The sequence below is a fragment of the Nocardioides ganghwensis genome (genome assembly GCF_014779655.1).
Taxonomy (GTDB): Bacteria; Actinomycetota; Actinomycetes; order Propionibacteriales; family Nocardioidaceae; genus Nocardioides; species Nocardioides ganghwensis.
In genome coordinates, this window is sequence record NZ_JACXYX010000001.1 from 394,098 (window position 1) to 449,962 (window position 55,865).

At 72.5% G+C, this 55,865-nt stretch carries 59 protein-coding genes (2 of these 59 cut by a window edge); 39 read left to right on the top strand and 20 right to left on the bottom strand.

From position 1 onward, the window contains the following. Positions 1–57, top strand: partial view of an MFS transporter gene (locus IEZ24_RS01855; RefSeq protein WP_224744741.1) — the final stretch only. 1,245 nt of this gene lie to the left of the window's left edge; the window shows 57 of its 1,302 coding nt (coding positions 1,246–1,302); its start codon lies beyond the left edge, outside the window; its stop codon occupies positions 55–57. 10 nt (positions 58–67) lie between these two features. Here IEZ24_RS01855 and IEZ24_RS01860 read toward each other — a convergent pair whose 3' ends face one another. Both IEZ24_RS01860 and IEZ24_RS01865 read right to left on the bottom strand, forming a co-directional pair. After that, complete coding sequence (locus IEZ24_RS01860; RefSeq protein ID WP_224744659.1) at positions 68–1,327, bottom strand: IS110 family RNA-guided transposase; 1,260 nt, start codon at positions 1,325–1,327, stop codon at positions 68–70. A 236-nt stretch (positions 1,328–1,563) separates the two neighbouring features. After that, a complete protein-coding gene (locus IEZ24_RS01865; RefSeq protein ID WP_129457112.1) occupies positions 1,564–2,343 on the bottom strand; it encodes an exodeoxyribonuclease III in 780 nt (259 codons plus the stop codon). Positions 2,344–2,569: 226 nt separating this feature from the next. On the opposite strand from IEZ24_RS01865, the gene IEZ24_RS01870 reads away from it, so the two are divergent. Both IEZ24_RS01870 and IEZ24_RS01875 read left to right on the top strand, forming a co-directional pair. Next, positions 2,570–3,394, top strand: a complete 825-nt coding sequence (locus tag IEZ24_RS01870) for a M57 family metalloprotease (RefSeq protein WP_129457111.1) — start codon at positions 2,570–2,572, stop codon at positions 3,392–3,394. 105 nt (positions 3,395–3,499) lie between these two features. Further along, positions 3,500–5,317 (top strand): acyl-CoA dehydrogenase, encoded by a 1,818-nt coding sequence (locus tag IEZ24_RS01875; RefSeq protein WP_129457110.1) that lies wholly within the window; start codon positions 3,500–3,502, stop codon positions 5,315–5,317. Here IEZ24_RS01875 and IEZ24_RS01880 read toward each other — a convergent pair. After that, the gene (locus tag IEZ24_RS01880; protein ID WP_129457109.1) at positions 5,314–6,897 is read right to left on the bottom strand and encodes a PH domain-containing protein; all 1,584 of its coding nucleotides are present in this window, start codon (positions 6,895–6,897) and stop codon (positions 5,314–5,316) included. The genes IEZ24_RS01875 and IEZ24_RS01880 overlap by 4 nt on opposite strands. Next, positions 6,894–7,412: a PH domain-containing protein gene (locus IEZ24_RS01885; protein WP_129457108.1), complete on the bottom strand. Its 519-nt coding sequence runs from the start codon at positions 7,410–7,412 to the stop codon at positions 6,894–6,896. Before IEZ24_RS01885 ends, IEZ24_RS01880 begins: the two co-directional genes overlap by 4 nt. A 69-nt stretch (positions 7,413–7,481) precedes the next feature. Here IEZ24_RS01885 and ychF point away from each other — a divergent pair, with 69 nt between their 5' ends. Continuing rightward, the gene (gene ychF, locus IEZ24_RS01890) at positions 7,482–8,558 is read left to right on the top strand and encodes a redox-regulated ATPase YchF (RefSeq protein WP_129457107.1); all 1,077 of its coding nucleotides are present in this window, start codon (positions 7,482–7,484) and stop codon (positions 8,556–8,558) included. A gap of 309 nt (positions 8,559–8,867) precedes the next feature. Continuing rightward, positions 8,868–9,713 (top strand): alpha/beta fold hydrolase, encoded by an 846-nt coding sequence (locus tag IEZ24_RS01895; RefSeq protein ID WP_129457106.1) that lies wholly within the window; start codon positions 8,868–8,870, stop codon positions 9,711–9,713. A gap of 20 nt (positions 9,714–9,733) precedes the next feature. On the opposite strand, the gene IEZ24_RS01900 is transcribed toward IEZ24_RS01895, so the two are convergent. The 3 genes from IEZ24_RS01900 to IEZ24_RS01910 are packed head-to-tail and all read right to left on the bottom strand — an operon-like array spanning position 9,734 to position 11,021. Beyond that, a complete protein-coding gene (locus tag IEZ24_RS01900) occupies positions 9,734–10,309 on the bottom strand; it encodes a GNAT family N-acetyltransferase (RefSeq protein WP_242498626.1) in 576 nt (191 codons plus the stop codon). Between the two features lie 26 nt (positions 10,310–10,335). Further along, positions 10,336–10,608, bottom strand: a complete 273-nt coding sequence (locus IEZ24_RS01905; RefSeq protein ID WP_129457105.1) for a hypothetical protein — start codon at positions 10,606–10,608, stop codon at positions 10,336–10,338. Beyond that, positions 10,605–11,021 carry a VOC family protein gene (locus IEZ24_RS01910; RefSeq protein ID WP_129457104.1) on the bottom strand — a complete coding sequence of 139 codons (417 nt, stop codon included), beginning with the start codon at positions 11,019–11,021 and terminating at the stop codon, positions 10,605–10,607. The genes IEZ24_RS01905 and IEZ24_RS01910 overlap by 4 nt, the downstream gene beginning before the upstream one ends. A gap of 44 nt (positions 11,022–11,065) precedes the next feature. On the opposite strand from IEZ24_RS01910, the gene IEZ24_RS01915 reads away from it, so the two are divergent. Further along, positions 11,066–11,353, top strand: a complete 288-nt coding sequence (locus IEZ24_RS01915) for a glutaredoxin domain-containing protein (protein ID WP_129457103.1) — start codon at positions 11,066–11,068, stop codon at positions 11,351–11,353. 38 nt (positions 11,354–11,391) lie between these two features. Beyond that, a complete protein-coding gene (locus IEZ24_RS01920) occupies positions 11,392–11,817 on the top strand; it encodes a YccF domain-containing protein (protein WP_129457102.1) in 426 nt (141 codons plus the stop codon). A gap of 96 nt (positions 11,818–11,913) precedes the next feature. Here IEZ24_RS01920 and IEZ24_RS01925 read toward each other — a convergent pair whose 3' ends face one another. The 3 genes from IEZ24_RS01925 to IEZ24_RS01935 all read right to left on the bottom strand — a co-directional run bounded on the left by IEZ24_RS01925 (position 11,914) and on the right by IEZ24_RS01935 (position 14,178). Next, positions 11,914–12,819, bottom strand: coding sequence for a pseudouridine-5'-phosphate glycosidase (locus IEZ24_RS01925; RefSeq protein WP_129457101.1), 906 nt, complete (start codon positions 12,817–12,819; stop codon positions 11,914–11,916). Further along, entirely contained in the window at positions 12,816–13,718 is a 903-nt protein-coding gene (locus IEZ24_RS01930; RefSeq protein WP_207206949.1) for a carbohydrate kinase family protein, read from the bottom strand. Before IEZ24_RS01930 ends, IEZ24_RS01925 begins: the two co-directional genes overlap by 4 nt. Before the next feature lie 100 nt (positions 13,719–13,818). Beyond that, the gene (locus IEZ24_RS01935) at positions 13,819–14,178 is read right to left on the bottom strand and encodes a DUF3054 domain-containing protein (RefSeq protein WP_129457100.1); all 360 of its coding nucleotides are present in this window, start codon (positions 14,176–14,178) and stop codon (positions 13,819–13,821) included. 34 nt (positions 14,179–14,212) lie between these two features. On the opposite strand from IEZ24_RS01935, the gene IEZ24_RS01940 reads away from it, so the two are divergent. From IEZ24_RS01940 to IEZ24_RS01975, 8 genes are all read left to right on the top strand, one after another. Beyond that, on the top strand, positions 14,213–15,562 hold the full coding sequence (locus IEZ24_RS01940; RefSeq protein ID WP_129457099.1) for a cytochrome P450: 1,350 nt from the start codon (positions 14,213–14,215) through the stop codon (positions 15,560–15,562). A gap of 26 nt (positions 15,563–15,588) precedes the next feature. Continuing rightward, positions 15,589–16,638, top strand: coding sequence for a glycoside hydrolase family 43 protein (locus IEZ24_RS01945; protein WP_129457098.1), 1,050 nt, complete (start codon positions 15,589–15,591; stop codon positions 16,636–16,638). 25 nt (positions 16,639–16,663) lie between these two features. Beyond that, on the top strand, positions 16,664–17,470 hold the full coding sequence (locus IEZ24_RS01950) for a thioesterase family protein (protein WP_129457097.1): 807 nt from the start codon (positions 16,664–16,666) through the stop codon (positions 17,468–17,470). A 96-nt stretch (positions 17,471–17,566) separates the two neighbouring features. Beyond that, complete coding sequence (locus tag IEZ24_RS01955) at positions 17,567–19,804, top strand: hybrid sensor histidine kinase/response regulator (protein WP_129457096.1); 2,238 nt, start codon at positions 17,567–17,569, stop codon at positions 19,802–19,804. Beyond that, positions 19,801–20,178: a response regulator gene (locus tag IEZ24_RS01960; RefSeq protein ID WP_129457095.1), complete on the top strand. Its 378-nt coding sequence runs from the start codon at positions 19,801–19,803 to the stop codon at positions 20,176–20,178. Before IEZ24_RS01955 ends, IEZ24_RS01960 begins: the two co-directional genes overlap by 4 nt. Beyond that, positions 20,175–21,329 carry an adenylate/guanylate cyclase domain-containing protein gene (locus IEZ24_RS01965; protein ID WP_129457094.1) on the top strand — a complete coding sequence of 385 codons (1,155 nt, stop codon included), beginning with the start codon at positions 20,175–20,177 and terminating at the stop codon, positions 21,327–21,329. The genes IEZ24_RS01960 and IEZ24_RS01965 overlap by 4 nt, the downstream gene beginning before the upstream one ends. Next, the gene (locus IEZ24_RS01970) at positions 21,329–22,891 is read left to right on the top strand and encodes a peptide ligase PGM1-related protein (RefSeq protein WP_129457093.1); all 1,563 of its coding nucleotides are present in this window, start codon (positions 21,329–21,331) and stop codon (positions 22,889–22,891) included. Before IEZ24_RS01965 ends, IEZ24_RS01970 begins: the two co-directional genes overlap by 1 nt. Continuing rightward, positions 22,888–23,502 carry a histone deacetylase gene (locus tag IEZ24_RS01975; RefSeq protein WP_191192799.1) on the top strand — a complete coding sequence of 205 codons (615 nt, stop codon included), beginning with the start codon at positions 22,888–22,890 and terminating at the stop codon, positions 23,500–23,502. The genes IEZ24_RS01970 and IEZ24_RS01975 overlap by 4 nt, the downstream gene beginning before the upstream one ends. Here the strand turns inward: IEZ24_RS01975 and IEZ24_RS01980 are convergent. Further along, complete coding sequence (locus tag IEZ24_RS01980) at positions 23,499–24,641, bottom strand: hypothetical protein (RefSeq protein ID WP_129457092.1); 1,143 nt, start codon at positions 24,639–24,641, stop codon at positions 23,499–23,501. The two genes, IEZ24_RS01975 and IEZ24_RS01980, sit on opposite strands and share 4 nt — an antisense overlap. 76 nt (positions 24,642–24,717) lie before the next feature. Here IEZ24_RS01980 and IEZ24_RS01985 point away from each other — a divergent pair, with 76 nt between their 5' ends. From IEZ24_RS01985 to IEZ24_RS02005, 5 genes are read left to right on the top strand one after another with little or no spacing between them, the layout of a single operon-like run. After that, positions 24,718–25,023 carry a hypothetical protein gene (locus IEZ24_RS01985; protein WP_129457091.1) on the top strand — a complete coding sequence of 102 codons (306 nt, stop codon included), beginning with the start codon at positions 24,718–24,720 and terminating at the stop codon, positions 25,021–25,023. Between the two features lie 5 nt (positions 25,024–25,028). Then, the gene (gene mshB, locus IEZ24_RS01990) at positions 25,029–25,931 is read left to right on the top strand and encodes an N-acetyl-1-D-myo-inositol-2-amino-2-deoxy-alpha-D-glucopyranoside deacetylase (protein WP_191192800.1); all 903 of its coding nucleotides are present in this window, start codon (positions 25,029–25,031) and stop codon (positions 25,929–25,931) included. Then, the gene (locus tag IEZ24_RS01995; protein WP_129457089.1) at positions 25,928–26,302 is read left to right on the top strand and encodes a hypothetical protein; all 375 of its coding nucleotides are present in this window, start codon (positions 25,928–25,930) and stop codon (positions 26,300–26,302) included. The genes mshB and IEZ24_RS01995 overlap by 4 nt, the downstream gene beginning before the upstream one ends. A gap of 9 nt (positions 26,303–26,311) precedes the next feature. Further along, positions 26,312–28,063, top strand: a complete 1,752-nt coding sequence (locus IEZ24_RS21475) for a VanW family protein (protein WP_129457088.1) — start codon at positions 26,312–26,314, stop codon at positions 28,061–28,063. 30 nt (positions 28,064–28,093) lie between these two features. Beyond that, entirely contained in the window at positions 28,094–29,065 is a 972-nt protein-coding gene (locus tag IEZ24_RS02005) for a DUF389 domain-containing protein (RefSeq protein ID WP_129457087.1), read from the top strand. Here IEZ24_RS02005 and IEZ24_RS22195 read toward each other — a convergent pair. Next, a complete protein-coding gene (locus IEZ24_RS22195) occupies positions 29,047–29,961 on the bottom strand; it encodes a GNAT family N-acetyltransferase (RefSeq protein ID WP_165356219.1) in 915 nt (304 codons plus the stop codon). The genes IEZ24_RS02005 and IEZ24_RS22195 overlap by 19 nt on opposite strands. Before the next feature lie 65 nt (positions 29,962–30,026). Here IEZ24_RS22195 and fdxA point away from each other — a divergent pair, with 65 nt between their 5' ends. Together fdxA and dapC are read left to right on the top strand one after the other, a co-directional pair. Further along, complete coding sequence (fdxA, locus tag IEZ24_RS02015; RefSeq protein ID WP_056604759.1) at positions 30,027–30,353, top strand: ferredoxin; 327 nt, start codon at positions 30,027–30,029, stop codon at positions 30,351–30,353. Then, a complete protein-coding gene (dapC, locus tag IEZ24_RS02020) occupies positions 30,350–31,456 on the top strand; it encodes a succinyldiaminopimelate transaminase (RefSeq protein WP_129457085.1) in 1,107 nt (368 codons plus the stop codon). The genes fdxA and dapC overlap by 4 nt, the downstream gene beginning before the upstream one ends. 144 nt (positions 31,457–31,600) lie before the next feature. On the opposite strand, the gene IEZ24_RS02025 is transcribed toward dapC, so the two are convergent. Genes IEZ24_RS02025 through IEZ24_RS02035 form a run of 3 tightly spaced genes read right to left on the bottom strand, consistent with a single transcriptional unit; the run spans position 31,601 to position 34,102 of the window. Then, positions 31,601–32,569 (bottom strand): hypothetical protein, encoded by a 969-nt coding sequence (locus tag IEZ24_RS02025; RefSeq protein ID WP_191192801.1) that lies wholly within the window; start codon positions 32,567–32,569, stop codon positions 31,601–31,603. A gap of 2 nt (positions 32,570–32,571) precedes the next feature. Then, the gene (gene dapD, locus IEZ24_RS02030) at positions 32,572–33,513 is read right to left on the bottom strand and encodes a 2,3,4,5-tetrahydropyridine-2,6-dicarboxylate N-succinyltransferase (RefSeq protein WP_129457084.1); all 942 of its coding nucleotides are present in this window, start codon (positions 33,511–33,513) and stop codon (positions 32,572–32,574) included. Between the two features lie 43 nt (positions 33,514–33,556). Continuing rightward, positions 33,557–34,102 carry a DinB family protein gene (locus IEZ24_RS02035; RefSeq protein WP_129457083.1) on the bottom strand — a complete coding sequence of 182 codons (546 nt, stop codon included), beginning with the start codon at positions 34,100–34,102 and terminating at the stop codon, positions 33,557–33,559. Between the two features lie 521 nt (positions 34,103–34,623). Between IEZ24_RS02035 and IEZ24_RS02040 the strand changes: the two genes are divergently transcribed. The 7 genes from IEZ24_RS02040 to IEZ24_RS02070 all read left to right on the top strand — a co-directional run bounded on the left by IEZ24_RS02040 (position 34,624) and on the right by IEZ24_RS02070 (position 42,715). Continuing rightward, the gene (locus IEZ24_RS02040; RefSeq protein WP_191192802.1) at positions 34,624–35,523 is read left to right on the top strand and encodes a hypothetical protein; all 900 of its coding nucleotides are present in this window, start codon (positions 34,624–34,626) and stop codon (positions 35,521–35,523) included. A gap of 589 nt (positions 35,524–36,112) precedes the next feature. After that, entirely contained in the window at positions 36,113–39,355 is a 3,243-nt protein-coding gene (gene ileS / locus IEZ24_RS02045; RefSeq protein WP_129456935.1) for an isoleucine--tRNA ligase, read from the top strand. Between the two features lie 38 nt (positions 39,356–39,393). Beyond that, entirely contained in the window at positions 39,394–40,452 is a 1,059-nt protein-coding gene (gene dapE / locus IEZ24_RS02050) for a succinyl-diaminopimelate desuccinylase (protein WP_129456934.1), read from the top strand. Further along, complete coding sequence (locus tag IEZ24_RS02055) at positions 40,449–41,204, top strand: LOG family protein (RefSeq protein WP_129456943.1); 756 nt, start codon at positions 40,449–40,451, stop codon at positions 41,202–41,204. The genes dapE and IEZ24_RS02055 overlap by 4 nt, the downstream gene beginning before the upstream one ends. Next, positions 41,201–41,524 carry a DivIVA domain-containing protein gene (locus IEZ24_RS02060; protein WP_224744660.1) on the top strand — a complete coding sequence of 108 codons (324 nt, stop codon included), beginning with the start codon at positions 41,201–41,203 and terminating at the stop codon, positions 41,522–41,524. Before IEZ24_RS02055 ends, IEZ24_RS02060 begins: the two co-directional genes overlap by 4 nt. Before the next feature lie 16 nt (positions 41,525–41,540). After that, entirely contained in the window at positions 41,541–41,963 is a 423-nt protein-coding gene (locus IEZ24_RS02065; RefSeq protein WP_129456933.1) for a hypothetical protein, read from the top strand. After that, positions 41,963–42,715, top strand: a complete 753-nt coding sequence (locus IEZ24_RS02070) for a M14 family zinc carboxypeptidase (protein WP_129456932.1) — start codon at positions 41,963–41,965, stop codon at positions 42,713–42,715. The genes IEZ24_RS02065 and IEZ24_RS02070 overlap by 1 nt, the downstream gene beginning before the upstream one ends. A gap of 9 nt (positions 42,716–42,724) precedes the next feature. Here the strand turns inward: IEZ24_RS02070 and IEZ24_RS02075 are convergent, their stop codons facing one another. Then, complete coding sequence (locus tag IEZ24_RS02075) at positions 42,725–43,546, bottom strand: enoyl-CoA hydratase/isomerase family protein (protein WP_129456931.1); 822 nt, start codon at positions 43,544–43,546, stop codon at positions 42,725–42,727. Positions 43,547–43,725: 179 nt separating this feature from the next. On the opposite strand from IEZ24_RS02075, the gene IEZ24_RS02080 reads away from it, so the two are divergent. From IEZ24_RS02080 to IEZ24_RS02090, 3 genes are read left to right on the top strand one after another with little or no spacing between them, the layout of a single operon-like run. After that, complete coding sequence (locus IEZ24_RS02080; protein ID WP_129456930.1) at positions 43,726–43,893, top strand: DUF3117 domain-containing protein; 168 nt, start codon at positions 43,726–43,728, stop codon at positions 43,891–43,893. Positions 43,894–43,895: 2 nt separating this feature from the next. Then, positions 43,896–45,443, top strand: a complete 1,548-nt coding sequence (locus IEZ24_RS02085) for a leucyl aminopeptidase family protein (protein WP_242498614.1) — start codon at positions 43,896–43,898, stop codon at positions 45,441–45,443. Further along, positions 45,443–45,805: a hypothetical protein gene (locus tag IEZ24_RS02090; RefSeq protein WP_129456928.1), complete on the top strand. Its 363-nt coding sequence runs from the start codon at positions 45,443–45,445 to the stop codon at positions 45,803–45,805. Before IEZ24_RS02085 ends, IEZ24_RS02090 begins: the two co-directional genes overlap by 1 nt. On the opposite strand, the gene IEZ24_RS02095 is transcribed toward IEZ24_RS02090, so the two are convergent. Beyond that, complete coding sequence (locus IEZ24_RS02095; RefSeq protein ID WP_242498613.1) at positions 45,802–46,461, bottom strand: O-methyltransferase; 660 nt, start codon at positions 46,459–46,461, stop codon at positions 45,802–45,804. The genes IEZ24_RS02090 and IEZ24_RS02095 overlap by 4 nt on opposite strands. Before the next feature lie 203 nt (positions 46,462–46,664). Between IEZ24_RS02095 and sigE the strand changes: the two genes are divergently transcribed. Genes sigE through IEZ24_RS02110 form a run of 3 tightly spaced genes read left to right on the top strand, consistent with a single transcriptional unit; the run spans position 46,665 to position 49,425 of the window. Next, on the top strand, positions 46,665–47,264 hold the full coding sequence (gene sigE, locus IEZ24_RS02100) for an RNA polymerase sigma factor SigE (RefSeq protein WP_242498612.1): 600 nt from the start codon (positions 46,665–46,667) through the stop codon (positions 47,262–47,264). Beyond that, on the top strand, positions 47,264–47,806 hold the full coding sequence (locus IEZ24_RS02105) for an anti-sigma factor family protein (protein ID WP_165356209.1): 543 nt from the start codon (positions 47,264–47,266) through the stop codon (positions 47,804–47,806). Before sigE ends, IEZ24_RS02105 begins: the two co-directional genes overlap by 1 nt. Next, a complete protein-coding gene (locus tag IEZ24_RS02110; RefSeq protein ID WP_165356208.1) occupies positions 47,803–49,425 on the top strand; it encodes a trypsin-like peptidase domain-containing protein in 1,623 nt (540 codons plus the stop codon). Before IEZ24_RS02105 ends, IEZ24_RS02110 begins: the two co-directional genes overlap by 4 nt. A gap of 26 nt (positions 49,426–49,451) precedes the next feature. Here IEZ24_RS02110 and IEZ24_RS02115 read toward each other — a convergent pair whose 3' ends face one another. Next, positions 49,452–49,712 carry a helix-turn-helix domain-containing protein gene (locus IEZ24_RS02115; RefSeq protein WP_129456925.1) on the bottom strand — a complete coding sequence of 87 codons (261 nt, stop codon included), beginning with the start codon at positions 49,710–49,712 and terminating at the stop codon, positions 49,452–49,454. A gap of 98 nt (positions 49,713–49,810) precedes the next feature. Between IEZ24_RS02115 and IEZ24_RS02120 the strand changes: the two genes are divergently transcribed. From IEZ24_RS02120 to IEZ24_RS02130, 3 genes are read left to right on the top strand one after another with little or no spacing between them, the layout of a single operon-like run. Then, the gene (locus tag IEZ24_RS02120; RefSeq protein WP_129456924.1) at positions 49,811–50,539 is read left to right on the top strand and encodes a CpaB family protein; all 729 of its coding nucleotides are present in this window, start codon (positions 49,811–49,813) and stop codon (positions 50,537–50,539) included. Between the two features lie 5 nt (positions 50,540–50,544). After that, positions 50,545–51,795 carry an AAA family ATPase gene (locus IEZ24_RS02125; RefSeq protein ID WP_129456923.1) on the top strand — a complete coding sequence of 417 codons (1,251 nt, stop codon included), beginning with the start codon at positions 50,545–50,547 and terminating at the stop codon, positions 51,793–51,795. 59 nt (positions 51,796–51,854) lie between these two features. Then, a complete protein-coding gene (locus IEZ24_RS02130; protein ID WP_129456922.1) occupies positions 51,855–52,718 on the top strand; it encodes a calcium-binding protein in 864 nt (287 codons plus the stop codon). Between the two features lie 21 nt (positions 52,719–52,739). Here the strand turns inward: IEZ24_RS02130 and IEZ24_RS02135 are convergent, their stop codons facing one another. Together IEZ24_RS02135 and IEZ24_RS02140 are read right to left on the bottom strand one after the other, a co-directional pair. After that, positions 52,740–54,092: a hypothetical protein gene (locus IEZ24_RS02135; RefSeq protein WP_242498611.1), complete on the bottom strand. Its 1,353-nt coding sequence runs from the start codon at positions 54,090–54,092 to the stop codon at positions 52,740–52,742. A gap of 2 nt (positions 54,093–54,094) precedes the next feature. Beyond that, the gene (locus tag IEZ24_RS02140) at positions 54,095–54,529 is read right to left on the bottom strand and encodes a hypothetical protein (RefSeq protein ID WP_242498610.1); all 435 of its coding nucleotides are present in this window, start codon (positions 54,527–54,529) and stop codon (positions 54,095–54,097) included. 99 nt (positions 54,530–54,628) lie between these two features. Here IEZ24_RS02140 and IEZ24_RS02145 point away from each other — a divergent pair, with 99 nt between their 5' ends. After that, on the top strand, positions 54,629–55,865 hold the 5' portion of the coding sequence (locus tag IEZ24_RS02145) for a WS/DGAT/MGAT family O-acyltransferase (RefSeq protein WP_129456920.1). 233 nt of this gene lie beyond the right edge of the window; the window shows 1,237 of its 1,470 coding nt (coding positions 1–1,237); it begins with the start codon at positions 54,629–54,631; the stop codon falls past the right edge of the window.

Consider the following 55,865-nt stretch of genomic DNA (forward strand, 5'->3'; position numbering starts at 1 on the left):
GCCGCGGTGATGTCGTACGCGATCCGCAGGACGCCGCAGCCGGTCACGGTCGGCTGAGAGCCCTATGTCAAGCAGCCTCCTGCTGGAGGGTGCCGAGCCGGCCGTGTAGGTCGGGGTTGTAGGGCACTTGGTCGTGCCAGCAGCGCCACAGGATCCTGGTCCAGCCTTGGGCCAGGATTCGTGCTGCGTGGGGGTGGCGACATCCGCGGTGGCGTGCGCGGTCGTAGGTGTCGCGTGCCCAGGCGTTGGCGCGTGGGGTGTCTTGGGCCCAGTCGACGAGCGCGGCACGTAGTTGTTTGTTGCAGCCGCGGCGGTAGGCGACGTTGCGATGCTTGCCGGATTGTCTGGTGGATGGTGCGACGCCGGCTGCGGCGGCCAGGGACGCGGCGTCGGGGAACCGGGCGCGGCAGTCTCCGATCTCGGCCAGGAGTGTGGCGGCGCGGACGGTGCCGGCGCGGGGCAGGGACTGGAAGATCGGGCCGTCGGGGTGGGCCAGGAGTGCTTCCTTGATCCGTGCCTCGAGGTCGGCCTGCTGTGTGCGCAAGGTGGTGAGGAGGTCGACGAGGGTCAGCACGATGAGCTCGCTGGCCTCGGCGGCCGGTCCGGTGATGCGTCCGGTGGCGGCGCCGCGGAGGTGTGTGATGAGCCGGGCCGGGGTGTGGCGTCCGCAGTAGTGGTTGGCCTGGAGCCAGTGGCCCATGCGCAGCTCGCCACGCCCAGCAGTCAGCCACGCGGCCTTGGCTTCGGTGGGGAACCTTCGCAGGAACGCCAGGCTGATCGGGATGTCGAGCTGGCTGAACAGACCGATCGCGCCGGGGAAGTTGTGCTGAAGCACCGCCAGCAGCTGGTTGTGCACCGCGATCCGGTGCCCGATCAGGTCGTGGCGGGCACGGACCAGCATCCGTAGCGCGATCGTCTCTTGGGTGTCGGGCTGCACGACCGCCCAACGACCGGCGTCGGTGCGCAGCGCGTCGGCCAGGACGAACGCGTCGAACCGGTCGTCCTTGTTGCCTGCTGAGCCGTAGCGGGCGCGCAGGGACTTCACCTGCCGTGCGCTGATGATGAAGACCTGGAATCCGTCACGGATCAGGTGCTCAACCACAGGACCATCGCCGCGTTCGATCCCGACCCGGTCCACGCCATGGCGGCGCAGTAAGGCGGTGATCTTCGCCATGCCAGGTCGCGTGTGCGACACGGTCGCTTCCTCGATGCGTTGTCCGTCGTTGTCGACGATGCACAGCGCGTGGTGCTGCCAGGACCAGTCGATCCCCGCAAAAGTGGGCGTAGCCTTCATTTCGGGTGCTCCTTCCGTCAGCCCACGGATCAAGCACTCCGGTCCGGGACGTGACTGTCGGTCGCTCACTGAGGCGCTCCGGCAGCCCGCGAGGGCCACGTGGCGCAAAGCCCTATGGCCGATCTGCACGTCCCGGGCCACCAGGCCCTGCAACTCTCAGCCAGGTCATCCCATGAAGGGCGACTCGGTCAGCCTGGCAGTGACCTGGCGGACCCGGGGTGCAGACAAGAGGCCTACTCCTGTCTGCACCTAACGTCCACCAGTGAGGATCAGTCGAGGTCGACGACCACCGGCGCGTGGTCGGACGGCGCGCCGGCGAACCCCGCCGGGTCGCGCTCCTCGCGGTCGACGAACGCGCCGCTCACCCGCGACGCGAGCGCGGGTGAGGCGAGGACGAAGTCGATCTTGAGCCCCCGGTCGCGCTCGAAGCGCTGGCGGTAGTAGTCCCAGTAGGTGTAGCCCGCGTCGTGTGCGCGGGTCACCTCGGCGTACCCGTCGTCGAGGAACCCCTGGAACGCCGCCCGCTCCGGCGGCGTGACGTGGGTCGACTTCGCGAACTGCGTGACGTCGAAGACGTCGTCGTCGGTGGGGCAGATGTTCCAGTCGCCGACGAGCGCGGTCTCGCCGTCCAGCCAGCCCCTGGCGGTCGCGCGCAGCCGGGCGAGCCAGTCGAGCTTGTAGACGTAGTGGGGGTCGTCGGGCTTGCGGCCGTTGGGGACGTAGAGCGACCAGATCCGTACGCCGCCGCAGGTCGCGCCGATCGCGCGCGCCTCCGCGGCGGCGGGGTCGCCGTACGGCTGCATGTCGGCGAAGCCGACCTCGACGTCCTCCAGCCCGACGCGGGAGAGCAGCGCGACCCCGTTCCACTGGTTGAGCCCGGCGACGGCGATCTCGTAGCCCAGCGCCTGCAGGCCCATCAGCGGCAGCTGGTCCTCGCGGGCCTTGGTCTCCTGCAGCGCCAGCACGTCGACGTCGTGCCGCTGCACGAACGCCTCGACGCGGTCGATGCGGGAGCGGAGCGAGTTGACGTTCCAGGTCGCGATGCGCACGTGCCCACCCTAAGGAGGGGACCTCGAGCCGTACGTCGTGGGGCGGAGAAGTCTGTGTGCCGCAAACCCTTTACAGATCGTGGGCCGATGGGGGAAGTTCATCGGCACGCACCTGTCTCGGGAACTCGTGCCAACCTGCAGGACCCTCGTCGGACCGTGTCCGACACGTGCTCGACTCTCCGAGATGGCGTGTGCCGCAACCCCCCATCGAGAGAGAAGAACCAGCATGAAGCGCAGTCGACTCGGGGCGATCGCCCTCTCCAGCGCAGCACTCCTCGGCGCCGCCCTGGCCTCACCGGCACTGGCGACCACGGACTCGGAGATCCCGACGTTCCAGCAGTTCCACGCAGACACCTTCAAGGACAGCGACCAGCAGTACATCGTCAACGGTGACGAGCCCGTCTCCACCACCGGCGAGCTCCGTGACTACTACGACCGGATGATCCACGGCTCCGAGGAGGCGATGGAGGAGGGCATGACCGCCAACCTCGTCGTCAACACGGTCGGCGGGGTCGACGACAAGTGGTCGACCAGCCAGGTCGGCAACCTCACCTACTGCGTCAGCACGAAGTTCGGCTCGCGCTACGCCGACGTCGTCAACGCCATGGCCGCCGGCGCACAGCTCTGGGAGGACGCGTCGTCGGCGATCGACTACGTCCACGTTCCCTCGCAGGACTCGGCGTGCAACACCCGCAACAAGTCGGTCGTGTTCTCCGTCGAGCCGGTCGCGACCACCCAGTACATCGCCCGCGCGTTCTTCCCGAGCTCGCCCAAGCGCTCGCGCAACGTCCTCGTGGACGACTCCATCTGGACCGCCGGCTCGTGGACCCCGGCCAACATCATGGGTCACGAGCTCGGCCACACGCTGGGCTTCCGCCACGAGCACACCCGCCCCGAGGCCGGCACCTGCTTCGAGGACAACAACTGGCGCCCGCTGACGCCGTACGACTCGGCGTCGATCATGCACTACCCCCAGTGCAACGGCACGTCGAGCAACCTGAGCATGACCGCCACCGACCGCCAGGGAGCGGCCGCCCTCTACGGCTCCTGATCCCACCCGGACCACCTGCCTGACAGCTGACCCGGACGCCCCTTCCGTCCCGAGCGGAGGGGGCGTTCGTCATGTCCTGTCGGCACCGCCCGGTAGCGTCGGCGCGTGTCCACACCGACCTCCGGCCCCACCTCCACGATCCTCTCCGCGCGCGACCTGGAGTTCCTGCTCTTCGAGTGGCTCGACGTCGAGTCGCTGGGTGAGCGCCCGCGCTTCGCCGAGCACGACCGGGAGTCCTACGAGGCCCTGCTGGCGCTGTGCGCGCAGCTCGCCGCGGACCACTTCGCTCCCCACTACCGCAAGAGCGACGCCGAGGAGCCGGTGTTCGACGGGGAGCGCGTACGCCTCATCCCCGAGGTCGCTCCGGCGCTCGAGGCGCTGGCGCGGGCCGACCTGCTCGCGCTCACGCTCGACGAGGAGCACGGCGGACACCAGGTCCCGCACGTCGTCGCGTCGGCCTGCATGGCGTGGTTCACCGCCGCCAACATCGGCACCGCCGCCTACTCGTTCCTCACGATGGCCAATGCGAGCCTGCTCCTCGAGCACGGCACCCCCGAGCAGATCGAGCGCTTCGCGGGACCCATGCTGGAGGGTCGGTTCTTCGGGACGATGACCCTCTCCGAGCCGCATGCCGGCTCCAGCCTCGGCGACGTCCTCACCCGCGCCGTGCCGGCCGACGACGGCACCTACCGCATCTTCGGCAGCAAGATGTGGATCTCCGGCGGCGACCACGAGATGGGCGACAACATCGTCCACCTCGTGCTGGCCAAGCTGCCCGACGCCCCGGCCGGCACGCGCGGCATCTCCCTCTTCGTGGTGCCCAAGCACCTCGTGGCGGACGACGGCTCGATCGGCGAGCGCAACGACGTCGCGCTTGCGGGCATCAACCACAAGCTCGGCAGCCGCGGGACCGTCAACACCGCGCCCGTCTTCGGCGGCGGCGCCTTCACGCCCGGCGGGGCCCCGGGCGCCGTCGGCTACCTCGTCGGCGAGCCCAACAAGGGCCTGTCCTACATGTTCCACATGATGAACGCCGCCCGGCTCGGGGTCGGCATGTCGGCGACGACGACGGCCTACACCGCCTACCTCAAGTCGCTCGAGTACGCCCGCTCCCGCCCGCAGGGCCGTCGGCTGACAGCGGCCGACCCGTCCGCGCCGCAGGTGCCGATCATCGAGCACGCCGACGTGCGCCGGATGCTGCTGGCCCAGAAGTCCTACGTCGAGGGTGCCCTCGCGCTCAACCTGTGGTGCTCGCGCCTGCTCGACGTGCAGGCGAGCGCGCTCGACGACGAGGAGCGGACGGAGGCCGGCCTCCTGCTCGACCTCCTGACCCCGATCGCGAAGTCCTGGCCCTCGCAGTGGGGCCAGGAGAGCAACAGCCTCGCCATCCAGGTGCTCGGCGGAGCCGGCTACACCCGCGACTACGACGTCGAGGCGCACTGGCGCGACCAGCGGCTCAACCCGATCCACGAGGGCACCCACGGCATCCAGGCGCTCGACCTCCTCGGCCGCAAGGTCCTCGGCGGCGGCGGTGCCTCGCTGGCCGCCCTGGCCGGGCGGGTGGAGCAGACCGTGGCGCGTGCGCGCGACCTCGGTGGCGAGCCCGCTGAGCACGCCGAGGCGCTCAGGGCGATGCTCGACCGGCTGGGCGAGGTCACCCTCGCGCTCGCCGGGTTCGGCGACCCCGAGCGCACGATGGCCAACGCCACCGTCTACCTCGAGGCCGCCGGCCACGTCGTGGTCGCGTGGATGTGGCTCGAGCAGGTCGTCGCGGTGGGGGACAAGGAGGGCGACTTCTACGACGGCAAGCGGGCGGCCGCCCGCTACTTCTTCCGCTGGGAGCTGCCCAAGGTGGCACCCATGCTCGACCTGCTCGCCTCGGGCGACACCACCACGCTGGACATGCGCGACGCCTGGTTCTAGGTCGGGTGCGGGGCCGGCTGCGGCTGGTCCGACCCGCGGGCGACGAAGTCGCCCAGCAGGCCCGGCGTCGCGGCGTCGGCCAGCGCCACCGCGACCTCGAGGCGTACGTCGCGCACCACCACGCGCTCGGTTCCGGCCGCCGTCGTCGCGGTCAGGTCGGCGAGGCCGATGCGGCGCTGCCACCACGACTGGCTCACGACCCAGCCGATGATGCCGTCGGTCTCGAGGACCGTACGCACGCGCGCCAGCGCGCCGCTGCCGGCGACGAGGTGGTCGTCGGCGAGGGCATGACCGAGGTGGCGGTAGGACGCCTCGCCGACCACGGCGGCCAGGGCGAGGAACGCCGCTCCGAGCGCCGCCAGCCACCACCAGGTGAGGTCGAACCACCACCAGCCGACGGCCAGCAGCACGATGACGTCGAGCGCGTTGCGCAGCTGGCGGAACCATGCGCGGCGGCGGGCCCGTGGACCGTGCTCGACGAGCGGGTCGGTGAGCGGGCCGGGGTGCTCGAGCACCGCCTCGCCGACCCCGACCGCCACGGTGCGCGGACAGGGCGGCAGCACCTGGGTGACGCCGTCCTCGACGCCGGTGGCCAGCGTCGACAGCTCCGCGCCGCCGACCAGCCGCATCAGCACGGGCTCGGTCATCTCGACGCCGCGTACCTTGGCCTCCTCGACCGTGATCGAGCGGGTGGTGAGCAGTCCCGAGGTCAGGTGCAGCGAGCCGTGCTCGCGCACGAGCCGGAAACCCCACCACTGCAGGACGTAGCCGGCGACCGAGACCACCAGCCACAGGCCCAGCCCGGCGACGGCGAGCACGACCACGATCGCGACGACGGCGAACTGGGTGAGCCACTCCCAGGCGGACGTGGCGGTGTCCTCGTTCCAGATGGGCAGCTCGTCGGCGACCTGCGACAGCACGCCGAGGCCGCCGACGAGCAGCACCAGGCGGCCCAGGCTGAAGGGAGCGAAGCGCAGCCAGGACCAGTCGATCGTCGCCAGCGGCACGGCGGGAGCGGGGGGCACCGTGGCCGGTGCGGCCTGCGCGGGCCCTGGGACGTGCCCCGGCCAGACCCCCTGCCCGAGATCATGGTCGGACTCGCGGGCGGGCATCGGCGGTGGCGGCTCCGCGGCGATCCGCCGTCCCAGCAGTGACGTACGCAATGCGTGGGCGTCGGCCGCGGCGAGCGCGTCGAGCGTGATCCGGTCGTCGTCGACGCCGGTGCCGACCTGGACCTTCTGCAGGCCGAGGACCCGGTGCAGCACCGATGCCTCGAGGTCGACGCTGCGGACCCGGTCGAGCGGTGCTGTCGACGTGGTCTTGTTGAGGATGCCGCTGCGCACCTGGATCTGGGTGTCGGTGAGGCGGTAGTGGGTGGTGAGCCACGGGAGGGCACCGAAGACGAGGGGAGCGATGACGAGCAGGGGGAAGACCAAGGGCCAGAAGCGCATGTCGCTCTGGCTGATGCCGATCAGCGCGACCACGACGGGCACGACCGCCTGGCCGACGGCCTTCACCGGGTCGAGCAGGAGCTTGCGCGGGCTGAGCCGGACCCAGCCGTTGCCGGGGGACGGGATCACGTCGCGTCGCCCTCCGTCGCCGCGGTGATCGCAGTCAGCCGCGCGACCACGTGCGCCGCGGTGTCGGCGTCGAGGCAGTCCACGGTGATGGGGCCCGCGGCGGAGGCGGTGGTGACGGTGATCGAGGCGAGGCCGAAGAGGCGCATGAGGGCGCCCTGTCGCGAGTCGACGGTCTGCACGCGGCTGATCGGCGCGATCCGGGTCTCGCGGCCGATCCACCCCTCGCGGGTGTGGACGGCGGTGTCGGTGACCTCCCACCGGTGCACCCGGTAGCGGATGCGGGGCATCAGCACCACGTGCGCGACCGCGGCCACCGCCAGGAGCAGGACGAGCAGCCCGACCCAGCCCGGTGCTCCCGGGATCACCAGCCAGGCGACGAGGGCGCCGATCACCAGGACTACGTCGCCGATCAGGGCCGACACCGTCCAGAACCCGATCGCCTGCGGCGAGACCCGGTTGGCCGGTGCTCGCAGCACCGGCTCCCGCACGATCGGCCCAGCCCCCACGTCACTCATGGTCCGAGTCTTGCAGGTGCCACGTCAGGTTTCGCCGGGCCACCACCCGCAGCCGTAGACTCCCCGCCCGTGGCTCTCACCATCGGCATCGTCGGTCTCCCCAACGCGGGCAAGTCGACGCTCTTCAACGCCCTGACCAAGAACGACGTGCTCGCGGCGAACTACCCGTTCGCGACGATCGAGCCCAACGTGGGCGTCGTGGGCGTCCCCGACGAGCGGCTGCCGCAGCTCGCGGCGGTCTTCGAGTCCGCCAAGGTCCTGCCGGCCACGGTCGAGTTCGTCGACATCGCCGGCATCGTGCGCGGCGCCTCGCAGGGCGAGGGCCTCGGCAACAAGTTCCTCGCGCACATCCGCGAGTCCGCGGCGATCTGCCAGGTCACGCGCGTCTTCCGCGACGAGGACGTCACTCACGTCGACGGCGAGGTCAACCCCGCCAACGACATCTCGACGATCCAGACCGAGCTCATCTTCGCCGACCTCGAGACCGTCGAGAAGGCGATCGCCCGCCTGGAGAAGGAGTCGCGCAAGGTCAAGGACCTCGTCGCGAACCTCGAGGCCGCGAAGGCGGCCAAGGAGGCGCTGGAGTCCGGCACCCCCATCATCGACACGAACATCGACCGCTCCCTGCTGCGCGAGCTGTCGCTGCTGACGGCCAAGCCGTTCATCTACGTCTTCAACTGCGACGCCGACGAGCTCGCCGACGAGGCGCTCAAGGACAGGATGCGCGAGATCGTCGCGCCCGCCGAGGCGATCTTCCTCGACGCCAAGTTCGAGGCCGACCTCGCCGAGATGGACGACGACGAGATGGCGCACGAGATGCTCGCCGAGATGGGCATCACCGAGTCCGGCCTCGACCAGCTCGCTCGCGTCGGCTTCGACACGCTCGGCCTCCAGACCTACCTGACCGCCGGCCCCAAGGAGACGCGGGCCTGGACGATCAGGAAGGGCGCCACCGCCCCCGAGGCCGCCGGTGTCATCCACACCGACTTCCAGAAGGGCTTCATCAAGGCCGAGGTCGTCTCCTTCGAGGACCTCATGTCCGCCGGCACCATGCTCAAGGCCAAGGAGGCCGGCAAGGTGCGCATGGAGGGCAAGGACTACGTCATGGCCGACGGCGACGTGGTGGAGTTCCGCTTCAACGTGTGAGCGCGCCCCGCGCGGGTGGCGCACGGCACGTCGAACAGGACAAACCGCCCCCGCCTTCGTACGCCTGCACCACCGGCCGGGCGGGCACTTCCTCCTGTTCGACCGGCCGGCGTGTCGGACGACCAGAAAGTCTGACGCCGCAGTCGGTCCGGGCGTGCCTGCGCTGGATGGGGGCGGGTTGTGGTCGTTCGGCGCGCCGCAGGTCGTACGGCGTCCTCCTCGCGTGATCTTCGACCCAGAGCGGCCGCAGCGGCCACGGACAGGGCTACCGTGGGGTAACCACACACGCTCCGACCCTCGCGAGGAACGATGATTCCCCTGGCTCCGCAGACGGTCGTGCTCCACGGCCACCAGCTGTCGTACGTCGACAGCGGCTCAGGGCCTGTCGTCCTGTTCATCCACGGCATCCTCGGCTCGCAGCGGCAGTGGTCCCACCTCGTCGACGAGGTCGACGACGACCACCGGGTGGTGGTGCCCGACCTGTTCGGCCACGGCGACTCGGCGAAGCCGACCGGCGACTACTCGCTCGGCTCGCACGCCGCGACCCTGCGCGACCTGCTCGACCACCTCGGCGTCGACCGGGTCACCCTCGTCGGCCACTCGCTCGGCGGCGGCATCGCGATGCAGTTCTACTACCTCTTCCCCGACCGGGTGGACCGCCTCGTCCTCGTCTCGAGCGGCGGTCTCGGGCGCGAGGTCAACCTGGTGCTGCGCTCGGCCACCCTCCCCGGCGCCGAGCAGGTGCTCGGGGTGATCGCCTCCGCCCCCGTCCTGGAGAAGGCGGAGGCGCTGGGGCGGGGTGCCCGGAAGGTCGGCTGGAAGCCCGGGGCCGACCTCGGTGCCATCTGGCGCGGCTTCACCTCGCTCGGCGACCGCGAGAGCCGAAAGGCGTTCCTGGCCACCACCCGGGCGGTCATCGACTTCGGCGGCCAGAGCATCAGCGCCCACGACCACCTCAGCGGCGTGGCGCCGCCTCCGACGCTGATCGTCTGGGGCTCGAAGGACCGGATGATCCCGGCCTGGCACGCGTTGAGCGCCCAGCGGGCGCTGCCCGAGTGCCGGGTCGAGCTCTTCGAGGGCGCCGGTCACTTCCCGCACCTCGACGACCCCGACCGCTTCGCCCGCGTCCTCCGGGAGTTCATGGCGGAGGCCTGACGCGCCGTACGGCCTCCGGGTCAGGTCGCGCCGTCCCGTTCGCGCCACTCGTCCTCGAGCATCGCGAGGACGAGCTGGGTGGCCCACCGGTCCTTGAAGTGCACACCGTCGACGAGGCGCGCCTCCTGCCGGAAGCCGAGCCGCCCGAGCAGGCGTACGGAGGCGTCGTTGCCGTCGATCACGACGGCGCTGATCCGGTGGAAGCCGAGCCCGTCGAAGCCGAGCCGCAGCATCGCGCGGGCGGCCTCTGCGGCGTACCCCCGTCCCTGGTGCGACCGGGCGAACGCGAAACCGATCTCGCCCTGCCGGTGGGAGGCCCACTTGAGGAGCACCTCCCCGATGACCGTCCCGGTCTCGCGGACCTCGACGGCGAGCACCAGCCACTGCCCGTGAGCGACGAGCCCGGTCTGCGTGAGCTTGACCCGGAGCGCCTCCTCGGTGGCGGCGCGGTCACGTACCGGCCAGGGGACGAACCGGACGACGTCGGCGTCGCCGTGGAAGACGGCGAGGTCGTCGAGGTCGTCCATCCGGTGCGGCCGCAGGACCAGCCGCTCGGTCTCGATCGGGAGCTGCACGTCCAGGCCGGCGTCGGTCACGCGAGGGATCGTCGCACGGCGGGTGGTCAGACCAGCGCGATGAAGACGCCCGTCCCGATCGCGAGCCAGACGAGCGCGAACCCCAGCAGCACTGCGAGCTGGCGGTCCCCGCGACGGCCGAACGCCTCGTAGCGCAGCCAGAGCAACGGGCTGATCACCACGAAGACGCCGAGGCCCGCAGCCAGCCACTGCTCGATGTCGAGGATCCACAGCGCCAGCACCAGGCCGAGCGCCACCGGCACCTGCCAGACCAGGCTGCGACCGTACGACGCGAGGAGCTCGCCGGGAGTGCGGCTCACAGCGCGAAGTGGCCCGACGCGAGGCTGCGGAGCACGCAGAACTCGTTGCCCTCCGGGTCGGCCATGACGACCCAGGACTCCTCACCGCTCTGGCCCACGTCGGCCCGGGTCGCGCCGAGCGCCTCGAGCCGCGCGACCTCCTCGTCGCGCGAGCGGTCGACGGGGGAGAGGTCGAGGTGCATCCGGTTCTTGACGACCTTGTCCTCGGGCACGGCCGCGAGGAACATCGTCGGCGGCACCGGGCCCGACCGGACCGCGTCGAGCAGCGCCTGGTCGCTCTCCCGCGCCGGTCCGATCTCCACGAGCCCGGGCTCGCGGTCGAGCACCACCCAGTCGAGCGCGGCGGTCCAGAAGTCGGCGAGCAGGTCGGGGTCGTGGCAGTCCAGGGAGATCTCGGTCAGTCGGGAGGCCATGCAGCGATCCAAGCAGCGATGGGTGCAGACGCATACTGGTCGGCATGTTCACCCGGAAGCCCGCCTCCGTCTCCGCTGCCGAGGGTGCCCGCGCGGCCGGGGAGGGCCGCGTCGTCGTCTACTGGCGCAAGGGCTGCCCGTTCTGCAAGCGCCTCCAGCTGACCCTGGGCAAGAAGGCCAGGGACGTCGTCTGGGTGGACGTCTGGGCAGACCCCGACGCGTCGGCGTACGTGCGGAGCGTCAACGGCGGTGACGAGGTCGTGCCGACCGTGGTGATCGGTGGTGTCCCGCACACCAACCCGGCGCCGGGCGAGGTCCGGGCCGCCGTCTGACGCGACGCGAGCGTGGGTGCCTCTGGTTGGATCGCCACGTGCGCCTGCTCCTCAACGTCATCTGGCTCGTCTTCGGCGGTTTCTGGCTGTTCCTCGGCTACGTCCTGGCCGGCGTCCTGCTGTGCATCCCGATCATCACGATCCCGTGGGCGATCGCGTCCTTCCGGATCGCGGGCTACGCGCTGTGGCCGTTCGGCCGCACGATCGTCGCGAAGGAGTCGGCCGGCGTCGGCTCGTTCGTCGGCAACGTGATCTGGTTCGTCCTGGCCGGCTGGTGGCTCGTCATCGCGCACGTCGTGTCGGCCGTCGTGCTCGCCATCACGATCATCGGCATCCCGCTCGCGCTGGCCGACCTCAAGCTCATCCCGATCTCGCTCGCCCCGCTGGGCAAGGACATCGTGGCGAGTTCGACCGGCGAACGGGCTAGCGCGGTCGGCGTACGGGGCCGCTTGGCCTATGGGTGAGTTGGCGGGTCGGGTGGCCAGATGGGGGTCTGCTCGGCCCCCAAGTCGCCAACTGACGGGTTGGCGCGCCAACTGGTGAGCTGGCGATCGGCACGCTCAGCGCGCGGCGTACTCCCGTGCGATCGCGGCACCGAGCCGCGCGTTGTGCTCCACCAGGGCGATGTTGGCCTTCAGCGACTCGCCGGAGGTGATCTCGACGATGCGCCCCAGCAGGTAGGGGGTCGCGTCCTTGCCGCGGATGCCGAGCCGGTTCATGTCGCCCAGGGCCTGGTCGATGATCGCGCCGATCTCGTCGGCGGGGATCTCCGACTCCGCCGGGATCGGGTTTGCCACGACGACGCCGCCGGCCAGGCCGAGGTCCCACTTGGCCTTCATCAGGGCGGCGACCTCGGCGGGGGAGTCCACCCGCATCGGAGCGCCGAAGCCTGACGAGCGGGAGAAGAACGACGGGAACTCGTCGGTGCCGTAACCGAGCACCGGCACGCCGAGGGTCTCGAGCTTCTCCAGCGTCAGCCCGATGTCGAGGATGCTCTTCACGCCGGCGCAGACCACCGCGACCGAGGTGGTGGAGAGCTCGGTGAGGTCGGCCGACACGTCGTACGACGTCTCCGCGCCGCGGTGCACGCCGCCGAGCCCGCCGGTCACGAACACGCCGATCCCGGCGAGCGCTGCCAGCCGCATCGTCGAGGCGACCGTCGTCGCGCCGTGCAGGCCGCGCGAGACGACGTACGGCAGGTCGCGGATGGAGACCTTGATGACCGACTCGTCCGAGGCCAGCAGCTCGAGGTCGTCGGCGGACAGCCCGATGGTCGGGCGGCCGTGCAGCACCGCGATCGTCGCCGGCACGGCCCCGCCGTCGCGGACGATGCCCTCGACCGTGCGGGCCATCTCGACGTTCTGCGGGTAGGGCATGCCGTGGCTGATGATCGTGCTCTCCAACGCGACGACGGGCCGGCCGGACGCGAGCGCGTCGCGGACCTCGTCGGTGACGGTCAGGTTCAACGGTGCTCCCTCATGAGGTCGTGCATGGCTTCGGCCAGGTCCGGCCGGACGGTGTGCGGGCTCTCGATGGTCGCGGCCGCGGCGAGGTGCCCGTCGCGGGCGGCGGCGACGGGGTCGGCGCCGCCCAGCCAGGCCGCGACCCAGGCGGCGAGCATCGCGTCGCCCGCCCCGGTGACGTCGACGACGGTCGCGGTGACGGCCGGCAGGTGGACGGGCTCGGAGTCGCGACTGCACATCCACGACCCGTCCGCGCCGTGCCTGAGCCAGACGTGCTCGACACCGCGGGCGTGCAGGTCGTCGACGGACGCGCGCCACTCGCCGGCGGGGCGGCCCGTGACGGCGGCGATCTCGTCGGCGTTGGGCGTGACGAGGAACAGGTCCTGCACCAGGTCCGCCAACCGGGTCGCCTTGGCGACCGAGACCGGCTCGAAGGCGACCGGCGCCCCGGCCGCGGCGGCCGACGCCACGACGCGGGACGCCTGGTCGTGCGCGAGGTTGCCGTCCACCACGACCAGCGCGGCGTCGTCCAGGTGGACCGTGTCGAGCTCGAGCGCGTCGATGACGGCCATGTCGGAGACCGCCGCCACCAGCTCACCCCGGTTGTCGAGAAGCGCGGTGTAGGTCCCGGTGCGGCCCGGCACACGGCGTACGGCCCCCACGTCGGCGCCGCAGGCGGCGGTGATCCGCAGCGCCTCGTCGCCGAAGGCGTCCTCACCCACCGCGGAGACCAGGCGTACGGGGGCGCCGAGAAGGCCGAGGCAGGCGGCGATGTTGCGGCCGACCCCGCCGGGCGAGATGCGGGTGTGCCCGGGGTTGCTGGTGGCCGGGACGAGCGGCGCCGAGGTGCGCGCGACCACGTCCATGTTGGTGCCGCCGACGACCACCACCCACTGCTTCACGCGCAGATCCTGACAGACGCCACCTTCCTCCCCACCCCTCCCGGTAGTCCGCTGCGAACGGCCGGTCGGCGCGGGCCAGGCAGCGGCTTTCCGCAGCGGACTACCGGGAGGAGTGTGGACGGGGCCCACGGGCGCTGAACCTGGCGCCGATCCGGGGGAGGACGAGCAGCGCGCCGAGGACGAGGGTCGCCACGACGACGAACGGCGTCGCCGTGCCCTGGCCGCTCAGCTGTCGCAGCACCATCCCGCCGGCGAGGGCGCCGACCCACACGACGACCCCGGACGAGACCGCGGCCGGGCGCCGCCGGGCAGCGACGAGCACGACCCAGGCCGCCAGCGTCCCGACGAGGAACGGCCACGCCGTCGTCCACCACCCGCCCGCGGTCAGCGCGCCGTAGTGGCTGAGCCGCCCGATCACCGCGAAGACACCGACGAGCAGGAGGTCGACCACGAGCCACATGCCGCCCAGCCTAGGCAGCACTACTGTCGGGACCATGACGTCGACCACCCTCCTGGGCCCCGCCCTGGGGCCCGTCGGCCGGACCGTCGGCCGGGAGGTACGGGCCGGCGTGCACTGGGGCGTGGCCCACGGGCTGCCGACGCTGCTGCTGCGCCGGGCGGCCGACCGCGGCGACCTCCAGGCCCGGCTGATCCGCGTCGGGGCGCTCGGCACCGACGAGGTCTTCGACCTGGTCGAGGAGATCCGGGCGCACGGGCCGCTCTACCGCTCGCGCATCGGCTACGTCGCCACCAGCCACGCCGCCGTGCGCGAGCTGCTCACGAGCGACGACTTCCGCACCGGCTTCCCGACCGACGAGGGCCCGATCGGGCGGGTCGCCCGGTGGGCCGCGCCGACGACGCTGCACCCGGTCGAGCCGCCGTCGCTGCTGGTGACCGAGCCGCCCGACCACACCCGCTACCGCAAGCTCGTGACGCGGGTCTTCACGATGCGGGCGGTGGAGCGGCTGCGCGAGCGCACCGAGGAGATCGCCGCCGGACTGCTCGACGGGCTCGAGCGGCGCGCGGACGGACCGGTCGACCTCGTGGAGGCGTACTGCGCGGTGCTGCCGGTGACGGTCATCGCCGAGATCCTCGGGGTGCCGGAGGACGAGCGCGGCCGGGTGCTCGACTTCGGCTCCGCGGCGGCGCCGAGCCTCGACCTGGGGCTGGGTTTCCGGCGTTACCGCACCGTCGCGCAGGCCCTCGCCCGCTTCGACGCCTGGCTCGGCGACCACCTCGACCGCCTGCGTCGCGACCCCGGCGACAACCTGCTCAGCCAGCTGGTGGCGGTGCGCGAGGACGGGCAGGGCCTCAGCGAGAACGAGCTCAAGGCGACGGCCGGCCTCGTCCTCGCCGCCGGCTTCGAGACGACCGTCAACCTGCTCGGCAACGGCATCGCGCTGCTCCACGACCACCCCGGGGAGCGCGCCCGCGTCGTCGCCGACCCGACGCTGTGGCCCAACGTCGTCGAGGAGGCGCTGCGACTCGACCCGCCGGTGCTGCTGACCGCACGGATGGCGGCGCGCGACACCGAGCTCGCCGGCCGGCCGGTCGGCGCCGGGTCGATGGTGACCGCGATCCTCGGCGGCGCCAACCGCGACCCCGAGGTCTTCGAGGACCCGTTGCGCTTCGACGTCGCCCGCGCCAACGCACGCGACCACATCGCCTTCTCCGCCGGCCGGCACCACTGCCTCGGCGCCCAGCTCGCCCGGATGGAGGGAGAGGTCGGCCTCCGCGCGATCTGGGAGCGGTTCCCCGACCTCCGGCTCGACCCGGGGGCGCGGCGCCGCGAGACCCGCATCCTGCGAGGGTTCGAGACACTTCCCGCAACACTGCGACCCTGAGGCAGCGCAGCAGGTACGGTCCCCCGGTGCCGAACCGGGGAGCAGCGCGCCTGCTCGTGCTGATGATCGTGGCAGGACTGCTGTCCGTCGCCGTGCCGGCGTCCGCGGACGAGCGGGTCCCGCGCCCCGTGCTCAACGTCGACTTCCCCGACCCCGCGGTCGTCGCCGCGCCCGGCGGCCTGGTCGCGTACGCCACGGGGGACCGGGTGCCGCACGCGTGGTCGCGCGGCGCGGACGGACCGTGGCGCCGCGGACCGAGCCTGCTCACCCACCGGCCGTCGTGGTCGCGCGAGGGCGGCATCTGGGCCGTCGACGTGGCGCGCGTGCGCGGGAGGTGGCTGCTCTACTACGCCACCCCGGTGCACGGGATCGGCGAGACCGGCCGCTGCATCGGCGTGGCCCGATCGACCTCGGCCCGCGGCCCGTTCCGACCCGTCGGCAGCGCCCCGCTGGTGTGCCCCTCCTACGCCCGTACGCCGACCGCGCAGGACCCCATGCTGCCGCGCGACCGTACGCTCCCGCGCGCCGGCGTCATCGACCCGTCGTGGTTCCGTGACGTGGACGGAGCGACCTACCTCGTCTACAAGACCGACAGGATCCCCTCCAGCGTGCGCATCGTGGCGCTGGCGCGGGACGGGCAGTCGGTGGCGCCGGGAGCGACGAGCGTGGAGCTGTTCCGCTCCGCCGGCGTGGTGGAGAACCCGGTGCTCGTCCGGCGCCCCGAGGGCTACGTGATGCTGGCCTCGGAGGGGGACTGGACCCGCTGCGGCTACCGCACGCGGTGGCTGAGGTCGGCGTCCCTCCTCGACTGGACGGCCGCCGACGGCGGGATGCTGCTCGACGCCGCGTCCACCGGCCTGTGCGGTCCGGGCGGCGCCGACCTCGTCGAGGTGCGCGGGGGACGGCAGCTGGCCTTCCTCCACGGCTGGACCTGCCGCGGCACGACGCTCCCGTGCGCGGGGACGGGCAAGTGGGACCACAAGCCCCGCCAGCGCGGGCGCCGAGCGATGTACGCCGCCGAGCTCGACTGGGTCGACGGTGTGCCGCGGGTCACCGGCTGGCTCCGGCCTCGCTGATCCGGCGGCGACCTAGGCTCGGGACATGGCTACCGAGTGGGACACGCACACGGCCCTGACCACGACCGGGGACGGCCTCTTCGGCGCCGACCTCGATCCCGGCTGGACGGTGGGCGGCGGCGTCAACGGCGGCTACCTGCTCGGGGTGGTCGGGAAGGCGATCGCCGAGGCCGTCCCGGCGAAGCCGCATCCGCTCGCGGTGAGCGCCCACTACCTCTCCGCCGCCCGACCGGGGCCAGCGCAGGTGTCCACGCGGGTGCTGCGCGAGGGTGGCTCGGTCGCGACCGTGTCGGCCGAGCTCGGCCAGGCGGGCACGACCCGCATCTCCGCCCTGGCCACGTACGGAGACCTGTGCTCGATGCCGGACGACGTCGCGACGACGGCCGAGCCGCCCGCGCTGCCCCCGCTCGAGGAGTGCGTGCCCGGCTCGCTCGCGCCCGAGGAGACGCGCCGCGTGGCTCCGGTGATGGATCGCTTCGACATGCGGTTCGACCCCGCCTGCGTCGGCTGGACGATGGGCGCCCCGAGCGGTCGCGGCCACATCCAGGCCTGGTTCCGGATGGCTGACGGCCACGACGTCGACCCCGTCGGGCTGCTCATGGTGTGCGACGCGCTGCCGCCGGTCACCTTCGACCTCGGCCGCCCGGGCTGGGCCCCGACCCTCGAGCTGACCGTGCACGTCCGGGCAGTGCCGGCGCCGGGCTGGCTCCGGGTGTCCCACCGCACCCGCAACGTCGCCGGCGGCATGTTCGAGGAGGACTGCGAGGTCTGGGACTCGACGCGCCGCCTGGTCGCCCAGAGTCGTCAGCTGGCGATACAGCCGCGCGGCTGACCTGCGCCTGCTGCGGGATCCCACGAATGGGGCTTGCCGCCCTCCGTCGGGGCGGAGCACACTCGACAGGCGGGGGGCGCGGGTTGGAGTGGTGCGATGGACAGTGTCCCCCCGGGCGACACCGACAGCGGTCCGGACACCGGTCGGCTGCTCCTCGACGTCCAGCAGCAGGCGGCCGCCACCCGCGAGATCCTCGAGGCCCTCGGGCGGGCCGGCACGGACCCGAGCGGTGTCCTCGACACCATCATCGACCGGGCGGTGCACCTCTGCCGGGCCCAGGTCGCGCAGCTCTACCTCCTCGACGGCGACACCTTCCGGCTGTCCCGCATCTCCGGCGACGCCCCCGCCGGCTTCGTCCGCTACGTGGAGGACCACCCGATGGGTCGCTCGCGCGACAGCCTGCTGGGCCGGGTGGCGCAGGACCGCAGCACCCAGCAGATCGGTGACGTGCTGAAGGACCCCGACTACGGCCGGCACGACCTGCAGAGCCTGGCCGGCTTCCGCACGTTGATGTCGGCGCCGATGCTGCTGCACGACGAGGTCATCGGGATCCTGTCCGTGTGGCGCACGGAGGCCCAGCCGTTCGACCCCGGGGAGGTCGACGTGCTGAGCACCTTCGCCGTCCAGGCCGCCATCGTCCTGCGCCAGGTCGAGCTGGTGGCCGCCCTGGAAGCGCGCAGCGGCGAGCTCGCCGCCAAGGTCACCCAGCTCGAGGTGCTCCGTGAGATCGGCGAGGCGATCAGCTCGACCCTCGACCTCGAGGAGGTGCTGGGCGGCATCGTCAGCGGGGCCGTACGCCTCTGCTGGGCCGACGGCGGGTCGATCATGGAGTACGACGCGACCGAGGACTGCTTCCGCGTCCGGGCCACTGCCGGCGGGAGCCCGGAGCTGACCGAGCGGCTGCGCGCCCTCACGATCCGGCGCACCACGTCACCGGTCGGCCGCGCCGCCGCCGAGCGGTCGACCCTGGTGGTGCCCGACCTGGCCTCGGCCACCCGCGACGAGCACCTCGACGTCCTGCTGGCGGACGGCTGGAGGTCGCTCCTCGCCGTCCCGCTCGTCCGTCAGGACCAGCTCGTCGGCGCCCTGGTCATCCGCCGGCGCCGTCCGGGCGACTTCGGGGACGACACCCCGGAGCTGTTGCGCACCTTCGCCAACCAGTCCGGGCTGGCGATCGTCAACGCACGCCTCTACGGCGAGCTCGACACCAAGCGGGCGGAGCTGGAGGTCGCGAGCCGCCACAAGTCGGAGTTCCTCGCCAGCATGTCCCACGAGCTGCGCACGCCCCTCAACGCGGTCATCGGGTTCTCCGAGGTGCTCCTCGACCGCATGTTCGGCGAGCTCAACCCGCGTCAGGAGGAGTACCTCCGCGACATCTGGACGTCCGGCAAGCACCTGCTGGAGCTGCTCAACGAGATCCTCGACCTCTCGAAGGTCGAGGCCGGCCGGATGGTCCTCGAGCCCAGCCTGGTGTCGGTCCGGGCCTGCCTCGACTACGTCCTGTCCCTCGTGCGCGACCGCGCCGCGGCGCACGCGATCGACCTCGGCCTCGAGGTCGCCGACGACGTCGGGGTCGTGTGGGCCGACGAGCTGCGGCTCAAGCAGGTGGTGCTCAACCTCGTGTCCAACGCGGTGAAGTTCACCCCCGACGGCGGGACGGTCCGCGTCCTGGCCACGCGGGAGGGCGAGGACGTCCTCGTCCGCGTCACGGACACCGGGCTCGGCGTGCCGGCCGAGGACCGCGAGCGGATCTTCGAGTCGTTCCAGCAGGGTCGCCGCGGGGCGCCCAAGGAGGAGGGCACCGGGCTCGGGCTCACGCTCTCGCGGCGGATCGTGGCGCTGTTCGGCGGGACCCTGTGGCTGGAGCCGCAGGCGGGAGCGGGCAGCGTGTTCGCCTTCCGGCTGCCGCTGCCCGCGGTCGAGCCCGCGGTGGAGGGCGACGCCGACGGCACGCGCACGATCCTCCTGGTCGACGACGACCGGGCCTCCCTCGACCTCATGACGGCCTACCTGTCGGCCTCGCCCGTGCGGGTGCTGCACGCCCGTGACGGGTTCGAGGCGCTCTCCCTCGCGCGTACGGCCGCCCCCGCCGCCGTCGTGCTCGACATCCGGCTGCCCCGCATGGACGGGTGGGAGGTGCTGGCCCGGATGAAGGCGGACTCGGCGACGCGCTCGATCCCGGTGGTGGTCGCCTCGATCATCGACGAGCGGCAGCGCGGCCTGCAGCTCGGCGCGGCGGCGTACCTGCTCAAGCCGGTGCGCCGCGACGACCTGCTCGACGCGCTCCGGGGCCACGGCCTCGACCTCGACCCGTCGCAGGCGGTGTCGCCGTGAGCCCGCGTGTGCTGGTGATCGAGGACAACGCCCTCAACCTCAAGCTGGTGCGCGACGTGCTCGAGCACGCCGGCTACGTGGTCGGGTCCGCGAGCACGGGTGAGCTCGGCGTCCGAGCGGCCGCCACGGAGCCCCCGGACCTCGTGCTGCTCGACCTGCAGCTCCCGGGCATCGACGGCCACGAGACCCTGCGCCGGCTGCGCGAGGAGGTGCTTCCCGACGGCGTGCCCGTCGTGGCGGTCACGGCGCTCGCGATGGAGGAGGACCGCGACCGGGCCAGGCGCTCGGGGTTCGACGGCTACCTGGAGAAGCCCATCAGCCCGCGCGCCCTCCCCGGGCAGGTCGAGGGCTTCCTGGCAGGCGGCACGGCGTGAGCGCCGCTGACGAGCGGGGGAGGGCCACCCGGCCCACCGTCCTGGCGGTCGACGACCAGCCGGCCAACCTCCGCCTGCTCGACGCGGTCCTCTCGCCGCGCGGCTACGACGTCCTCACCGCGCACGGGGGACAGGAGGCGCTGGACGTCCTCCGGGAGCGCTCTGTCGACGTGGTCCTGCTCGACGTGCAGATGCCCGTGATGGACGGCTGCGAGGTGTGCCGGAGGATCCGGAGCGACCCCACCACGGCCTTCCTGCCCGTCGTGATGATCACCGCAGGCGGCTCCGCGCAGCGGCTCGACGGACTCGAGGCGGGCGCCGACGACTTCATCACCAAGCCCTTCGACCAGGCCGAGCTCCTGGCGCGCGTGCGATCCCTCGCGCGGATCAAGGGCTACCAGGACACGATCCGGAGGCAGGCGGAGGAGATCTCGGCCTGGAACCTCGAGCTCGAGGCCCGCGTCGCCGAGCAGGTGGACGAGCTGGAGCGGGTCGGCCGGCTGCGGCGCTTCCTGTCCCCCCAGCTGGCCGACCTCGTCGTCAACGACGAGGAGCTGCTGGCCAGCCACCGGCGCGAGATCGTGGTCGTCTTCGTGGACTTCCGGGGGTTCACCTCCTTCGCCGAGGCGTCCGAGCCCGAGGAGGTGATGGACGTGCTCGGCGAGTACCACCGCGCCCTGGGTGCACGCATCGACGAGCACCGGGGCACCCTCGAGCGGTTCACCGGCGACGGGGTGATGGTGTTCTTCGGCGACCCCGTCCCCACCGAGGACCCTGCAGGCTCGGCCGTGTCGATGGCGCTCGACGTGCGGGAGGACGTACGCCGCCTCGCGGGCGAGTGGCGCCGGCGCGGGCACGACCTCGCCCTGGGCGTCGGTGTGGCCCAGGGCTACGCGACCCTCGGGCGGATCGGCTATCCCGGGCGGTCCGACTACGCCGCCATCGGCAGCGTGACCAACCTGGCCGCCCGCCTGTGTGCGGACGCGGGACCGTGGCAGGTCCTGGTCACCGACCGCGTGCTGGCGCACGTGGAGGAGCGCGTGGCGGCCGAGCTCGTCGGCGACATCCAGCCGCGCGGGTTCAGCCGACCCGTGCGGATCCACGACGTCACCGCCCCGGCCACGGGGCGCGACCACCAGGAGGTGACCTGATGACCCACGACGTCGCGCTGCCCGACCTCGACGGACGACAGCGCTACGAGGCGTACGACCGCCTGCAGCAACGGCTGCCGGGGGTCTGGGAGGCGATGCGGACCGACCACGCCGCAGAGTCCGCGGTCGTGGTGCCCTCGATCAGCCTCGAGCGCACCACGGCGGGCAGCGGCACCCTCATGCAGGCCATGGAGGAGCGGGCCCTCTTCCTGCTCCTGCTGCTGCGGCAGCCCATGCTGAGGATGATCTACGTCACGTCCGGCCCGATCGACGAGGAGATCGTCGAGTACTACCTCGGGCTGCTTCCCGGCATCATCCCCAGCCACGCGCGCCGGCGACTGCACCTCGTCCCGGTCGGCGACTCCTCGCCGCGGCCGCTCAGCGCCAAGCTGCTGGAGCGTCCCCGCCTGCTCCGGCGCGTCCGCGACCTCATCCCGGACCGCTCCGTCAGCCACCTCATCCCCTACAACACCACCGAGCTGGAGCGGGACGTCGCGCTGAGCCTGGGCATCCCGGTCTACGGCTCGGACCCCCGGCTGGCGTCGCTCGGCAGCAAGTCGGGCTGCCGCCGGCTGTTCGACGAGGTAGGCGTACGGGCTCCGGTCGGGGCCGAGGACCTCGCCACCCTCGACGACCTGGTCACCGCGGTGGTCGGGATGCGGGCCCGCCGCCCCGACCTGGCCGAGGTGATCGTCAAGATCAACGAGGGCGTGTCGGGGTCGGGCAACGCGCTGGTCGAGCTGGGGGACCTGCCGGCGCCGGGCTCGGACGAGGAGCCGGCCGTGCTCCGCACCCGCATCGAGGCGCTGCAGCCCGAGGCGGCCGACCTCTCCCCGAGCGACTTCCTGGTCGCGTTCGAGCGGCTCGGCGGCATCGTCGAGGAGCGCATCACGGGCGTGACGCTGACCAGCCCGAGCGTGCAGATGAGGGTCCTGCCCGACCGCACGGTCGAGCTGCTGTCCACGCACGACCAGCTCCTCGGTGGCGCCAGCGGGCAGAAGTACCTGGGCTGCGTCTTCCCCGCCGACCCGGCGTACTCGCGCAGGATCACCGAGCCCGCCATGGCCATCGGGCGTCACCTCGCGGGCAAGGGCGTCCTGGGTCGCTTCGCCGTCGACTTCGTGACGGTGCAGGACGAGGCAGGCGACTGGGACGCCCACGCGATCGAGCTCAACCTCCGCAAGGGAGGGACGACCCACCCGTTCCTGACGCTGCAGTTCCTCGCCGGTGGCGAGTACGACGGCGACCTCGGCACCTACCGCACCGCCTCCGGCGCCACCAGGCACCTGGTCGCCACCGACCACCTCGAGGACGACCGGCTCCGCGCGCTCACGACGCGCGACGTGCTCGACGTCGTCGCCCGCCGCCGACTGCACTTCGACCAGTCCCGCGAGACCGGCGTGGTCCTCCACATGATCAGCTGCGTCACCGAGTGCGGGCGGCTCGGCATGACCGCGGTCGGGGACAGCCCCGAGCAGGCCTGGCAGATCTACCAGGACGCCTGCGAGGTGCTGCTCGAGGAGGCCGGCAGGGCCGGCGAGCCGGGGGCGCTGCCGGAGTGAGTGACGACCCGCTCGTCTGGTACGCCTCCTTCGGCACGAACCTCTCGAGGGCGAGGCTCGGGTGCTACATCAGCGGTGGCACCCCGGTCGGGGCGAGGCGCGCGTACGAGGGTTGCCGCGACCGGACCTCACCCCGCGAGCACCGGACACTCACCCTCCCCGGGCACCTGCGCTTCGCCGGTGAGTCGTCGGTGTGGGGAGGAGGGATGGCGTTCTACTCGCCGACCGGCCCGGGCACGGTGCACGCCCGCGCCTACTTGCTGCGCCTCGAGCAGCTCGTCGACCTGGTGGCCCAGGAAGCACGCCGCGCCGTGGGCACGGCGCTGGTGCTCGCCGACACCGGGCACACCCGGCACGGGCTGTCGACGGTCTACGACGTGCTGATGGACCTCGGCGAGCTCGACGGGCACCGGGTGCTCACGCTCAGCGCGTCGCGGCACCACCCCCTCGCGCCGCCGTCTGCGGCGTACCTCCGCACGATGGCCGACGGGCTCGCGGACGGGTTCGACCTCGACGTCGACGCCCGGGTCGCCTACCTCGCCTCGGCCGAGGGGATGCTGCCGACGTGGACGCCGGAGACGGTGCGCGAGCTGCTGGTGCCTGCCCGCTAGTCGAACCAGGCGCGGTCCATCGCCACGATCCAGCGTCGCCGCGGGTGCTCGGTGAGCGACCAGATGCGGTCCGTCGAGGGCCAGTAGGACAGGTCCTCGGGGCCCATCGGCAGGGCCCAGCGGCGCTGCCGCATCGACCCCGGCTGCCCGGCGTACACGCTGCCGGGCATCCACGGGCCGTGCGAGACCGTCACGTGGTGGCGACCGGCCGCGATCACCGCCCCCTGCATCTGCCGCACGCCGCCCTCGTCGACCGCGAGGGGCCGCGAGAACCCGTCCTCGCCGGCAGCGAGCTGCCACGTCGTCGGATCGAGCTCGTAGCGCGCCAGCCGGGTCGTCGCGTCCGGGTCGAGGGCGTACTCGCCGGCGACGAGCGCAGGCGGGTCGGAGCGCCGGTCGAGCGAGGCGAAGGAGTAGCGGAGCTTCTGGTGGCCCTCGTCGGCGTGGGCCCGGTAGGTGAACCGCACGGGCAGCACGTAGCGGTGCCCGTAGGAGTGCAGGCGGGTGCCGTCGATGCCGAACCGGTCGGGGTGGTCGTCGTCGCCGGCGACCCGCATGATGTCGTCGACCCGGGCGGAGACGAAGCCTCGGCTGGTCGCCGCGACGTGCAGGTAGGGCCCCGCCCAGACGACGCCGCCGGCGTGGATGCGCATCGGCCGCAGGGTGAGCACGCCGGACTCGTCGAGGACGGGGGAGACGAGCAGGACGTGGCGGTACCTCCCGGAGTCGAGGTCGACGAACGTGACCCGCGAGCCGCGCTTGATGCCGTCGCGCCCGGTCGAGTACCAGGTCGTCACCACGACCCGTCGACCGTCGATGTCCCCGGCGTCGGAGGAGTCGGCGCTGGTCGAGATGCCCTGGGGGTACCACTGCTCGTCGCGCTCGTCGTGGTCGTCCCACCTGTACGCCTCGCGCACCGCACGGCCCAGCAGGCGCGGGGCGCGCGACCGGCGCAGGTCCCACTTGAGGTCGTCGAGCAGGCCCCCCAGGCCGGCCGGCTCGCCGAGGAGACCGGCGAGGGCCTCGATCTCGCGGACGTTCTCGTCGGTGCGCTCCAGGTGCACGCCCCGGACGTACGGCGACTCCGAGGCGGTCGGCACGCTGCCGGGCTGGGGGTCGGGCTCGCCGGGGGGACGCATGTCCCGACCCTAGCCAGCACCGGGCTCCTTGCCCGTCCCCCTCCGGGGTGGGGACGGTGCGCGCCACAATGGCCCCGTGAGGGCGATCTTCTTCGACGAGGACGACGCGCGGGCGGTCGTCGCGCGGCTGCACGCCGACGGCTTCGAGGCGCACGTCGAGCGGGAGCGGCTGTCCGGCGAGGACGACGACGAGGACCACCCGTGGGCGGTGCTGAGCGACGCCCCCGCCTTCATGCTCGAGGTGCTCGTCGACACCCACGACGGCTGGCTCGACGAGGGTCCCGACGACAGTCCCGGTGGGGGTGAGGAACACGGCGACCCGCCGCCGCCGTTGCACCTCCCGACCGCACCCAGGCGCATCAAGCGCCCCGACCTAGGCTGAGGAACATGACCGACCGCCGCATGCTGCTCGTCCACGCCCACCCCGACGACGAGTGCATCAACAACGGCGCCACGATGGCGCGCTACGTCGACGACGGGGTCGGCGTCACCCTCGTCACCTGCACGGCCGGCGAGATGGGCGAGGTCCTCGTCCCCGACCTCTCCCACCTCGCCTACGAGGAGAAGGGCGGCCTCGGTGAGCGCCGTCGCCACGAGCTCGAGCAGGCGATGAAGGTCCTCGGCGTCACCGACCACCGCTTCCTCGGCGGCTTCGGCCGCTTCCACGACTCGGGCATGGCCTGGCACGAGGACGGCCACGCGGTCGCCGGCGAGTTCGTCCCCGACAACGCGTTCTGGCACGCCGACCTCACCGAGGCCGCCGACGAGCTCGTCCCGGTCATCCGCGAGGTGCGCCCGCAGGTGCTCGTCACCTACGACCAGTTCGGCGGCTACGGCCACCCCGACCACATCCAGGCCCACCGGGTCGCGATGTACGCCGCCCAGCTCGCCGCGGTCCCGTCCTACCGCCTCGACCTCGGCGAGCCCCACGACATCGCGAAGATCTACTGGACCGCGATGAGCGAGTCGCGGATGCGGGCGAGCCTGCGCGCCCTGCGCGAGGCCGGCGACACCGAGACCTTCGCCGGGATGGAGCCGGACGGCAAGCTGCCCCCCTTCGTGACCCCCGACGAGCTCATCAGCGCACGCGTGGACGGCGCCGCGACGGTCCAGCGCAAGATGGACGCCCTCGCCAAGCACGAGACCCAGGTGAGGACCGACGGGCACTTCTTCGCCGGCGCCGAGAGCGGTCACTCCTGGTGGTCCGAGGAGTTCTACCGCCTCGTCAAGGGCACCCCCGGGCCGGCCGACGCCGACGGGTTCGAGGAGGACCTCTTCGCCGGGCTGTGAGGCTGCTGCTCACCCTCCTCGGCGGTGCCGTCGCGGCCGCTGTCGGCGTCCTGTCCGGCGCGGCCGGCACCGTGCTCCACCTCCGGTGGTGGGGCCTGCTCCTGGCCCTCGCCACGGCGGTCGCGGTGCTCGCCTGGCTGCCCGCCGGCGGCGTACGGGTGGCCTTCGCGCTGGGCTGGTGCGCACCGGTCCTGCGGGGCGTGCTGGAGGGTCCGGGGGGCGGGTTCCTGGTCGGGGCCGACGCCGCCGGCTGGTCGTTCCTGGCGGGCTCGGCGGTGCTGCTCGTGGCGGCGGTGGCGACCGCGCGCAGCCCCCGTGCGGCGTACGGGGGGCGCGCCGACGATCCGGGACTTCGGGGGTCGGGCACCTAAACTCGTCGCGTGCCGAAGAACCAGACCAGTGCCGCGCAGCCCCGCGAGAAGGCGGGCGCCAAGGTCGTGCTGTGGCTGCTCCTCGGGCTCGTGGTGCTGTTCGGCGGGCTCTACGTCGCCGCGCACTACGTCGCCGGTGACAAGGTCCCGCGCAACACGACGGTGTCCGGCGTCCGCATCGGCGGCCACCCGCAGGGCGAGGCCGCGGAGCGCCTGCGCGCCGGGCTCGCCGACCGCGTCGCCCGCGACATCGCGACGACCGTCGACGGCCAGCAGGTGGCGATCGACCCCGCCCAGGCGGGCCTCTCAGTCGACTACGAGGCCTCGGTCGCCGAGGCCGGCGGCGAGCGGAGCTGGGACCCGGTCCGGCTGTGGAACTACTTCACCGGCGGTGACGCCTTCGAGGCCGAGGTGGAGGTCGACGAGACCGCCTACAACGCCTTCCTCGCCGGCCTCGACGAGCAGTACGGCGCCGTGGCGCGCGACGGCGCGATCCGGTTCGCGGGCGACCAGATCGAGACGACCCGGCCCCGCGCGGGCCGGGCGCTGGACCCCAGCGACACCCTAGACGCGCTCGAGGAGGTGTTCCTCGAGGAGAGCCCCGACGCGGTCGCGCTGGAGATGGCCGAGGTCGAGCCCGCGATCGACGCCTCCGACGTGCAGGAGGCGCTCGACGGCTTCGCCTCCCCGGCGGTCGCCGCGCCGGTGACCCTCGCCTTCGAGGGGTCGCAGGTCAAGCTTCCCCCGGCCGACTACACCTCCGCCCTCACCCTCGAGCCGGTCGACGGCGAGCTGGTCCCCAAGCTCGACGCCGCGAGGCTGACCGAGGTCGTCGGCGGCAAGGTCACGCAGGGTGCGCCCGTCGATGCGAGCGTTGCCCTCGTCGACGGCACCCCGCAGGTCGTGCCCGCCAAGCCGGGGGTGACCTTCGACGCGGCCGAGCTCGAGGCGGGCTTCCTCGGCGTGGCCGCCGCCCCGCAGGGAGAACGTACGCTCACGCTGTCCGCCCAGGTCGCCAAGCCGGAGTTCACCACCAAGGACGCCCGGGCGCTCCGGGTCCGCGAGCGTGTCTCGACCTTCACGACCTACTTCCCCTACGCCGAGTACCGCAACGTCAACATCGGCCGTGCCGCGGAGATCGTCGACGGCACGCTGCTCAAGCCCGGCGAGACCTTCTCCCTCAACGACACGGTGGGTGAGCGCACCGAGGCCAACGGCTTCACCAAGGGCTACGTCATCAACGACGGCATCCTCGTGCAGGACCTCGGCGGTGGCGTCTCCCAGATGGCCACCACCCTGTTCAACGCGATGTTCTTCGCCGGCCTCGAGGACGTCGAGCACAAGCCGCACTCGTTCTACATCGACCGCTACCCGGTCGGCCGCGAGGCCACCGTGGCCTGGGGCGCCGTCGACCTCCGGTTCCGGAACGACACCCCCTACGGCGTGCTCATCGACACCTCGTTCAGGAGCTCCACGCCGTCGTCGTCGGGGGCGGTGACCGTGACGATGTACTCCACGAAGTACTGGGACATCACGACCACCACGGGCGAGCGCTACAACATCACCCAGCCCAAGACCCGGCGCATCGACGACCTCACCTGCCACCCCAACGAGGGCTACGGCGGCTTCGACATCGACGTCGTGCGCTACTTCAGGCCCGTCGGCGAGAACACCGAGACCCGCGAGGACGAGGTCTTCAGCACCACCTACATCCCCAGCGACACGGTCGTCTGCACCAACCCCGACGCCGTCGACGAGTGATCGCCCGCAACGGCGTCTAGGGTCGCGCCCATGCTGGTGCACCTGCGGCTCACCGTGCCGACCCACCTCGCCGACGACGTCGTCGACCTGTTGCGCCACGACGACCGCTCCGCCAACCTCACCCGACACGTCGGGGCCTCGCTGTCGCCGGTCGGTGACCTCGTCGAGTGCGACGTGGCCCGCGAGCTTGCCGGCGAGGTCATCGCCCGGCTCAGGGACCTCGGCCTCCACGACTCCGGCGGCATCGTCGTCACGACGCCGACCAGCACACCGTTCACGGCCGCCCGCAGGCTGGAGCGGGCAGCGCCCGGCGACCCCGACGACGCGGTCATCTGGGACACGGTGATCGAGCAGTGCTACGCAGCCAGCCGTACGACCGTCTCCTACTACCTGTTCTTCGTGCTGGCCAGCCTGCTCGCTGCGATCGCGGTCATCACCGACTCGGCGGTGCTGGTGATCGGCGCGATGGTGGTCGGTCCCGAGTTCGGCACCGTCGCCGCCATCGCCACCGGCCTCGTCTTCGGCCGACCGGACCTGACCGGCAGGGCGCTGCGGCTGCTGGTCTCGGGCATCGCGGTGGCGGTCGCGGTGGTCGCGCTGCTCAGCCTCGTCGGCGACCTCACCGGGCTGATCACCTCCGACATGGTCACGCGGCCACGCCCGCAGACCGGCTTCATCTGGCACCCGGACCAGTGGTCGTTCATCGTCGCCCTCATCGCCGGAGCAGCCGGCGTCCTGGCGCTCACGACCGCCCGCGCCAACGCGATGGTCGGCGTGTTCATCTCGGTGACGACGATCCCGGCCGTCGGCAACCTCGCGCTCGCGCTCGGCGTGTGGGCGCCCTCGGAGATCCGCGGGTCGGCAGCCCAGCTGGCCGTCAACCTCGCCGGCATGGTGCTGGCCGGTGCCGTGGTGCTGGTCCTGCAACGCCTGCTCTGGGTGCGTGCGCTCGCCGCCGCCCAGCGACTCCTCAGCTCGCGGGGTCAGCGCGCCACGAGGTAGCGGTTGGTGTGGTGGGTGACGAAGCCGTGCCGCTCGTAGAGCGCGATCGCGCCCGGGTTCGCAGTCTCGACGTGCAGCAGCGCCGTGGTCGCCCCGAGCGAGGCGCCCCAGTCGAGGACCTCGGCGAGGACGGCCGTGGCGAGGCCCCGGCGCCGGTGGGCCGGGTCGACGGCGAGGGACTCGACGAGGAGCCAGTCGCCGGACAGGACGCCGCGCCCGCTCGCCACGCCGGAGCCGAGCGAGACCGTGACGGACCCCGGCGCCTCCTCGAGCTCGGCCGGCACGTCGGGGGCCAGTGACCGGACCGAGCGCAGGGCACGTGCCACCGATGCCAGCTGGGCGTGCGCGTCGCCGTCGCCCATCGGTTCGAAGCCCAGCGGGGCGAGGGTCCGCTCCACCAGCGAGTCGCGCTGGACCTGCACCGTCGGGGTCTGGTCGAGCGCGTCGTAGAAGCGTCGCACGCCCCAGGCGGCGTCCGCCCACCCGATGCCGGGCTCGTGCATGGCGAGCGCCGAGTTGCCGCGGCGGCGCAGGCGGCCGCCGTGCGGGGGAGAGGCACGCAGCAACCACTCCCCGAGGGGCTCGGTCGTGATCGACGACCACAGTGCCGAGACGTGCCGCTCCACCTCCTGCGCCGATACGCGTGCCCGTACGGACGCCCGCGGCGGCACCGGCTTGCCGGTGACCACCTCGGCCAGGGGGATCGTCACCGGACCGTGCCCCTCGCGGTCGACGGTGAGCGAGTCCGCGCCCCACGCCGTGCAGGTGCCCAGCACGTCGGTCGCACGACCATCGGGCAGCAGGTGGCGTACGACGACGCGCTGCCCGACCACGTGCGGTCCGAGCGCGTGGCGGCCGGTCGTCTCGCCGGGGTGGGGTTCTGACGTGTCGGGCACCCGCCGGATACTAGAGTGAACCGACACGTTCCCCATCCGTGCCCACCCGCCTTCAGGAGGACCTGGTGACCTACGTCATCGCCCAGCCGTGCGTCGACCTCAAGGACCGCGCGTGCGTCGACGAGTGCCCCGTCGACTGCATCTACGAGGGCAAGCGGATGCTCTACATCCACCCCGACGAGTGCGTCGACTGCGGCGCCTGCGAGCCCGTCTGCCCGGTCGAGGCGATCTTCTACGAGGACGACACCCCGGAGGAGTGGAAGGGCTACTACGACGCCAACGTCCACTTCTTCGACGACCTCGGCTCGCCCGGTGGTGCCGCCAAGATGGGCGTCATCGACAAGGACCACGAGCTCGTCGCCGCGCTGCCCCCGCAGGAGCACGACGAGTGAAGGCCGGGCCGGTCTCCGGCCGGCTCCCCGAGTTCCCCTGGGACAAGCTCACGACGTACGCCGCGACGGCGCGCGCGCACCCCGACGGGGTCTGCGACCTGTCGGTGGGCACGCCCGTCGACCCCACGCCCGCCGTCGTCCAGGACGCGCTGCGGGCGGCGGCGGACTCGCCGGGCTACCCGACCACGATCGGGCTGGAGGCCACCCGCCAGGCGGCCATCGACTGGCTGGCCCGCCGCCACGGCGTGACCGGCCTCGGGCTCGACGGCGTGCTGCCGGTGACCGGCTCCAAGGAGCTCATCGGCTCCATGGCGCTGCACCTGGGCATCGGGCCGGGTGACCTGGTCGGCTACCCCGCCCTCGCCTACCCGACGTACGAGGTCGGCGCCGCCCTCGCGGGCGCCGACAGCCTCGCCACCGACTCGCTCACCGCGTTCGGGCCGCGCACCCCGCGGCTGCTGTGGCTCAACAGCCCGGCCAACCCGAGCGGACGGGTGCTGCCGATGGAGCACCTCCGCAAGGTCGTCGACTGGTGCCGCGAGCGCGGCACGATCCTCGTCTCCGACGAGTGCTACATCGAGTGCGCGTGGGAGGGCGACGCGCCGCTGTCGATCCTCGACCCGCGCGTCAACGGCGGCTCGCTCGACGGCATCCTCGCGGTCCACTCGCTGTCCAAGCGCTCCAACCTCGCGGGCTACCGCTGCGCCTTCCTGGCCGGCGACCCCGCCCTCGTCGGCGAGCTGCTCGCCGTCCGCAAGAACCTCGGCCTCCAGATGCCCGGACCGCAGCAGCGGGCGATGATCGCCGCCCTCGACGACGACGCCCACGTCGAGGAGCAGCACGCCCGGTACGCCGCCCGCCGTACGTCGCTGCGGGCCGCGCTCGAGACCGCGGGCTTCCGCATCGACCACTCCGAGGCCTCGCTCTACCTCTGGGCGACCCGGGGCGAGGACTGCTGGCAGACCGTCGCGGCCCTCGCCGAGCAGGGCATCCTCGTCGCTCCCGGCGAGTTCTACGGCCCGTCGGGCCGCCAGCACGTGCGCGTCGCCTTCACCGCCACCGACGAGCGGGTCGCCGCCGCGGTCGCGCGCCTCGCCGGCTGAGACCGGACCTGTTGGGGCAGTCCGACACTTCGTGGGGGTTGCAAAGGCCCCCAGGTGACGGACTCCCCGCTCGAGCGGGGACTCGACGGGCGCGGGGGACGCGTGGGACGAGCACCCGCCAGACACAGGCGAGGCGAGCGGGACCTAGTCGAAGACGTCCACGTGCACGTGGTCACGGTGCTCCAGGATCGCCCGGTCACCCCCTGAGGACGACGGGACGCGGTAGTCGCGCCAGCCGTCGCCCGCCCACGACCCGGCACGCCAGATGCGGTCGTCGAAGATGATCGTCTTGATGTCGAGCCGGTCGGCGTTGGCGACGAGGTAGGACGCCATCGCCCAGCCGCGCTTCTTGTTCTCCGGGTTGACCGGCCGGAAGAACACGTCGATCGCCCGGCCCTCGTAGTGCGCCGAGCCCTCCATGTGCCCGCTCGAGACACCACCCGGCTCGAAGCCGCCGAGGGAGAGGGTGCCGAAGCGCGCCTCGAGGTCCTCGCGCACCGTCGTGGCGCGCTCGACGAGCCCGCTCGCGTCGATCTCGTCGCTCGCCTCGTCGGCGTCGCCCGGCACGTCGCACCACAGAGCGCCGGGGGAGTTGCCCGTCAGTGCGGAGGCGAGGGCCCGACCGTCCTTCTCGTGGTCGGCGTACGCGTCGGGGTAGGCCGAGCGCTGCACCTCCTGGGCGGCGACGGTGATCTCCATCGAGTCGTACCCGTCGACCTCCTGGAGCGCGTCGTAGAACGCGTTCGTCGCATAGACCGGGTCCGTCAGCTGCGCCACGCTGCCCCACCCCTGGGAGGGACGCTGCTGGAACAGCCCGACGGAGTCGCGGTCGCCGTAGTCGATGTTGTAGAGCTTCGACTCCTGGTACGCCGTGGCGAGGGCGATGCTCGCGGCGCGGGCCGGCAGGCCGCGCTCGACCGAGATCGCGGTGATCAGCGCGGCGTTCTCGGCCTGCTCGAGGTCGACCTCGACCGTGTGGCCGTCGACCTCGGCGGTGCACCCGCTGGTGTCGAGGATCCGCGGCACGCCGCCGCGGTCGACGAGCACCAGCGCGGTCGCGGCGGCGCCGAGGGCCACCACCGCGCCGACCGCGGCCGTACGGAGGGAGGGCACGGCTAGTTGGCGTGCAGCGCCGCGTTGAGGGCGATGCCCTCGCCCTTCCACGGCACCGCCTCGATGGCGCCGCTGACCGAGTTGCGGCGGAACAGGACGTTGTCGACGCCCGAGAGCGTGGCCGCCTTGACCACCTGCGGCTTGCCGTCCATGTCGGACACGGTCACCTTGGTGCCGGCCGTGACGTAGCAGCCGGCCTCGACGACGCAGTCGTCGCCGAGGGAGATGCCGATGCCGGCGTTGGCGCCGAGCAGGCAGCGCTCGCCGATGGAGATGACCTCCTTGCCGCCGCCCGACAGGGTGCCCATGATCGAGGAGCCGCCGCCGACGTCGGAGCCGTCGCCGACGACCACGCCGCCGGAGATGCGGCCCTCGACCATCGAGGTGCCGAGCGTACCGGCGTTGAAGTTCACGAAGCCCTCGTGCATCACTGTCGTGCCCTCGGCGAGGTGCGCGCCGAGCCGGACGCGGTCGGCGTCGCCGATGCGTACGCCGGTGGGCACGACGTAGTCGACCATCCGCGGGAACTTGTCGACACCGAAGACGGTCACGTGCTGGCCGCTCGCGCGCAGCCGGGCGCGGGTCGCCTCGAAGCCCTCGACGGCGCACGGACCGGCGGAGGTCCACACGACGTTGGTGAGCAGCCCGAAGATCCCGTCGAGGTTCTGCCCGTGCGGCTTGACCAGCCGGGAGGAGAGGAGGTGCAGCCGCAGCCACACGTCCTCGGTCGAAACCGGGGCCTCGTCGAGGTCGGCGATCTCGACCAGCCGCACCTCGCGGCGTACGCCGCGGGCCCCGTCGTCGCCCTCCAGCGCGGTCAGCTCCGCAGGGGCGTCGCCCTCGGTCGCCCCGAGGACGGGGGAGGGGAACCACGCGTCGAGGACGGTGTCGCCGGACGAGCCGGTGTGCAGGGTCAGCAGGGCGTAGCCGGAAGCAGCAGTCACGCGGACAGCCTACGGAGGCCGTTCCACCCGCCCGGGTGGTGCCCTACTGCCCCGCGCGGCCGTCGATGCACTCGCGCACCAGGTCGGCGTGGCCGCAGTGGCGGGCGTACTCCTCGATCATGTGCACGACGATGTCGCGCACCTCGGTCGGCTCCCCGTGCACGTCCACGACCGCGTCGAGGTCGGTGCGCTCCAGCACCTCGCGGGCGTACGCGACCTCCGACTGCCACAGCGCGTGGCTCGCGCGCACGAGGTCGTCGTCGACCTCGGGGAAGCTGAAGCCCGCGTCCTCGGCCTCGTCCTGGAACAGCCGCGGGATGTCCGTCCGCGCCTCGATCACCCGGCGGAACCAGCTCTGCTCGACCCGCGCCATGTGCCGGACGAGGCCGAGCAGCGAGATGTTGGACGGCGGCACCGCCCTGGTCGCCAGCTGCTCCGCGGTGAGGTCGTCGCACTTGAGCGCCAGCGTCTGGCGGTAGTGCTCGAGGTAGCCGACCAGGCACTCGCGCTCGCCGCGCGTCGGACCCGTCTGCATCCGCGGGTCCTGGTCGGTCGGGAGCCACATGCCGTCGTAGCCGGGGTGCGCCATGGGACCACCCAACCGTCCGGCGCCCGGGGTGGTCCAGTGGGTTCTGGCGGTCTGCCGCGGTAGTCCAGTGGGTTCTGGCGGTCTGCCGCGGTAGTCCAGTGGGTTCTGGCGGTCTGCCGCGGTAGTCCAGTGGGTTCTGGCGGTCTGCCGCGGTAGTCCAGTGGGTTCTGGCGGTCTGCCGCGGTGGTTCTCCAGCGGGCAACGGTCGCGTACGGCGGCGCCCGAAGCCCGCCACTGTCCACTGGACTACCCCCGTTGGCGCGGCGACCACGGCGAGCCACTTCCCACTGGACTACCCCGCGGACCGCAGCAGCACCTGCCCGTCCGGTGATTGCCCTGTGGACGAGCACCGCGAGGGTCTCTGGCGGGGGAAGGGTCGTCACATGTACGTCCCGCAGCCCTTCCACCCCCGCCGTCCGGGCCTTGTCGCGCCGGTGAAGATCGACCCTTCTGGCCGAGCCGGCCCGACGCGCGGTCAGTCGCGCGGGCGGAGGTGGCGTACGACGACGCGGGGGTTGGTGGTGCCGTCCGACCTCGTCGTCTCCACGCAGCAGCGAACCCTGGAGGCGAGTGCGGTTCTTCACGGCGGCGAGGCGGTCACGGGGTGGGCAGCGTTGGACTGGCAGGGTGCCCGATGGTTCGACGGGACCTCGGGCGGGGTCGAGAACAACGACGTACCACTCGTCGCGCGCCGGCACCTGCTCAGGCAACCGGGGTTCTCGGTGAGCCAGGAGTTCCTGGACCCGCGGGAGATCCTGACCGTCGACGGCCTTCCCATCACACCGGCGGTCCGTTCGGTCGTGTTTGAGGTGCGCCGTGCAGCCAACCTCGGTGACGCGGTCGTGGCACTCGACATGGCCTGCTATTCCGACCTGGTCAGCATCGCGGAGGTCTCGTCGTACGTCTCGCAGCTCGGTCCGGTGACGGGGATCCAGCAGGCACGTGACGCTCTGGCCGAGGCAGACGAGAACTCCTGGTCGCCACGTGAGTCGCAGATGAGAGGCGTATGGACCCGCCGGGCGGGCCTCGCCAGGCCGCTGTGCAACGCGCCCCTCTTCACGACCGACGGCCGCCACATCGGCACGCCGGACCTCGTCGATCCGCACATCGGGTTGCTCGGGCTCTACAACGGCCGTGACCACTTGACGCTCGTCGGAGCGTCGAACGATCGAGACAAGGAGGCGGCGTACCGCGACCTTGGCCTCGAGACGGTCACCATGCTGGCCACCGACTGGTACGACCTCGGTGGATTCGTCGAGCGCGCGCACCAGGCGGCGCGTCGAGCGCGCGCCCAGCACGACGTCCGACGGTGGACGCTGACCCCGCCGCCCGGCTGGGTCTCGACCTCGACGGTGGCGCTCCGCCGTGCGCTCACCGCAGATCAGCGGCGACGCTACTTGCGCTACCGCTTGGCGAGCTGAGGCTCGCAGCGGAGTTCGTGGCTGCTGGCCCTGTCAGCTGGGGTAGTCCAGCGGGTTCTGGCTCTCGAGCGGGATAGTCCAGTGAGGAGTGGCTGGCCATAGCCCAATCCGACAGCCACTACCCACTGGACTACCCGCCGCTGCCCAATCCGACAGCCACTACCCACTGGACTACCCCGCGGCGCCCCCGCGGCGCCCCCGCGGCGCCCCCGCGGCGCCCCCGCGGCGCCCCCACTGGACTACCCCGCGGCGCCCCCGGGGCGCCCCCGCGGCGCCCCCGCGGCGCCCCCGCGGCGCCCCCGCCACCCCGCGCCGGGGCACCTTCGCCCGGAATGGATTGGCGCGCCCGCTCGCGCCCGCCGTACGATCGCCGCAGGCGCTTGAGCCGTCATCAGCGGCGAGCCTCGGGAAGAACGGGTACGGCGATCCGGCCGCCACCTCACTAGACCCCGACGGGTACGGCCCGACACAGCCGGAACGAAGCGGTCGTCTCCCCGCCGGGGAGCGGCAAGCGAGGTGGTACCGCGGTCTGCAGATCGTCCTCGTGGTGAAGACCCGAGACGTACGACGCACCGCGAGGAGCACCCAGATGGCCTACCCCAAGGTCTCGCACACCGACGCCACGACCGTCGCCAGCAGCCCGCGCTTCCCCGCGATCGAGGAGGCGGTGCTCGCCTACTGGGAGTCCGACGACACCTTCCGCGCGAGCGTCGAGCAGCGCGACGGCGGGCAGGACGGCGCCAACGAGTTCGTCTTCTACGACGGCCCGCCGTTCGCCAACGGCCTGCCGCACTACGGCCACCTGCTCACCGGCTACGTCAAGGACCTCATCCCGCGCTACCAGACGATGCGCGGCAAGCGCGTCGAGCGCCGCTTCGGCTGGGACACCCACGGCCTGCCCGCCGAGCTCGAGGCGATGCGCCTCAACGGCATCAAGACCACCGACGAGATCGTCGAGCTGGGCATCGAGAAGTTCAACGAGGCCTGCCGCCAGTCCGTCCTGAAGTACACCGGCGAGTGGCGCGACTACGTCACCCGCCAGGCGCGCTGGGTCGACTTCGACAACGACTACCGCACCATGAACCCCGAGTTCATGGAGTCGGTCATCTGGGCCTTCAAGCAGCTGCACGACAAGGGCCTGGTCTACGAGGGCTTCCGCGTGCTGCCCTACTGCTGGCAGGACGAGACGCCGCTGTCCAACCACGAGCTGCGGATGGACGACGACGTCTACCAGATGCGGCAGGACCCGGCCGTCACCGTCGGCTACGACGTCACGTCCGACGGCCCGTTCAAGGGCGTCAAGGTCCTCGTCTGGACGACGACCCCCTGGACCCTGCCGTCCAACCTCGCGGTCATGGTCGGCGAGGACATCGACTACGTCGTGGTGGAGTCCGACGGCCCGACCGGCAGCCCGGAGCGCTACCTCATCGCCGAGGCCCGCCTTGCGTCGTACGCCCGCGAGCTGGGCGAGGAGCCCGAGGTCACCTGGCGCGGCACGGGCACCGACCTCGTCGGCCTGGAGTACGCCCCGCCGTTCTCCTACTACGCCGGCCACGAGCGTGCGTTCCGGCTCGTGCCCGCCGAGTTCGTCACGACCACGGACGGCACCGGGCTGGTGCACACTGCCGGCGCCTTCGGTGAGGACGACAAGGTCGTCACAGACCGCGAGGGCATCGAGGCGGTCATGCCGGTCGGCAAGGACGGCCGCTTCACCTTCCCCGTCACCGACTACGAGGGCATGCAGGTCTTCGACGCCAACCTGCAGATCATCGACCACCTCAAGGCCGCGACCCGACCCCCGCGGGTCGAGCAGGGCGAGGAACGAGCCCGTGTCGAGACCAAGGGCACCGGCTCCGTCACCCCGGGCACCGTGCTCGTGCGCCGCGAGACGTACGACCACTCCTACCCGCACTGCTGGCGCTGCCGGCAGCCGCTGATCTACAAGGGCGTCTCGTCGTGGTTCGTCGAGGTGACCAAGGTCAAGGAGCGCCTGATGGCGCTCAACCAGGACATCCGGTGGGTGCCCGACCACATCAAGGACGGCCAGTTCGGCAAGTGGCTGGAGAACGCCCGCGACTGGTCGATCACCCGCAACCGCTTCTGGGGCAGCCCGGTGCCGGTGTGGAAGTCCGACGACGAGCACTACCCGCGCGTCGACGTCTACGGCTCCTTCGAGGAGATCGAGCGCGACTTCGGCACGCTGCCGCGCGACAAGGACGGCAACCCGGACCTGCACCGGCCGTTCGTCGACGAGCTGACCCGCCCGAACCCCGACGACCCGACCGGGAAGTCCACGATGCGCCGCGTCACCGACGTCCTCGACGTGTGGTTCGACTCGGGCTCGATGAGCTTCGCTCAGGTGCACTACCCGTTCGAGAACAAGGACTGGTTCGAGCACCACTTCCCCGGCGACTTCATCGTCGAGTACATCGGCCAGACCCGCGGCTGGTTCTACACGATGCACGTCCTGGCGGGAGCGATCTTCGACCGCCCCGCGTTCTCGACCTGCCTGAGCCACGGCATCGTGCTCGGCAACGACGGCCAGAAGATGTCCAAGTCGCTGCGCAACTACCCCGACGTGCGCGAGGTCTTCGACCGCGACGGCGCCGACGCGATGCGCTGGTTCCTCATGTCGAGCCCGATCCTGCGCGGCGGCAACCTCGTCGTCACCGAGCAGGGCATCCGCGACTCGGTGCGGCAGGTGCTGATCCCGCTGTGGAACAGCTGGTCGTTCTTCAGCCTGTACGCCAACGCGGCGAAGGGCGGCGAGGGACACGACGCCCGCTGGCGCACCGACAGCGCGCACCCGATGGACCGCTACATCCTGGCCAAGCTGCGCGACTACGTCGCCGCGATGACCGACCAGCTCGACAACTACGAGGTGGCCGCGGCGTGCGACTCGACGCGCGGCTTCCTCGACGTGCTGACCAACTGGTACATCCGCCGCTCCCGCGACCGCTTCTGGGACGAGGACGCCGACGCGTTCGACACCCTCTACACGGTGCTCGAGGTGGTCTGCCGGGTCACCGCCCCGCTGATGCCGCTGACCACCGAGGAGGTCTGGCGCGGCCTGACGGGTGAGCGGTCGGTGCACCTCACCGACTGGCCGGCCGCCGAGAGCCTGCCCGCCGACGACGCGCTGGTCGCCTCGATGGACACGGTCCGCGACGTCTGCTCCGCCGGCTCGGCGCTGCGCAAGGCCGCCAACCTGCGCAACCGCCTGCCGCTGTCCGGGCTGACCGTCGTGAGCGACGCCGACCTCACCGGGTTCGAGTCGCTGGTCGCCGACGAGCTCAACCTCAAGGCCGTCACCCTGCTCGCGGCCGACGCGCCCGAGGCGGAGTCGTACGGCGTCTCGCAGCGCCTGACCGTCAACGCCCGCGCCGCCGGGCCGCGGCTCGGCAAGGACGTCCAGCTCGCGATCAAGGGCTCGAAGTCGGGTGACTGGTCGGTCGCCGAGGACGGCACCGTCACCGCCGGCGGTCTCGCGCTGGTCGAGGGGGAGTACTCCCTCGAGACCGTCGCCGGGTCGTCCGACGACGACGCGGCGATCGGCATGCTGCCGCGCGGCGGCTTCGTCGTGCTCGACACCGCTGTCACACCTGAGCTCGAGGCCGAGGGCACCGCCCGCGACCTGGTGCGCGCGGTCCAGCAGGCCCGCAAGGACGCCGGCCTCCAGGTCAGCGACCGCATCTCGCTCACGCTCGCCGGACCGGAGGAGACACTCGCCGCCGCCCGGACCCACGAGGCCCTGATCGCCGAGGAGACGCTGGCGACGGCGGTCGCGTACGCCGCGGCGCCCGAGGTGGGTGTCGAGGTCGCCCGCGCCTGATCGGAGGTGACTGGCCGACGGGCTGGTTGGATGGGGCCATGACCCACCTCGACCTGTCCGCGGACGTCGTCACGCTGACCCAGCAGCTCGTCGACATCTTCTCCGTCAGCCACGAGGAGCAGGAGATCGCCGACGCCGTCGAGACGGCGCTGTCCGCGCTGCCCCACCTCACCGTCACCCGCCGGGGCCACACCCTCGTCGCGCGTACGGACCTCGGGCGCGGCGAACGGGTCGTGGTCGCTGGTCACCTCGACACCGTGCCGCTCAACGACAACCTGCCCTCCCGCCTCGAGGACGGCGTCCTGCACGGGCTCGGCAGCTGCGACATGAAGGGCGGCGACGCGGTGATGCTCAAGCTCGCCGCCGACGTGACCGAGCCCAACCGCGACCTCACCTTCGTGTTCTACGAGGCCGAGGAGGTCGACTCGGTCCACAACGGGCTGCGCAAGCTGACCGTCAGCGACCCCGACCTCCTCGAGGCCGACTTCGCGATCCTCATGGAGCCCAGCAACGCCTCGGTCGAGGCCGGCTGCCAGGGCACGATGCGGGTCGACGTACGCACCACGGGCGAGCGCTCGCACAGCGCGCGCAGCTGGAAGGGTGTCAACGCCATCCACCTCGCCGCTCCCGTGCTCGCCCGGCTCAACGACTACGTCGCGCGGCAGCCCGAGATCGACGGCCTGACCTACCACGAGGGCCTCAACGCCACCGGCATCCGCGGCGGAGTCGCCGGCAACGTGATCCCCGACGAGTGCGTCGTCGAGGTCAACTTCCGCTTCGCCCCCGACCGCAGCGAGGCCGATGCCGAGGCGTACGTCCGCGAGTTCTTCGAGGGCTACGACGTGACGGTGACCGACATGGCCGCGGGCGCGATGCCCGGCCTCGACCGGCCCGCCGCCAAGGCCTTCGTCGAGGCCGTCGGCGGCGACGTCGCGCCGAAGTTCGGCTGGACCGACGTCGCGCAGTTCACCAAGCTCGGCATCCCCGCGGTCAACTTCGGCCCCGGCGACCCGATGTTCGCGCACAAGCAGGACGAGCACGTCCCCACCGAGCACATCGAGCGCTGCGAGCGGATCCTCAAGGCGTGGCTGGCATGAAGGATCGCTACAAGGGGCCGGTCCTCGAGCGGCGCGGCCAGGTCGAGCCGGGCACGACCGACCAGCGCCTGCTCGACTCCCGGGGCCCGACGGACTGGGTGCACGAGGACCCGTGGCGTGTCATGCGCATCCAGGCAGAGTTCGTCGAGGGCTTCGGTGCGCTCGCCGAGCTGGGGCCGGCGATCGCGGTCTTCGGCTCTGCCCGCACCCCCGCCGACCACCCGTTCTACGCGATCGGCGAGCAGGCCGGCCGCAAGCTGGCCGAGGCAGGCTTCGCCGTCATCACCGGCGGCGGCCCGGGGGCGATGGAGGCTGCCAACAAGGGCGCCTGCGAGGCCGGGGGAGTGAGTGTCGGGCTCGGCATCGAGCTGCCCTTCGAGTCGGGCCTCAACCAGTGGGTCGACAAGGGCATCAACTTCCGCTACTTCTTCGCCCGCAAGACGATGTTCGTCAAGTACTCGCAGGGGTTCGTGGTGCTTCCCGGGGGCCTGGGAACCTTCGACGAGCTCTTCGAGGCGCTCACCCTCGTGCAGACGCAGAAGGTCACGTCCTTCCCGATCGTGCTCATCGGCACGGACTACTGGCAGGGCCTGATCGACTGGCTGCGCGACACCGTGCTCGCCGAGGGCAAGATCAACGCGGGCGACCTCGACATGCTGGTCGTGACCGACGACGTCGACGAGGCCGTGTCGCTGATGGTCGCCGCGCGCGAGGACCGCTGGCCCGACCCGGCACCGGAGCGTCCCGAATGATGTGGCTCTTCGCCGTGCTCGTCGTCCTCGCCATGGGAGGCGTCGCGATGATCGCGTCCGGGCGCGGGGGTTCGATGCCCCCGGCGTACGACGACCGTCCCGACGTCGTGCTCCCCACCGACCGCCCGATCGGGGCGCAGGACCTGCGGACCGTACGGTTCCCGCTGGCGCTGCGCGGCTACCGGATGTCCGACGTCGACGCCGTGCTCGCCCGGCTGGCCACCGAGCTCGAGGACCGCGCCGAGCGGTCCGACCCGCCGTCCGAGCCGTCCGACCCGGCCGACCCGTCCGGCTCGTCTGGCGAGCCGTCGCGGGACTAGGGCAGACTGCCGCGTCATGTCGTTCCCTGTCGTCGTGTGGATCCTCACGGCCCTGGCCGCCGTGGCGATCGTGCTGACCCGGCTGCGCCTCAGCGGCGACGGCGCGGCCGGCCGGTTCTCGATCAGCCGTCGGCTCCCCCTCACGCACTTCGTGGCCGGGATGATCGCCCTCGTCCTGTGGCTCGGCGTGCTGCTGTTCCCCGAGGACAGCTTCATCGGCGGACCGCTGATCGGGATCGCAGCCGTCGCCTTCTGGTGGCTGACCGCCATCTGCGGGCTGCTGATCCTCGCCCGGTGGTTGCCCGCCAAGGGTCGCCACGTCCCCGAGGTGGCCGGGGACAGCTGGAGCGACGGGCCGGGCCTGTCCCTCCTCGCCCACCTCGGCATGGTCGTCGGCGTGCTCGTCTTCACCTACGCCTACCTCACCGCAGCCGTCTGATGGGGCGCGTCCTCGGCGCGTACGCCGTCGCGCTCGCCCTGCTGGCCGGCAGCTGGACGCCGGCCCCCGCGACCGCGGCCGCACCGCCCGAGAGGCCCGCCGTCGTCGAGGTCCGCACGATCGGCCAGTCGGTCGCGGGACGTCCGATCCGCGCCTGGCGGCTCGGCGAGCCGGGGGAGCGGCGGATCGTGCTGATCTCCACGATGCACGGCGACGAGCCGCACACCCGCCGGATCCTCGAGACCCTCCGCGACGGCCGGGCGATCCGCGGCGTGGACCTCTGGGTGGTGCCGACCTACAACCCCGACGGCCTGGCCCGCGGCACCCGCCACAACGCGCGCGGGGTCGACCTGAACCGCAACTTCCCGCACCGGTGGAAGGACCTCGACGGCAGGTACGAGTCGGGGCCGCGACCCGCCAGCGAGCCCGAGACCCGAGCCGTCATGCGCTTCCTCGAGGAGGTCGACCCGCGGCGGGTGCTCAGCTTCCACCAGCCGCTGCACGGCATCGACACCGACACCAAGGAGCCCGGCTTCGCGCGGCGCCTCGCGCGGGCCCTGCGGCTGCCGCGAACCCGGCTCGACTGCGGCGGGCTGTGCCACGGCACGATGACGATGTGGTTCAACCACCGCTTCGCCGGGTCGGCGCTGACGATCGAGTACGGCCCGCGGCCCCCGCGCCACCGGATGACGGTGCAGGCGCCACGCCAGCTCCTCGGCGTGCTGGGCGCGCACCGCACCCGCGACGACTGACCCCGCTGATCAGCGGCCGGTGAAGACCGGCTTCTCCTTGGCCATGAACGCGTCGACCGCGGCCAGGTGGTCGGCGGTGCCGCCGGTGAGCGCCATCTTGTCGGCCTCGAAGGCCAGCGACTCGTCGAGCGGGTGCGCCGAGGCGTACGCCACGGCCTGCCGGATCGAGCCGAACGCCACGGTCGGCCCGGCCGCCAGGCGGGCGGCGAGGGCGCCGACGGCCTGCGGGAACTCCTCGGCCGTCACCACCTGCGTCGCCAGGCCCAGCTCGAGGGCCTCAGCGGCGTCGATCGTGCGCGGGAAGTAGAGCAGCTCCATCGCCTTGGCCCGGCCCACCAGGCGGGGGAGCGTCCAGCTCGAGCCGGTGTCGCACGAGAGGGCCACCCCGGCGAAGGAGGTGTTGTAGCCCGCCGAGTCGACCAGGATCCGGAAGTCGGCGGCGAAGGCGAGGCTGGCGCCGGCGCCCGCGGCGACACCGTTGACCGCGGCGACGACCGGCTTCGCCATGGTGGCGAGCGCCAGCACGATGGGGTTGTAGTGCACCTCGACGGTCTCCGACAGCGGCACGTCCGCCTCGCCCTTCAGCCCGGCCAGGTGCTCCTTGAGGTCCTGGCCCACGCAGAAGGCCCGACCGCTGCCCGTGAGCACGACGCAGCGCACCGCCGGGTCGTCGGCGACCTGCTGCACCGTGTCGCGCAGCAGCTCCTTGGTCGCCACGTCGAGGCCGTTCATCGCCTCGGGGCGGTTGAGCGTGATCGTCGCGACGGCGTCCTCGACGTGGAGCAGGACGGGGCTGGACTGGGGGCTGGACTCGGCGTGCGGGGAGGTCATGGCGGCAGTCTGCCCGACGAACATCCGGCGTCGGTCCGCCCTGTGGTGCCGATCACGCGGGTCATGGGGGATAATGGAGGTGTACGACGCCGATCGAGGTGGCCAGGCACGACTCCGCCGCCTCGTTTCGCATGTGAAGAGCCACATCCAGTGATGGCTGAACAGGAAGAGGTGCGCCGATGGCCGCCATGAAGCCCCGCACGGGCGACGGACCCCTCGAGGTCACCAAGGAGGGACGCGGCATCGTCATGCGCGTCCCGCTCGAGGGCGGTGGCCGGCTGGTCGTCGAGCTCAACGCCGAGGAGGCCACGGCTCTCGGTGACGCCCTCAAGGGCGTCACCGGCTGATCGTGCCCACCACTCCCGCGCTGCCGACACAGGTCTCTCCCCCCGAGTTCGCCCTCAGCCCCGCACTGCCGCACCAGATCGGCGGCGCGGAGGCGTGGGCGTTCCCCGTCCTCCCCGACGAGGACGGGCCGCTGCTCGGCCCCGGGGCCGACGAGGCGGCAGAGGCTCTCGGGATCGACCTGCTGGCGGCCCTCGAGGCCGCCCGCGCCACCGGTCGCACGGGGGAGGTGACCACGGTCCCCGTGGGCGCGGTCGCCGCGCCCGAAGGTCCCGTCCTGGTGCTCCTCGTCGGTGTCGGCGAGGCGACGCCCACCGACTTCCGCCGCGCCGGCGCATCCCTGGCCCGCGCCACGAAGGACCGGGCCAGCGTCGCCACGACGCTCGCGGCGATCGCCCCCGACGACGGCCTCGCGGAGGTCGTCGTGGGCGCGATGCTCGGCTCGTTCGCCTTCCACTGGCGCTCTGCCGGCCCCAAGGAGCTCCCGGTCGCGCGGGTCGTCCTGGCGGGCGTGAGCGCCGACGGTGCCGACGACGAGCTCGCCCGCGCCCTCGCGCTCGGCGGCGCCGGCTGGCGCTCGCGCGCCCTCGCCACGGTGCCGGCCAACCTCAAGACGCCGGACTGGCTGGCCGAGCAGGCCATCGAGATCGGCGAGGCCGCCGGTCTCGAGGTGCAGGTCTGGGACGCCGCGCAGCTCCAGGCCGAGGGCTTCGGCGGGATCCTCGCCGTGGGCGGCGGATCGGTCAACGAGCCCCGTCTCATCCGGATGGACTACATCCCCCGCGGCGCCACGAGGTCGTCCGCCAAGAAGCTGCCCACCGTCGTGCTCGTCGGCAAGGGCATCACCTTCGACAGCGGCGGTCTCGACATCAAGCCCAGCGAGGGCATGCTGACGATGAAGCGCGACATGAGCGGCGGCGGCGCCGTCATCGCGACGATGGCCGCGCTCCGCGACGTCGACTGCCCGGTCCGCGTGGTCGGGCTGGTGCCGGCCGCGGAGAACGCGATCAGCGGTTCCGCGATGCGCCCCGGCGACGTCATCACCCACTTCGGCGGGCGCACCTCCGAGGTCAACAACACCGACGCCGAGGGCCGTCTGGTGCTCGCCGACGCGATGGCGTACGCCGTCAGCGAGGTCGAGCCGGCCGCGCTCCTCGACATCGCGACCCTCACCGGCGCCATGAAGGTGTCGCTGGGCCAGTGGACCGGCGGCTACTTCGCCAACCACGAGGGCATGGCCGAGCAGGTCGCGGCGGCGGCGGCCGCGTCGGGCGAGAACGCCTGGCGGATGCCGCTGGTGGCCGACTACGAGGAGAAGGTCGCCTCCAAGATCGCCGACGGCGACAACGCCGCGGGTGGCGCGGGCGCGATCACCGCAGCGCTGTTCCTCCAGCACTTCGCCGGCGACGTGCCGTGGGCCCACGTCGACTTCGCCTCGGCGGCCGAGTCCCCGGCCGACCGCTTCGAGTGGACCGCCGGCCCCAGCGGCTGGGGCCCGCGCCTGCTGCTGGCGTGGCTCGGCTCCGACGACCCGCTGGCCGGGATCGCCTGATGCTGGGCCTCACCGTCCGCTGGTCGCTCGCCGACGCCCCCGACGGCGTCGAGCAACGGCTCGCGGCCTACGTCGCCGAGACGTCCCACGCGCGCTTCACCGGCATGTCCGGCCTGCGGTTCAAGACGTGGCGACAGGTGCCGGGGGAGTGGTTCGAGGGCTGCTACGTCTTCGCCAGCAGCGAGGCACGCGAGGAGTTCCAGCGCACCTTCACCGAGGGCGCCGCGGAGTCGCCCGGGTCGCAGATCATCGGCAGCCCGCCGATCCTCGTCGAGGCGTGCGACATCGTCGCGATCGCCGAGGGCTGGGACGGCTTCGTCGCCTCGCCCCGGTTCGCGGACCAGGCGGACGACGGAGGCTAGGCCTCGGGAGCCCACTCCTTCTTGGCGGCCAGCAGGCCGTCGCCGACCGGCAGCAGCACCGGCACGAGTGCCTCGTGCTCGAGGATCGTGCGGCCGAGGTCGCGGATGGTGACGGTCTCCTCGTCGCGCTGCGCGGGGTCGGCGACGCGGTCGTGCCACAGCGCGTTGTCGAAGGCCACGATGCCGCCCGGGCGCAGCAGCCGCAGCGCCTCCTTGAGGTAGGCGGCGTACTCGCGCTTGTCACCGTCGCAGAAGACCAGGTCGTAGTGGCCGTCGGTGAGGCGCGGCAGCACGTCGAGCCCGGCGCCGGCGATCGTACGGGCGCGGTTGCCGGGGATGCCGGCCTCGGTGAAGGTCTCCTTGGCCAGGCGCTGGTGCTCGGCCTCGATGTCGACCGTGGTGAGCACGCCGTCCGCGCGCATGCCGCGCAGCAACCAGAGGCCGGACACACCGGTGCCGGTGCCGATCTCGACCACCGCGCGGGCGTCGAGCACCGAGGCGAGGAAGCGCAGGGCAGCGCCGACGCCGGACCCGACGGGGGCGACGCCCACCTCGTCGGCGCGACTGCGGGCGGCGGCCAGGATGTCGTCCTCGGCCACGAACGACTCGGCGTAGGACCAGCTCGCGGGCTTGATCGGCGGGGTGTGGTTCGGCACGCGGCGACTCTATCGCGCGGCAGACCCCGCAGGTGGCCGGGAACACACGCGGCCCCTCGCTCGTTGGGTGCTGTGATCCGGTCGGGAGTTTCTTGGCCGGAGCGCATGTGGTTCACAGGGAACTCTCAGGCGCGATGCCTAGCGTCAGGAAGGACAGCGAACCGTTGCAGCTGCGGTCGAGGAAGACGAGCCAGGGAGCTCTCGTGGGCGAGCAGGTCAGCACCACCCCCAGTCCCGGAGCGGTGCCGACGTGGGACGAGGTGGTCGAGCAGCACTCCGACCGCGTCTTCCGCCTGGCCTACCGCCTCACCGGCAACCGCCCTGACGCCGAGGACCTCACCCAGGAGGTGTTCGTCCGCGTCTTCCGCTCGCTCGACAGCTACACCCCCGGCACGTTCGAGGGCTGGCTGCACCGCATCACCACCAACCTGTTCCTCGACGGCGCGCGCCGCAAGCAGCGGATCCGGTTCGACCCGCTCTCCGACGAGCGCGCGTCCCGGCTCACGAGCACCTCGCCGGCCCCGGAGCTCGCCGTCGCCGACCAGACCTTCGACGACGACATCGAGACGGCGCTGGCCACCCTTCCGCCCGACTTCCGCGCGGCCGTCGTGCTGTGCGACGTCGAGGGGCTGAGCTACGAGGAGATCGCGGAGATCATGGGCGCCAAGCTCGGCACCGTGCGCTCGCGCATCCACCGCGGTCGCACGATGCTCCGCAAGGCGCTGGCCCACCGCGAGCCCGCGGCCGGTCGCTCGCGCTACTCCGGCCCGATCGCCCCCCAGCCGCGCGGGCAGGTGTCGTGATGTCGCACCTCGGAGCCCGCGTCAGCGCCCTGCTCGACGGCCGCCTCGCGCCGGACGAGGAGGAGCGCTGCTGGAACCACGTCCACTCCTGCCACGCCTGCCGTGACCTCGTGGAGCAGGAGGGTTGGGTCAAGACCCAGCTCGCCCAGCTCTCCTTCGAGGCCGGACAGCCGTCCCGCGACTTCAAGTCCTCCCTGGTCGGACGCTGCTCCTCGCTCCAGCCGTCCTCAGGGCCGGCTCTCGCAGCCGCCCCCTTCGCGACCTCGTCCCACCGCTCGCGGCGCAGCCTCGCCGCCATCGGCGGCGGCGCGGCGAGCGCGTGCGTCGTCGGCGTGCTGGCGCTCGGCGTCGCCGGCACCCCTCGCGTCGAGCCGCGGCCGCCGGTGACCGACCTCACCCGGCCGACGACCCCGGTGAGCCCGGTGAACCCGGTGAGCCCCGTCGTCACCGTCGACGACCGCTCCGCGCGAGGCCCGGTCTCACCCTCCCGGACGCCCCTGGCCGAGCGCCTCGTGGCGATCCGGGAGAAGATCGTCCCGTGAGCGACGAGCACCAGCCCGATCACCAGCCCCGCGACGAGGTTCGAGACCAGGCCGACGACCCGGCCCCGGACCAGCGGCCCGCGGCGGCGATCGACGCGCCGCGCGACGAGGCCCGCGACGAGCCTGCGCTCCAGGAGTCCCTCGAGGAGCCGACCCAGCCGCTCGCCGGCTGGCGGGCCACGCAGTCCGCGGGCGAGGCGGCCGAACCGGCGGACCAGCCCACCGATCAGCCCACCGGTCAGCCCACCGATCAGCCCACCGGTCAGCCCACCGTCCAGCCCGAGGGTCGTGCGTACGGCGCCGGGGGCGACGCGGCGCCGAGCGGCATGCTCTCCGGCCCCCCGCCGCACCCCGCTCCCTTCGGGGGCCCCGGCCGCGAGCAGGCTGCCCCCACGGTGCCGCTGCAGCACCCGAACCAGCAGCCGGGTCAGCACCCGAACCAGCAGCCCGGCCCCGGCTGGTTCGGCCCCGGGCCCTACCCGCCGCGCCCGATGTACGCCCCCCCGCCCGCCCCGACGCGCAAGCTGGCGCTCTGGGTGTGGCCGGCCGTCGCGTGCCTGGCACTCGTGGTGGGCATCCTCGGCGGCCTCGCCGGCGGCGCCCTCCAGGACGAGCTGGCCTCGCAGCGCGGCACCAACGACAACGGCCTGGGCGGCGTACGCACCCGGGCCGCCGCGCCGCTCGACGCGGAGAACGGCTCGGTGGCTGCGGTCGCGCAGGCGCTGCTGCCCAGCACGGTCCAGATCGTCGCCGAGCTCGACGGGCAGGCCGGCGGTGCCACCGGGTCGGGCTTCGTGCTCGACCGCGACGGCCACGTCGTCACCAACAACCACGTCGTGGCCTCGGCGGCCGAGGGCGACGGCCCGATCCTCGTGATCGGCCAGTCCGGTGAGCGCCTCGAGGCCACGGTGGTCGGGCGCAGCCCCGTCTACGACCTCGCGGTGCTGTCGGTCGACGAGGCCGACGGCCTCGAGCCCGCGGCACTGGGGGCGTCCCAGGCGCTCAACGTGGGGGAGTCGGTCGTCGCGTTCGGCGCGCCCCTCGGCCTGAGCCAGACCGTGACCTCCGGCATCGTCAGCGCGCTCAACCGGCCCGTCACCACGTCCGGGGAGTCCGACGACGAGTCGTCCTACATCAACGCCGTCCAGACCGACGCCGCGATCAACCCCGGCAACTCCGGCGGCCCGCTGGTCAACCTCGCCGGTGAGGTGGTGGGCGTGAACTCCGCCATCGCCACCACCGGGGGCGCGACCCGCGAGTCGGGCAACATCGGCGTGGGCTTCGCGATCCCGATCGAGCAGGTCCGCACCACCGTCGACCAGATCCTGCGCACGGGCAAGGCCGAGTACCCCGTGATCGGCGCCCAGGTCCGTACGGGCGGCGAGCCCGACGCGGAGGGAGCGACCATCACCGAGGTCATGCCCGACACCCCCGCAGCCCGGGCCGGGCTGGAGGCCGACGACGTGATCGTGGCGGTCGACGACCAGCCGGTCAGCGACGGCATCGCCCTGATCGTGGCCATCCGTACGCACCTGCCTGGCGAGACCGTGGAGATGTCCGTGGTCCGCGGCGGCGAGGAGCGGATCGTCGAGGTCGAGCTCGACGGCAAGGTCGGATAGTCACCCCGCATCGCCAACTGCACTGACTAGTGGTGTGACGACTCGCCCTCGGCCGGCGCAGCCTCCGCCTCGACGAACGGGTGCTCGTCGACGAAGGCGCGGGTGTCGGCGTACATCCGCTGGATGAACTCCTCGAGCTGCACGCGCTCGACGCGCCACTGGCCGCGGCCGCCGATCTTTATCGCCGGCAGCTCGCCCCGGCGCACCAGCGCGTAAACCTGCGCGCCGGAGGTGTTGAGCACCTCGGCGACGTCGGCGAGCGTCAGGAAGCGGGGGTCGTCTGCCATGGGCCAATCGTGCCACCGACACCCCGCCGCGTCGCCGACCGGCCGGTGCCTGTGGAGACACAGGTGTGAAGTCCCGCGCGAGTGGCAATGATGGCGCCGTGCCTCGGAACGCCTCTCGGAAATCCTCGTGGACCCCTGCCCGCGCCTCCTCCCGCCCGTCCTCCCACCCGTCCGCCCACTCCGGAGACGTCCCGGCAGCGACCCGGGCGAGCGCCCCCGGGTGGCGCGACCCGCGACTCTGGATCGGCATCGTGCTCGTCACGGGGTCGGTCGTGGCCGGGGCGAGGATCCTGTCCGGGGCCGACGACATGACCCCGGTCTGGTCGGCGTCCGGTGACCTGGTCGCGGGGCAGACGTTGACGGCGGGCGACCTCCGCGCCACCCGGGTGCGCTTCGACGAGGGCGCCGACCGCGAGCGCTACCTCGAGGTCGACGACGAGCTCCCGGCCGCGCTCACCCTGACCCGCCCGCTGTCCGCCGGCGAGCTGGTGCCGGCGGCCGCACTGGGGGAGGAGCCTGCCGACGACACCGTCGCGGTGTCGATCGCCGTGGCTGCCGAGCACGTGCCGACCGACCTGGTCCGGGGCTCCCGGGTGGACGTGTGGGTCCTCGCCGACCGCACCCTCGCGCAGCGTCGCGGGCGCAGCGACGCCGAGCTCGTGCTGTCCGACATCGTGGTCCTCGACGCACCGGTGGTGACAGACGCGTTCGCCTCCGCGACGAGCCGACAGCTCGTCCTCGCCGTGCCCGGCGCCGACGAGGAGTCGCTCGGCGCGCTCCTCGCAGCCAGTGGCGACGATCGCGTCCGCGTCGTCGGCAGGGGCTGAACGTCGTGATCTGCGTGCTCCTGCTGGCGGCGGGGGAGCCCTGGGAGTCCCCGGCGCTCGCCGACCTGGAGGCCCACCCCGGGGTCGTCGTGCTCAAGCGCTGCGTCGACGTCGACGACCTGCTCGCGGCCGTGACGAGCGGTCAGGCCGACGTCGCGGTCGTCTCCCTCGACGCCCCGGGGCTCGACGCGGCCAGCGTGTCCCACCTGCGCCGCCACGCCGTACGCCCCGTCGCCGTGACGTCCGCCCGGTCCGACGACCTCGACGTGCGCGAGCACGCCCACCGTCTCGGCATCGCCGCGGTCGTGGGGGCGGGTGAGCTGTCGTCCCTCCCGGGTGCCGTCACCACGGTCGACGACGTCGCCGACACCCGCTCACGCGACGAGCAGCCGCTCGACCTGCCAGGCGGTGGGGACGACGCCGACCCGGTGCACGACGGCCGGGTGGTCGTGGTCTGGGGGCCCGGCGGCGCCCCGGGCCGGACGACCGTCGCCACCAACCTCGCGTGGGAGCTCGCGCGGCGCGAGCATCCCGTCGTGCTGGCCGACCTCGACCCCTACGGCGGGGCCGTCGCCCAGCAACTCGGCGTGCTCGACGAGGTGTCCGGCCTGCTGTCGGCGGCGCGGCTCGCCGCCGCGGGGCAGCTCGACGAGCGGTTCGCCTCGGTGTGCCGCGGCGTGGGCGAGCACCTCGCCGTCGTCACCGGGCTGCCGCGCCCCGACCGGTGGCGCGAGGTGCGTCCCGCGCAGGTCGACCAGCTGCTCGAGGCGGCGCGCGCCCGCGGTCACGTGCTGGTCGACACCGGGTTCAGCCTCGAGGACGACCCCGGCACCGACTTCGGCGCCCGTCCCGGTCGCAACGCGCTCACCCTCGCGGCGATCGAGCAGGCCGACGAGCTCCTCGTCGTGGGATCCGCCGACCCGGTCGGGCTCGCCCGGCTGGCCAGGGGCCTCGTCGACCTGCGCGAGCGCACGACCGGCGTGCCGGTGCGGGTCGTCGTCAACCGCATGCGCTCCTCGATCGGGTGGTCGGAGAAGGAGATCGCCGGCATGGTCGAGGGGTTCAACCGCGTCGCGGGCCTGCACTTCCTGCCGGAGGACCGGGCCGGGCTCGACCGGGCGCTCGTCTCCGGTCGGGCCCTGGCCGACCTGGGCGACTCCTCGCTCGTGCAGAGCCTCTCGGCGCTCGCCGACGCGGTGTTCCCCGCGAGCGTCAGGCCCGCCCCGCAGCGGGCGGGCTGGCGCCGCCGCACTTGAAAGTTCTGGTTTTCGTCAAGATTTCGTTAACGTTGGGGTCCCATTCCTAGGAGACTCCCATGGTGGATCCCATGCGTCCGGCCAGCTCCGCCCTCGTGGCGCTCGCGCTGGCGCTCTCGACGACCGTGTCCCTGACCGCGCTGACGCTCGTACCGGCGCACGCCATGCGCCAGGGGACGACCGGCGACGACGTCATCTCCGGGACCTCGCGCGCCAACCGCATCATGTCGCTGGGTGGCCGCGACCGGGTCACCGGCAAGGGCGGAAACGACACGATCTATGCCGGCAAGGGCAACGACCAGGTCACCGGGGACAACGGCGATGACTGGATCACCATGCAGCCGGGCAACGACTGGGTCTCCGGCGGCAGCGGCAACGACCGGGTCGACGGCGGCCAGGGCGACGACGTGATGTACGGCGGGGACGGCAACGACAAGCTCACCTCCAACGCCGGGAACGACGTCGTCCACGGGGAGGCGGGCGACGACCTGCTCGGCGGCAACGACGGCGACGACCAGCTCTTCGGCGGCGACGGGTCCGACAAGCACATCGGGGGTGCCGGCGCCGACCACATCGACGGCGGTGCCGGTGACGACGGCGCCATCCAGGGCGGGCCCGGCGACGACGTCCTGATCGACGGCCCGGGCAACGACTGGCTGGTGAAGGGCGACGAGGGCAACGACGTCATCTTCCTCGGCCCCGGTGCCGACAAGGTGTTCGCCGAGCAGGGCGACGACACGATCTACGTGCTGCCCGATGGGCAGGAGGACCGGATCCACTGCGATGACCCGAAGCAGGGGGACAGTGGCGTCGACCGCGTTGTCTACGTGGGCTGGCGCGACCCGCTCGACGTCATCGACTACCGCGGGACCTGCGACATGGTGACGGTGACCCAGGAGCTCCCGCCGGGTTGGCCCTACTGACGACCCCCGCCCGGGGCACCCTCACGCCGCGAACAGCAGGTACAGGCCTCCGACGGTGAACCCCACCATCGCGAGCAGCAGCGGCAGCTGACCGGTCAGCTGGTGCCGCCGCGGCAACAGCTTGACGGCGCGGTCGTGTGCGGCCACGACGCCCACGACGTGCCCCAGCGCCACCGCGAGGACCTTGGTGACCGCGAGGAACGTGGGGTGCATCGACAGCCAGTAGTTGACCTGCAGGTCGGCCGTGCCGAGGTAGTCGTCGCCGCGGGTGAACGGGTCGCTCAGCTGGATGACCGTCTGCTGGCCGTACTCGACGAAGTAGGTCAGGTAGTGCGCGACGATGTAGCCGACGATGATCGGCACCACCGAGTGGGCGAAGAGGTCCGGCAGCGCGCGCCGCGGCGTGCCGGGCGTGACTCCGGTGGCCATCGTCGCAGCCGTCAGGACCACCCCCACGCCGGCGGAGAAGGCCACGAGGGCGAGCGTGTCGGGCAGGACCCGGGGCATCGACATCTCCTGGACCACGCCCAGCCAGGCGGTCGACTCGCGGAAGGAGTCGAAGGCGGTGCTGCCGAACAGCACGGCCACGACCGCCACCAGTCCGGGGCGGGCCACGACGGTGTCGAGGTTGGCCAGCGGGCTCCGCAGCACCAGCCGCCCCTCGCGCCGGCCCCAGACCGACAGCTTCGCCACGAGCGAGGAGTAGACCTCGAACGGGTCGGCGCGCGCCAGGAAGGTGGTGCCGAACAGGGCTGAGCCGACGAACATGATGCCGAGGTAGGCGGCGCACCACAGGCGTACGGGGCCGAGGTCGGTGGAGCCGGGGTAGACCAGCTCGAGCCAGACGAAGGAGAACAGCCCGGCCGCCGCCGGCCAGTAGCCCAGGCGCGCCGGATAGGCGTACAGGCCCTCACCCTCCCGGACGCCGGAGACCTTCGCGAACAGCATGCTGATCGTGCGCGCCGGGCTGATCGCCCGGAACACCGGTCCGAGCAGCAGCGAGGCGGGCACCAGCCCGACCCAGAGCAGCACGTAGAACGTGCCGAGGAATGGGTTGATCAGGGTGTCCTGGCCGAAGACCGCCGCCGCGCCCACGTAGAGGAAGAACGCCATGCCCAGCACCCGCGCCGCTACGGCCAGAGCGGTCGAGGAGACGAACCGGTCCAGCCACTCCGGTGCGGGGCGCCCGCTGGTCGCGGGGTCGTAGCGCGGCTCGCGCCAGGCGACGGCCAGGACGGTGAAGGAGATGACAAGGGCGGCCACCGCGCCGGCGATGGCGAGCTCGGAGGGGATCGGCAGGTCCTTGGCGCCACCGAGGCCGTGCGCCGAGATCGCCCCGCCCACGTCGGACAGGTGCGTGCCGGAGGCGCCCACGCTCAGCGGACCTCGAGCTGCAGCACGATGAGGTCGGGGTCGTGGCTCTCGACCTCGACCACACCGGGCCGGTCGATGGTGATCTCGTGCTCGGAGGCGCCCGCCTCGTAGGAGATGTCCTGCTCCGGCGTGCTGTGGACGTGGAGCTCCCCGGCCTCGTCGGCGTCGATGGTCAGCACGAGGGTCTGGTCGACGCCGAGCTCGACGCGCTCGCCGTTGGGGGTGAAGCTGTCGCCCTCGCGGGTCACCGTCACGGCGACCGTGTCATCGTCGGTGGAGGGGGACTGCGACGTCGCAGACGGGTCGGTGTCTCCGTCGGCGGAGGGGGACTGGGACGTCGCAGGCGGGTCCGTGTCACCGTCACCACCACAGGCGGACAGCGCCGCGGCCAGGACGAGGACGACGGGGGCGAGACGCGCGAGGACGCGACCGGACACAGGCAACTCCTTCGGTGGTGCAGGGCTCTGCCAGAATCCCATGAGGACAAAGGACTCCGACGAGAGGGCACCACATGAGTGAGCGCAGCGAGTGCGTGCATGAGTGAACGGCTCCGGCCGCGGGACCTGGCCATCCTGGCCGCCGAGTCGCCCACGACGCCCATGCACAACGCCACGGTGGAGATCTTCGACCCGGGCACGTCCGGCTTCGACCACGACCGGCTCGTGCAGCTGATCGCCGACCGGATCGCCTTCGTCCCCCGCTACCGCCAGCGACTGCAGCTCGTGCCGGGCCGGCTGGCAAACCCGGCCTGGGTGGACGACGAGAACTTCGACCTCGGCTACCACGTACGCCGCTCCGCGCTGCCGCGTCCCGGCTCCATGGACCAGCTGCGCGAGCTCGTCGCCCGCATCGCGTCGCGCCCGCTCGACCGCAGCCGTCCGCTGTGGGAGTGCTACTTCGTCGAGGGCCTCGAGCACGGCCGCGTCGCCCTGCTCACCAAGAGCCACCAGATCCTCGTCGACGGCCGCGAGACCGTCGACATCGGCCAGGTCCTGCTCGACACGTCCGCGGACCGGTCCACGCTGGGCCACGACGACGACTGGCGGCCCCGGCGCGCGGCGGGGCCGGTGGCGGCCGCGCTCAACGCGGTCACCGACAGCCTCGAGCGGCCGAGCACGGTCTGGATGACCACCCGCGCCAACGCCGAGGCGCTGGGCCGACGGGCCTCCGCCTCGGGCGCCCGGGTCGCCGAGGTCGCCCACGCGCTGTCCGGGCGTGGCCCCGTGCACTCCACCCCGGTGCACCGCCGGCTCTCGCAGCAGCGGCGCTTCGTCACCGTCCGCACCGAGCTGCCCGACTACCGGGCGATCCGCGAGGTGCACGGCGGCACCGTCAACGACGTCATCCTCGCCACCCTCGCCGGCGGCCTGCGCGGCTGGCTGATGACGCGGGCCGAGTCGATGGCCGGCCTCAAGGCGATCAAGGCGTTCGTGCCCATGTCGGTCATCGACGACGAGCTCGAGGCGACCTCGCTCGGCAGCCAGGTCACCGGCCACGTGGTCAACCTGCCGATCAGCGAGCCCAGCCCGGTCGTACGCCTGCACCAGGTCAGCTACGACCTCAAGGCCCACCGCGACAACGGCCGCAACGTCTCGGCCCGGCGGCTCTCCGGCATCGCGGGCTTCGCGCCGACCACCTTCCACGCCCTGGGGTCCCGGCTCGCAGCGGCCGAGCTGCGGCACGGCTTCCACGTCTCGATCACCAACGTGCCGGGTCCGCAGTTCCCGCTCTACGCCGACGGCGCGCGGATGCTGGAGTCGTACCCCGTCCACC

Coding starts and splice junctions, on each gene's coding strand:
- IEZ24_RS01870 (WP_129457111.1), top strand. CDS start 2,570: ATGAAGCGCAGTCGACTCGGGGCGATCGCCCTCTCCAGCGCAGCACTC.
- IEZ24_RS01885 (WP_129457108.1), bottom strand. CDS start 7,412: ATGAGTGACGTGGGGGCTGGGCCGATCGTGCGGGAGCCGGTGCTGCGA.
- IEZ24_RS01895 (WP_129457106.1), top strand. CDS start 8,868: ATGATTCCCCTGGCTCCGCAGACGGTCGTGCTCCACGGCCACCAGCTG.
- IEZ24_RS01910 (WP_129457104.1), bottom strand. CDS start 11,021: ATGGCCTCCCGACTGACCGAGATCTCCCTGGACTGCCACGACCCCGAC.
- IEZ24_RS01915 (WP_129457103.1), top strand. CDS start 11,066: ATGTTCACCCGGAAGCCCGCCTCCGTCTCCGCTGCCGAGGGTGCCCGC.
- IEZ24_RS01935 (WP_129457100.1), bottom strand. CDS start 14,178: ATGTGGCTCGTGGTCGACCTCCTGCTCGTCGGTGTCTTCGCGGTGATC.
- IEZ24_RS01940 (WP_129457099.1), top strand. CDS start 14,213: ATGACGTCGACCACCCTCCTGGGCCCCGCCCTGGGGCCCGTCGGCCGG.
- IEZ24_RS01950 (WP_129457097.1), top strand. CDS start 16,664: ATGGCTACCGAGTGGGACACGCACACGGCCCTGACCACGACCGGGGAC.
- IEZ24_RS01955 (WP_129457096.1), top strand. CDS start 17,567: ATGGACAGTGTCCCCCCGGGCGACACCGACAGCGGTCCGGACACCGGT.
- IEZ24_RS01970 (WP_129457093.1), top strand. CDS start 21,329: ATGACCCACGACGTCGCGCTGCCCGACCTCGACGGACGACAGCGCTAC.
- IEZ24_RS01980 (WP_129457092.1), bottom strand. CDS start 24,641: ATGCGTCCCCCCGGCGAGCCCGACCCCCAGCCCGGCAGCGTGCCGACC.
- mshB (WP_191192800.1), top strand. CDS start 25,029: ATGACCGACCGCCGCATGCTGCTCGTCCACGCCCACCCCGACGACGAG.
- IEZ24_RS02005 (WP_129457087.1), top strand. CDS start 28,094: ATGCTGGTGCACCTGCGGCTCACCGTGCCGACCCACCTCGCCGACGAC.
- IEZ24_RS02035 (WP_129457083.1), bottom strand. CDS start 34,102: ATGGCGCACCCCGGCTACGACGGCATGTGGCTCCCGACCGACCAGGAC.
- ileS (WP_129456935.1), top strand. CDS start 36,113: ATGGCCTACCCCAAGGTCTCGCACACCGACGCCACGACCGTCGCCAGC.
- dapE (WP_129456934.1), top strand. CDS start 39,394: ATGACCCACCTCGACCTGTCCGCGGACGTCGTCACGCTGACCCAGCAG.
- IEZ24_RS02055 (WP_129456943.1), top strand. CDS start 40,449: ATGAAGGATCGCTACAAGGGGCCGGTCCTCGAGCGGCGCGGCCAGGTC.
- IEZ24_RS02060 (WP_224744660.1), top strand. CDS start 41,201: ATGATGTGGCTCTTCGCCGTGCTCGTCGTCCTCGCCATGGGAGGCGTC.
- IEZ24_RS02065 (WP_129456933.1), top strand. CDS start 41,541: ATGTCGTTCCCTGTCGTCGTGTGGATCCTCACGGCCCTGGCCGCCGTG.
- IEZ24_RS02070 (WP_129456932.1), top strand. CDS start 41,963: ATGGGGCGCGTCCTCGGCGCGTACGCCGTCGCGCTCGCCCTGCTGGCC.
- IEZ24_RS02075 (WP_129456931.1), bottom strand. CDS start 43,546: ATGACCTCCCCGCACGCCGAGTCCAGCCCCCAGTCCAGCCCCGTCCTG.
- IEZ24_RS02080 (WP_129456930.1), top strand. CDS start 43,726: ATGGCCGCCATGAAGCCCCGCACGGGCGACGGACCCCTCGAGGTCACC.
- IEZ24_RS02090 (WP_129456928.1), top strand. CDS start 45,443: ATGCTGGGCCTCACCGTCCGCTGGTCGCTCGCCGACGCCCCCGACGGC.
- IEZ24_RS02105 (WP_165356209.1), top strand. CDS start 47,264: ATGTCGCACCTCGGAGCCCGCGTCAGCGCCCTGCTCGACGGCCGCCTC.
- IEZ24_RS02115 (WP_129456925.1), bottom strand. CDS start 49,712: ATGGCAGACGACCCCCGCTTCCTGACGCTCGCCGACGTCGCCGAGGTG.
- IEZ24_RS02130 (WP_129456922.1), top strand. CDS start 51,855: ATGGTGGATCCCATGCGTCCGGCCAGCTCCGCCCTCGTGGCGCTCGCG.